The organism is Persephonella marina EX-H1 (genome assembly GCF_000021565.1).
GTDB lineage: Bacteria > Aquificota > Aquificia > Aquificales > Hydrogenothermaceae > Persephonella > Persephonella marina.
The window spans coordinates 1,778,530-1,834,184 of record NC_012440.1; the positions used below are offsets into that span (position 1 = coordinate 1,778,530).

70 protein-coding genes (2 of these 70 only partly in view) are annotated in these 55,655 nt (G+C 36.4%); 45 read left to right on the top strand and 25 right to left on the bottom strand.

Annotated features, from left to right (window positions below):
* The 17 genes from lptB to vapC form a co-directional block, all read left to right on the top strand.
* A protein-coding gene (lptB, locus tag PERMA_RS09215; protein ID WP_012676642.1) for an LPS export ABC transporter ATP-binding protein crosses the window boundary here: on the top strand, window positions 1-85 show its end. 650 nt of this gene lie to the left of the window's left edge; only the last 85 of its 735 coding nucleotides appear in the window; its start codon lies off the left edge, out of view; it ends in the stop codon at window positions 83-85.
* A complete protein-coding gene (locus PERMA_RS09220) occupies window positions 82-828 on the top strand; it encodes a 6-carboxyhexanoate--CoA ligase (RefSeq protein WP_049756073.1) in 747 nt (248 codons plus the stop codon). The genes lptB and PERMA_RS09220 overlap by 4 nt, the downstream gene beginning before the upstream one ends.
* A complete protein-coding gene (locus PERMA_RS09225) occupies window positions 821-1,171 on the top strand; it encodes a hypothetical protein (RefSeq protein ID WP_012676199.1) in 351 nt (116 codons plus the stop codon). The genes PERMA_RS09220 and PERMA_RS09225 overlap by 8 nt, the downstream gene beginning before the upstream one ends.
* Complete coding sequence (locus PERMA_RS09230) at window positions 1,161-1,832, top strand: alpha/beta fold hydrolase (RefSeq protein ID WP_012675350.1); 672 nt, start codon at window positions 1,161-1,163, stop codon at window positions 1,830-1,832. Before PERMA_RS09225 ends, PERMA_RS09230 begins: the two co-directional genes overlap by 11 nt.
* 36 nt (window positions 1,833-1,868) lie before the next feature.
* Window positions 1,869-2,570: a methyltransferase domain-containing protein gene (locus PERMA_RS09235; protein WP_012676009.1), complete on the top strand. Its 702-nt coding sequence runs from the start codon at window positions 1,869-1,871 to the stop codon at window positions 2,568-2,570.
* 200 nt (window positions 2,571-2,770) lie between these two features.
* Entirely contained in the window at window positions 2,771-2,896 is a 126-nt protein-coding gene (locus PERMA_RS10930) for a hypothetical protein (RefSeq protein ID WP_015899011.1), read from the top strand.
* Window positions 2,897-2,955: 59 nt separating this feature from the next.
* Window positions 2,956-3,264 (top strand): hypothetical protein, encoded by a 309-nt coding sequence (locus PERMA_RS09240; protein ID WP_012675749.1) that lies wholly within the window; start codon window positions 2,956-2,958, stop codon window positions 3,262-3,264.
* A 172-nt stretch (window positions 3,265-3,436) separates the two neighbouring features.
* On the top strand, window positions 3,437-3,661 hold the full coding sequence (locus PERMA_RS09245) for a DUF433 domain-containing protein (protein WP_012676646.1): 225 nt from the start codon (window positions 3,437-3,439) through the stop codon (window positions 3,659-3,661).
* Window positions 3,662-3,773: 112 nt separating this feature from the next.
* The gene (locus tag PERMA_RS10985) at window positions 3,774-4,046 is read left to right on the top strand and encodes a DUF5615 family PIN-like protein (RefSeq protein WP_425480266.1); all 273 of its coding nucleotides are present in this window, start codon (window positions 3,774-3,776) and stop codon (window positions 4,044-4,046) included.
* A 59-nt stretch (window positions 4,047-4,105) separates the two neighbouring features.
* Window positions 4,106-4,315, top strand: coding sequence for a hypothetical protein (locus tag PERMA_RS09250; protein WP_012676189.1), 210 nt, complete (start codon window positions 4,106-4,108; stop codon window positions 4,313-4,315).
* Window positions 4,312-4,680, top strand: a complete 369-nt coding sequence (locus PERMA_RS09255) for a type II toxin-antitoxin system VapC family toxin (RefSeq protein WP_012675399.1) — start codon at window positions 4,312-4,314, stop codon at window positions 4,678-4,680. The genes PERMA_RS09250 and PERMA_RS09255 overlap by 4 nt, the downstream gene beginning before the upstream one ends.
* Before the next feature lie 162 nt (window positions 4,681-4,842).
* Window positions 4,843-5,067 carry a UPF0175 family protein gene (locus PERMA_RS09260; RefSeq protein WP_012675975.1) on the top strand — a complete coding sequence of 75 codons (225 nt, stop codon included), beginning with the start codon at window positions 4,843-4,845 and terminating at the stop codon, window positions 5,065-5,067.
* A gap of 54 nt (window positions 5,068-5,121) precedes the next feature.
* Window positions 5,122-5,469, top strand: a complete 348-nt coding sequence (locus PERMA_RS09265; RefSeq protein ID WP_472853289.1) for a PIN domain-containing protein — start codon at window positions 5,122-5,124, stop codon at window positions 5,467-5,469.
* A 54-nt stretch (window positions 5,470-5,523) separates the two neighbouring features.
* Window positions 5,524-5,757, top strand: a complete 234-nt coding sequence (locus PERMA_RS09270) for a DUF6364 family protein (RefSeq protein ID WP_015898887.1) — start codon at window positions 5,524-5,526, stop codon at window positions 5,755-5,757.
* On the top strand, window positions 5,754-6,173 hold the full coding sequence (locus PERMA_RS09275) for a type II toxin-antitoxin system VapC family toxin (protein WP_012676107.1): 420 nt from the start codon (window positions 5,754-5,756) through the stop codon (window positions 6,171-6,173). Before PERMA_RS09270 ends, PERMA_RS09275 begins: the two co-directional genes overlap by 4 nt.
* A gap of 186 nt (window positions 6,174-6,359) precedes the next feature.
* Window positions 6,360-6,599, top strand: coding sequence for an antitoxin (locus PERMA_RS09280; protein ID WP_012676882.1), 240 nt, complete (start codon window positions 6,360-6,362; stop codon window positions 6,597-6,599).
* Window positions 6,599-7,003 carry a type II toxin-antitoxin system tRNA(fMet)-specific endonuclease VapC gene (vapC, locus tag PERMA_RS09285; RefSeq protein WP_012676554.1) on the top strand — a complete coding sequence of 135 codons (405 nt, stop codon included), beginning with the start codon at window positions 6,599-6,601 and terminating at the stop codon, window positions 7,001-7,003. Before PERMA_RS09280 ends, vapC begins: the two co-directional genes overlap by 1 nt.
* 35 nt (window positions 7,004-7,038) lie before the next feature.
* On the opposite strand, the gene PERMA_RS09290 is transcribed toward vapC, so the two are convergent.
* Window positions 7,039-7,329, bottom strand: coding sequence for a hypothetical protein (locus PERMA_RS09290; protein ID WP_012675577.1), 291 nt, complete (start codon window positions 7,327-7,329; stop codon window positions 7,039-7,041).
* A gap of 7 nt (window positions 7,330-7,336) precedes the next feature.
* The gene (locus tag PERMA_RS10595) at window positions 7,337-8,608 is read right to left on the bottom strand and encodes a GGDEF domain-containing protein (protein ID WP_012676208.1); all 1,272 of its coding nucleotides are present in this window, start codon (window positions 8,606-8,608) and stop codon (window positions 7,337-7,339) included.
* 66 nt (window positions 8,609-8,674) lie between these two features.
* Here PERMA_RS10595 and PERMA_RS09300 point away from each other — a divergent pair, with 66 nt between their 5' ends.
* Genes PERMA_RS09300 through hisS form a run of 5 tightly spaced genes read left to right on the top strand, consistent with a single transcriptional unit; the run spans window position 8,675 to window position 12,135 of the window.
* Window positions 8,675-9,322 (top strand): methylthioribulose 1-phosphate dehydratase, encoded by a 648-nt coding sequence (locus PERMA_RS09300; RefSeq protein WP_012675373.1) that lies wholly within the window; start codon window positions 8,675-8,677, stop codon window positions 9,320-9,322.
* A 12-nt stretch (window positions 9,323-9,334) separates the two neighbouring features.
* Entirely contained in the window at window positions 9,335-9,874 is a 540-nt protein-coding gene (locus tag PERMA_RS09305) for a 1,2-dihydroxy-3-keto-5-methylthiopentene dioxygenase (protein ID WP_015898891.1), read from the top strand.
* A 9-nt stretch (window positions 9,875-9,883) separates the two neighbouring features.
* Window positions 9,884-10,654 (top strand): enoyl-ACP reductase FabI, encoded by a 771-nt coding sequence (locus tag PERMA_RS09310; protein ID WP_012675851.1) that lies wholly within the window; start codon window positions 9,884-9,886, stop codon window positions 10,652-10,654.
* Window positions 10,655-10,696: 42 nt separating this feature from the next.
* Window positions 10,697-10,897, top strand: a complete 201-nt coding sequence (gene thiS / locus PERMA_RS09315; protein ID WP_012675221.1) for a sulfur carrier protein ThiS — start codon at window positions 10,697-10,699, stop codon at window positions 10,895-10,897.
* 2 nt (window positions 10,898-10,899) lie between these two features.
* Window positions 10,900-12,135, top strand: a complete 1,236-nt coding sequence (hisS, locus tag PERMA_RS09320; RefSeq protein ID WP_012675929.1) for a histidine--tRNA ligase — start codon at window positions 10,900-10,902, stop codon at window positions 12,133-12,135.
* Here the strand turns inward: hisS and PERMA_RS09325 are convergent.
* Complete coding sequence (locus tag PERMA_RS09325; protein ID WP_012676615.1) at window positions 12,129-12,539, bottom strand: bacteriohemerythrin; 411 nt, start codon at window positions 12,537-12,539, stop codon at window positions 12,129-12,131. The two genes, hisS and PERMA_RS09325, sit on opposite strands and share 7 nt — an antisense overlap.
* A gap of 114 nt (window positions 12,540-12,653) precedes the next feature.
* Here PERMA_RS09325 and tgt point away from each other — a divergent pair, with 114 nt between their 5' ends.
* The 4 genes from tgt to PERMA_RS09345 are packed head-to-tail and all read left to right on the top strand — an operon-like array spanning window position 12,654 to window position 16,894.
* A complete protein-coding gene (gene tgt, locus PERMA_RS09330) occupies window positions 12,654-13,790 on the top strand; it encodes a tRNA guanosine(34) transglycosylase Tgt (RefSeq protein WP_041530941.1) in 1,137 nt (378 codons plus the stop codon).
* Between the two features lie 40 nt (window positions 13,791-13,830).
* On the top strand, window positions 13,831-14,505 hold the full coding sequence (locus PERMA_RS09335; protein ID WP_012676114.1) for a LabA-like NYN domain-containing protein: 675 nt from the start codon (window positions 13,831-13,833) through the stop codon (window positions 14,503-14,505).
* Window positions 14,502-15,422, top strand: coding sequence for a histone deacetylase family protein (locus PERMA_RS09340; RefSeq protein WP_012675453.1), 921 nt, complete (start codon window positions 14,502-14,504; stop codon window positions 15,420-15,422). Before PERMA_RS09335 ends, PERMA_RS09340 begins: the two co-directional genes overlap by 4 nt.
* The gene (locus PERMA_RS09345) at window positions 15,419-16,894 is read left to right on the top strand and encodes a UDP-N-acetylmuramoyl-L-alanyl-D-glutamate--2,6-diaminopimelate ligase (RefSeq protein ID WP_012675228.1); all 1,476 of its coding nucleotides are present in this window, start codon (window positions 15,419-15,421) and stop codon (window positions 16,892-16,894) included. Before PERMA_RS09340 ends, PERMA_RS09345 begins: the two co-directional genes overlap by 4 nt.
* On the opposite strand, the gene PERMA_RS09350 is transcribed toward PERMA_RS09345, so the two are convergent.
* The 13 genes from PERMA_RS09350 to PERMA_RS09410 all read right to left on the bottom strand — a co-directional run bounded on the left by PERMA_RS09350 (window position 16,891) and on the right by PERMA_RS09410 (window position 29,412).
* On the bottom strand, window positions 16,891-18,756 hold the full coding sequence (locus PERMA_RS09350) for an EAL domain-containing protein (protein ID WP_012676328.1): 1,866 nt from the start codon (window positions 18,754-18,756) through the stop codon (window positions 16,891-16,893). The genes PERMA_RS09345 and PERMA_RS09350 overlap by 4 nt on opposite strands.
* A gap of 1 nt (window position 18,757) precedes the next feature.
* Window positions 18,758-19,216: a hypothetical protein gene (locus tag PERMA_RS09355; RefSeq protein ID WP_041530943.1), complete on the bottom strand. Its 459-nt coding sequence runs from the start codon at window positions 19,214-19,216 to the stop codon at window positions 18,758-18,760.
* A complete protein-coding gene (locus PERMA_RS09360) occupies window positions 19,213-21,129 on the bottom strand; it encodes a TonB-dependent receptor (protein ID WP_187146665.1) in 1,917 nt (638 codons plus the stop codon). The genes PERMA_RS09355 and PERMA_RS09360 overlap by 4 nt, the downstream gene beginning before the upstream one ends.
* A gap of 112 nt (window positions 21,130-21,241) precedes the next feature.
* Window positions 21,242-21,745, bottom strand: coding sequence for a hypothetical protein (locus tag PERMA_RS09365; RefSeq protein WP_015898895.1), 504 nt, complete (start codon window positions 21,743-21,745; stop codon window positions 21,242-21,244).
* Window positions 21,746-21,758: 13 nt separating this feature from the next.
* Window positions 21,759-22,964: a porin gene (locus tag PERMA_RS09370; RefSeq protein ID WP_012675683.1), complete on the bottom strand. Its 1,206-nt coding sequence runs from the start codon at window positions 22,962-22,964 to the stop codon at window positions 21,759-21,761.
* A 12-nt stretch (window positions 22,965-22,976) separates the two neighbouring features.
* The gene (locus PERMA_RS09375; protein WP_012676303.1) at window positions 22,977-23,510 is read right to left on the bottom strand and encodes a DUF302 domain-containing protein; all 534 of its coding nucleotides are present in this window, start codon (window positions 23,508-23,510) and stop codon (window positions 22,977-22,979) included.
* On the bottom strand, window positions 23,507-25,243 hold the full coding sequence (gene soxB / locus PERMA_RS09380) for a thiosulfohydrolase SoxB (protein ID WP_012676921.1): 1,737 nt from the start codon (window positions 25,241-25,243) through the stop codon (window positions 23,507-23,509). Before soxB ends, PERMA_RS09375 begins: the two co-directional genes overlap by 4 nt.
* Window positions 25,244-25,252: 9 nt before the next feature.
* A complete protein-coding gene (gene soxA, locus PERMA_RS09385; RefSeq protein ID WP_012676441.1) occupies window positions 25,253-26,059 on the bottom strand; it encodes a sulfur oxidation c-type cytochrome SoxA in 807 nt (268 codons plus the stop codon).
* A 15-nt stretch (window positions 26,060-26,074) separates the two neighbouring features.
* Entirely contained in the window at window positions 26,075-26,404 is a 330-nt protein-coding gene (soxZ, locus tag PERMA_RS09390) for a thiosulfate oxidation carrier complex protein SoxZ (RefSeq protein ID WP_015898940.1), read from the bottom strand.
* 26 nt (window positions 26,405-26,430) lie between these two features.
* The gene (gene soxY / locus PERMA_RS09395; protein ID WP_012675707.1) at window positions 26,431-26,889 is read right to left on the bottom strand and encodes a thiosulfate oxidation carrier protein SoxY; all 459 of its coding nucleotides are present in this window, start codon (window positions 26,887-26,889) and stop codon (window positions 26,431-26,433) included.
* 12 nt (window positions 26,890-26,901) lie between these two features.
* A complete protein-coding gene (locus PERMA_RS09400; protein WP_012676968.1) occupies window positions 26,902-27,354 on the bottom strand; it encodes a thioredoxin family protein in 453 nt (150 codons plus the stop codon).
* A gap of 3 nt (window positions 27,355-27,357) precedes the next feature.
* A complete protein-coding gene (gene soxX / locus PERMA_RS09405) occupies window positions 27,358-27,882 on the bottom strand; it encodes a sulfur oxidation c-type cytochrome SoxX (protein ID WP_012675346.1) in 525 nt (174 codons plus the stop codon).
* Between the two features lie 195 nt (window positions 27,883-28,077).
* Window positions 28,078-29,412, bottom strand: coding sequence for a sigma-54-dependent transcriptional regulator (locus PERMA_RS09410; protein WP_012676218.1), 1,335 nt, complete (start codon window positions 29,410-29,412; stop codon window positions 28,078-28,080).
* Window positions 29,413-29,551: 139 nt separating this feature from the next.
* Between PERMA_RS09410 and PERMA_RS09415 the strand changes: the two genes are divergently transcribed.
* From PERMA_RS09415 to PERMA_RS09445, 7 genes are read left to right on the top strand one after another with little or no spacing between them, the layout of a single operon-like run.
* Complete coding sequence (locus tag PERMA_RS09415; protein ID WP_012675880.1) at window positions 29,552-30,070, top strand: DsrE family protein; 519 nt, start codon at window positions 29,552-29,554, stop codon at window positions 30,068-30,070.
* Window positions 30,067-30,882 carry a phosphate/phosphite/phosphonate ABC transporter substrate-binding protein gene (locus PERMA_RS09420; protein ID WP_012675309.1) on the top strand — a complete coding sequence of 272 codons (816 nt, stop codon included), beginning with the start codon at window positions 30,067-30,069 and terminating at the stop codon, window positions 30,880-30,882. Before PERMA_RS09415 ends, PERMA_RS09420 begins: the two co-directional genes overlap by 4 nt.
* A complete protein-coding gene (locus PERMA_RS09425; protein ID WP_041530944.1) occupies window positions 30,879-32,489 on the top strand; it encodes a two-component system sensor histidine kinase NtrB in 1,611 nt (536 codons plus the stop codon). Before PERMA_RS09420 ends, PERMA_RS09425 begins: the two co-directional genes overlap by 4 nt.
* The gene (locus PERMA_RS10600; RefSeq protein ID WP_012676326.1) at window positions 32,490-34,280 is read left to right on the top strand and encodes a lytic transglycosylase domain-containing protein; all 1,791 of its coding nucleotides are present in this window, start codon (window positions 32,490-32,492) and stop codon (window positions 34,278-34,280) included. It abuts the gene before it with no gap.
* Window positions 34,281-34,282: 2 nt separating this feature from the next.
* Window positions 34,283-34,921 carry a riboflavin synthase gene (locus PERMA_RS09435; RefSeq protein WP_012675712.1) on the top strand — a complete coding sequence of 213 codons (639 nt, stop codon included), beginning with the start codon at window positions 34,283-34,285 and terminating at the stop codon, window positions 34,919-34,921.
* A gap of 31 nt (window positions 34,922-34,952) precedes the next feature.
* Window positions 34,953-36,107, top strand: coding sequence for a potassium channel family protein (locus PERMA_RS09440; RefSeq protein WP_015898900.1), 1,155 nt, complete (start codon window positions 34,953-34,955; stop codon window positions 36,105-36,107).
* Complete coding sequence (locus PERMA_RS09445) at window positions 36,104-36,454, top strand: DUF6394 family protein (protein WP_012676726.1); 351 nt, start codon at window positions 36,104-36,106, stop codon at window positions 36,452-36,454. Before PERMA_RS09440 ends, PERMA_RS09445 begins: the two co-directional genes overlap by 4 nt.
* Here PERMA_RS09445 and PERMA_RS09450 read toward each other — a convergent pair.
* On the bottom strand, window positions 36,451-38,199 hold the full coding sequence (locus PERMA_RS09450; protein WP_012675468.1) for an ATP-dependent DNA ligase: 1,749 nt from the start codon (window positions 38,197-38,199) through the stop codon (window positions 36,451-36,453). The genes PERMA_RS09445 and PERMA_RS09450 overlap by 4 nt on opposite strands.
* Before the next feature lie 87 nt (window positions 38,200-38,286).
* Here PERMA_RS09450 and PERMA_RS09455 point away from each other — a divergent pair, with 87 nt between their 5' ends.
* The gene (locus PERMA_RS09455) at window positions 38,287-38,892 is read left to right on the top strand and encodes an FAD-dependent oxidoreductase (RefSeq protein ID WP_012676283.1); all 606 of its coding nucleotides are present in this window, start codon (window positions 38,287-38,289) and stop codon (window positions 38,890-38,892) included.
* A gap of 11 nt (window positions 38,893-38,903) precedes the next feature.
* On the opposite strand, the gene PERMA_RS09460 is transcribed toward PERMA_RS09455, so the two are convergent.
* Window positions 38,904-40,397 carry a leucyl aminopeptidase gene (locus PERMA_RS09460; protein WP_012675442.1) on the bottom strand — a complete coding sequence of 498 codons (1,494 nt, stop codon included), beginning with the start codon at window positions 40,395-40,397 and terminating at the stop codon, window positions 38,904-38,906.
* 77 nt (window positions 40,398-40,474) lie between these two features.
* On the opposite strand from PERMA_RS09460, the gene PERMA_RS09465 reads away from it, so the two are divergent.
* The 3 genes from PERMA_RS09465 to PERMA_RS09475 all read left to right on the top strand — a co-directional run bounded on the left by PERMA_RS09465 (window position 40,475) and on the right by PERMA_RS09475 (window position 42,483).
* Window positions 40,475-41,527, top strand: a complete 1,053-nt coding sequence (locus PERMA_RS09465; protein ID WP_012675250.1) for a 3-oxoacyl-[acyl-carrier-protein] synthase III C-terminal domain-containing protein — start codon at window positions 40,475-40,477, stop codon at window positions 41,525-41,527.
* An 85-nt stretch (window positions 41,528-41,612) separates the two neighbouring features.
* On the top strand, window positions 41,613-42,011 hold the full coding sequence (locus tag PERMA_RS09470; RefSeq protein ID WP_015899015.1) for a class II SORL domain-containing protein: 399 nt from the start codon (window positions 41,613-41,615) through the stop codon (window positions 42,009-42,011).
* A gap of 46 nt (window positions 42,012-42,057) precedes the next feature.
* Entirely contained in the window at window positions 42,058-42,483 is a 426-nt protein-coding gene (locus tag PERMA_RS09475) for a hypothetical protein (RefSeq protein WP_012676890.1), read from the top strand.
* Here the strand turns inward: PERMA_RS09475 and ribD are convergent.
* Window positions 42,480-43,577, bottom strand: a complete 1,098-nt coding sequence (ribD, locus tag PERMA_RS09480; protein ID WP_012676008.1) for a bifunctional diaminohydroxyphosphoribosylaminopyrimidine deaminase/5-amino-6-(5-phosphoribosylamino)uracil reductase RibD — start codon at window positions 43,575-43,577, stop codon at window positions 42,480-42,482. The genes PERMA_RS09475 and ribD overlap by 4 nt on opposite strands.
* A 62-nt stretch (window positions 43,578-43,639) precedes the next feature.
* On the opposite strand from ribD, the gene polX reads away from it, so the two are divergent.
* Genes polX through PERMA_RS09505 form a run of 5 tightly spaced genes read left to right on the top strand, consistent with a single transcriptional unit; the run spans window position 43,640 to window position 48,117 of the window.
* Window positions 43,640-45,400 carry a DNA polymerase/3'-5' exonuclease PolX gene (polX, locus tag PERMA_RS09485; RefSeq protein ID WP_012675702.1) on the top strand — a complete coding sequence of 587 codons (1,761 nt, stop codon included), beginning with the start codon at window positions 43,640-43,642 and terminating at the stop codon, window positions 45,398-45,400.
* Between the two features lie 15 nt (window positions 45,401-45,415).
* Complete coding sequence (locus PERMA_RS09490) at window positions 45,416-45,814, top strand: hypothetical protein (RefSeq protein WP_012675779.1); 399 nt, start codon at window positions 45,416-45,418, stop codon at window positions 45,812-45,814.
* A gap of 39 nt (window positions 45,815-45,853) precedes the next feature.
* Window positions 45,854-47,290 carry a glutamate--tRNA ligase gene (gene gltX / locus PERMA_RS09495; RefSeq protein WP_012675348.1) on the top strand — a complete coding sequence of 479 codons (1,437 nt, stop codon included), beginning with the start codon at window positions 45,854-45,856 and terminating at the stop codon, window positions 47,288-47,290.
* 4 nt (window positions 47,291-47,294) lie between these two features.
* Window positions 47,295-47,744 carry a protein-tyrosine phosphatase family protein gene (locus PERMA_RS09500; protein ID WP_012676462.1) on the top strand — a complete coding sequence of 150 codons (450 nt, stop codon included), beginning with the start codon at window positions 47,295-47,297 and terminating at the stop codon, window positions 47,742-47,744.
* On the top strand, window positions 47,731-48,117 hold the full coding sequence (locus PERMA_RS09505; RefSeq protein ID WP_012675974.1) for a hypothetical protein: 387 nt from the start codon (window positions 47,731-47,733) through the stop codon (window positions 48,115-48,117). Before PERMA_RS09500 ends, PERMA_RS09505 begins: the two co-directional genes overlap by 14 nt.
* Here the strand turns inward: PERMA_RS09505 and cas6 are convergent.
* From cas6 to PERMA_RS09535, 6 genes are read right to left on the bottom strand one after another with little or no spacing between them, the layout of a single operon-like run.
* Entirely contained in the window at window positions 48,103-48,969 is an 867-nt protein-coding gene (cas6, locus tag PERMA_RS09510; protein ID WP_015898973.1) for a CRISPR system precrRNA processing endoribonuclease RAMP protein Cas6, read from the bottom strand. The two genes, PERMA_RS09505 and cas6, sit on opposite strands and share 15 nt — an antisense overlap.
* An 11-nt stretch (window positions 48,970-48,980) precedes the next feature.
* Complete coding sequence (locus PERMA_RS09515; protein ID WP_012676168.1) at window positions 48,981-49,844, bottom strand: ABC transporter ATP-binding protein; 864 nt, start codon at window positions 49,842-49,844, stop codon at window positions 48,981-48,983.
* Entirely contained in the window at window positions 49,841-50,518 is a 678-nt protein-coding gene (modB, locus tag PERMA_RS09520; protein ID WP_015898938.1) for a molybdate ABC transporter permease subunit, read from the bottom strand. The genes PERMA_RS09515 and modB overlap by 4 nt, the downstream gene beginning before the upstream one ends.
* Entirely contained in the window at window positions 50,518-50,922 is a 405-nt protein-coding gene (locus PERMA_RS09525; RefSeq protein WP_012676187.1) for a tobe domain protein, read from the bottom strand. The genes modB and PERMA_RS09525 overlap by 1 nt, the downstream gene beginning before the upstream one ends.
* Complete coding sequence (gene modA / locus PERMA_RS09530; RefSeq protein ID WP_012675557.1) at window positions 50,909-51,676, bottom strand: molybdate ABC transporter substrate-binding protein; 768 nt, start codon at window positions 51,674-51,676, stop codon at window positions 50,909-50,911. The genes PERMA_RS09525 and modA overlap by 14 nt, the downstream gene beginning before the upstream one ends.
* Window positions 51,677-51,726: 50 nt before the next feature.
* Window positions 51,727-52,512 carry a TOBE domain-containing protein gene (locus PERMA_RS09535; RefSeq protein ID WP_012675725.1) on the bottom strand — a complete coding sequence of 262 codons (786 nt, stop codon included), beginning with the start codon at window positions 52,510-52,512 and terminating at the stop codon, window positions 51,727-51,729.
* Window positions 52,513-52,746: 234 nt separating this feature from the next.
* Here PERMA_RS09535 and PERMA_RS09540 point away from each other — a divergent pair, with 234 nt between their 5' ends.
* From PERMA_RS09540 to PERMA_RS09550, 3 genes are all read left to right on the top strand, one after another.
* Window positions 52,747-53,934, top strand: coding sequence for an inositol-3-phosphate synthase (locus PERMA_RS09540; protein WP_012676419.1), 1,188 nt, complete (start codon window positions 52,747-52,749; stop codon window positions 53,932-53,934).
* Window positions 53,931-55,166 (top strand): NTP transferase domain-containing protein, encoded by a 1,236-nt coding sequence (locus PERMA_RS10935; protein ID WP_012675332.1) that lies wholly within the window; start codon window positions 53,931-53,933, stop codon window positions 55,164-55,166. Before PERMA_RS09540 ends, PERMA_RS10935 begins: the two co-directional genes overlap by 4 nt.
* Before the next feature lie 77 nt (window positions 55,167-55,243).
* Window positions 55,244-55,655 carry the start of a hypothetical protein gene (locus tag PERMA_RS09550; protein WP_148206428.1) on the top strand. It continues 1,985 nt past the right edge of the window, so the window shows 412 of its 2,397 coding nt (coding positions 1-412); the start codon lies at window positions 55,244-55,246; its stop codon lies beyond the right edge, outside the window.

Sequence of the window (55,655 nt, forward strand, 5' to 3'; positions counted from 1 at the left end):
TATAAGTGAAGGGACACCACAGGAGATAGTAAACGATCCAACAGTAAGAAAGATATTCTTAGGTGAAGATTTCACATTAGCCTGATGTATTACAGTATAAAACTGAGAGCTTCAAGAGATGGAAAACATCTGTCTGGTGGTGAGAGGATAGTTTTAAAGGATAAGATAGAGGAAGCTGTAAATCAGCTTTACAGAAAGGCAGAACCAAAAGATCCAGATGAGATAAACATAAAGATTGAGAGTATAAAAGAAAAGCCTTTAGTAATCAAAAGTTCACTGAAAATAGAGAATATAATCTGTGAGGATTATAAAAGCTCAAATCAGATAGCTTTAGAGATTCTTAAAAGATCAACAGGAATACCTGTAGAAAGACTTAAAGAGCTTATAGATCTTGTACATACAGGTTCAGCTCCAGATGGAAGCAATATGAGAGGGGCTATGATTGTAAACCAGAAAGGGGAGAGAATAGAGCTTGATCATTTCAGGGGAATCAGAACCACAACGGTGGATTTTTTAGATAGAGATAAGATCTTGAAAAAACTTGTAAAGAAAGGTTATACAGAAAGAACGGTAGATGCCCTCTGCCTCACAACAAAAAATATGCTTTACCCTGATATGATAGCCGAGTACTGTATATCAGATGAGCCGGATTATATCACAGGTTATGTCTCAACAAAGGATTTTTACTACAGGATCACACCTCTAAAGTCTGAGGGAAACCCAAAAGGTGGAAGGATTTACTTTGTGAGGAATAGTATTGATCTTCAGGATTTTTACAGATTTCTGCAGGAAAAACCTGTTTTAATAGAGGATGTTGGTATTGATTGATAAGTTTGAGAAAGTTCTTAAGAGTGTGGCAAGATCAAAAAGAACGATCACATACAGTCAGCTTTTAAAAGAGGTAAACCTGATATCAGACAGAAAAGTCCCTTTAAAAGGAAAGGTGGCTGTTTTTATTCTCTCTAAGAATCTTCAAGATGTATGTAGAAGATCTGTTAAAGCTGGAAAACCAATGCTTGGAGCTGTGGCTGTCAGCAGGAAAGGATACCCATCTGAGGGCTTTTTTAGACTTGCTCAGGAGATTTATGGTATCCAGCTAAAAACTGATGAAGATAGAAAAATTTTCTGGCAGAATGAATTAAAAAAGGTTTTTGAGGAGTTTGGAGATTAAAAAGATATTTATACACGGCTGGAGTTTCTCATCGGAAATATGGGAAAGATTTAAAAATATTGGAAACTCTGTATTCCTTGATCTCCCTTTTCACGGAAATAATATTAATTTTTCCGATAAGGATATCTTAAATAATTTTTCTGAAAATCTATTTTCTTATATTGAAAGCTGTGATGAAGAGGTTGTGTTGATAGGCTGGTCACTTGGAGCTACTGTGGGCGTATTAACAGCATTAAAAAAACCTAAGAATCTAAAGAAGATTATCCTGATAGGCTTCTCACCTAAGTTTAAAGACAGACAGTTAGGTCATGATCCTTCACGTATTAAAGCTTTTATGATGGCTCTTAGAAAAGATTTTGAAGGAACGGTTTATAACTTCAGAGAAACAGCTGTTGGGAATAGATTTACAGATATACCTTTACCTGAGAAAAATGGGAGTATAAAACTTCTAAGGAAGTTTATAGAAATAGATCTTACAGACAGGCTTGATGAGATTGATATACCTGTTGTTCTGATACACGGTAAGAGAGACAGGATAATAAACTATAATGCTTCTGTTTTCTGTTCAAAAAAGATAAAAAATTCCAGTCTTATCCTTACAGATTCACACCACGCACCATTTTTAGAAATGCCGGAAATTATATCTGATACTCTGATATAATGATTCTCTTAAGATTTTTGACAGAAAGGTAAGAAGTTGAAAAATCTTGTTAGATTTTCATTTTCAAGGTTCTCAGAAAGTTACGACAGGGAAGCTCTTTTACAGAGAGATGCTGCAAAGATACTCATTGATTTTGCAGGTGAGCTTAAAGGTAGAGGTATTGATTTAGGCTGTGGAACAGGTTTTTTATACAGATTATCAGGATGGGAGAATATCACAGGTATAGATATATCAGAGGATATGATCAGATTTTACAGAAGGTTTAATCCTGCAGGTATAGTAGCTGATATGGAGGATCTTCCTTTCAGGGATAAAAGTTTTGATTATGCTGTTTCTAACTTTTCCATACACTGGGCAGATTTTGAAAAGACAGTTAAAGAGATAAAAAGGGTTCTGAAGGATAATGGAAAGTTTGTATTCAATATACCTTTATCAGGAAGTATGAGTGTTGTAGAGGAGATATTAGGGGATACAAAGTTTGATTTTCTACCAGCTGAAAAAGTGATTGAACTGTTAGACAAAAATCAGTTTAGTGTGGAACAGTTTTTTATTAAGGATCTGAAAAAAGATTTTGAGGATGGATACAGCCTTCTTACACACCTTCACAAAACAGGTGTTGCGATAAACACAGGCAGTAAAACACTTGGTGAGAAAAGAAAGATAGTTAAAAAATTCAAAGAATACACCCATCCAGTAATACTGAACTTTAAGCTTCTGTTCGTGAAAGCTAAGTTGTAAAAATAGGGATTTATCTCATTAGGGAATGATAAGAAGGCAAAGGATAAACAGAGGGGAATTATGAGTTATATCCGAAGAAAAGGAAGTCAGACATTCCCAAAGCCACTCAATTCTCCGGCAGTCTAAAGAAGTATGCTAAAAAGAAAAAACTATTGAAAAAATAATGAAAGAAGAACGAAAAGCTCTTGAGGAGAGGATTGTTGAGAAATATAAAGGTAGTTGATACAAATTTAATTTTAAGATGTTCTCTTGGAGATGGAAAACTTGTGATAATTCCTGTGAGAACTATGAAAAAAACCAAAATTATATATAGAAAAGCTTTTTAAAGAAGAGAATAAAGAAAATCTTTACACTACATTGCATTTAATATATATTATGTAGTGTAATGAAGAATAAAATCCTAGAAAATATCTTAATAGAAGAAAGAGAAAGACTATTAGGAAGATTAAAAGCAATAGAACATAGACTAAAATCTTTACCTTCTGGATGGATAAGAGAAATAAAAAAAGAGAATAAAACCTATAAATATCTATATCAATCCAAAAGAGAAGGAAAAAAAGTAAAGTCTATTTTCGTAGGAAAAGTTGATGAAAATCTTGAAAAACAAATAAATGAAAGAAGAAAATTGATAGAAGAGAAAAAACAGCTAAAAGAAAGGGTTAAAGAGTTAAATAAAATCTTAGAGTTATATTAAAAACATCCGTTTTTTATATAAAACAAACTTAATAGAAACTTATATATTTTTGGTAAACTTTTTTTATAAGGAAATGGTAACTTTTATATTTTTTAATCAATTTATAGTCCTATGGTAAAAATTTATTTACACCACATATTTAATAAATAAATTTTAAGTAGGAGACGCATAAATGGAGTATAAGAACAGAATAGTTTCAGATCCAGATATATTAAGGGGTAAACCGAGAATTAAGGGAACAAGAATATCTGTTGAACTTATACTAGAGAAACTTGGAGAAGGAATATCTATAGAAGAACTTCTAAAATCTTATCCAAATTTAACAAGAGAAGATATATTAGCTGCTATTTCTTATTCTGCAGATGTCATTAAAAACGAGGAATTAGTTGAAGGTTAGAATTTTAGCAGATGAGAACGTAAATTATAAAATTATAGAGCATCTCAAAGATAATAATCTTGATGTTATTCCGCTTATAGATTTAGAAAGAGGAATCTCTGATTAGGAAGTTATAAAATTAGCCAAAAAACTTAAAGCAATTATACTTACTGAAGACTCTGATTTTGGTACATGGGCTTTCTCATTAAAAGAAGAAATCAATGGTGTAATTTATATTAGATATAAACCACAAGAATATTTAGAAGTTGCAGAAACGATAGTTCGGGTCGTAAACGAATATAATTTTATAATAAGTTTACCACTATTACAAAGAGCAAAATACGTATTAGAATTCTTTAAAAGCTATAAAAACATAAATATTCAAACGATGAAGGTGCAGGTATAGAAATTCACTGTTTTTTGTATAATTTTAAGGTAGTGAAATTTTTGTATGGAGTAATTAGGATGAAGATAATAATTGATGTGTCAAATGAAAGAAAAGCAAAGCACCTGATTGATATATTGAAAGATATTCCTTATGTAAAAAACATTAAGATTGAACACAAAAAGGAAAAGAGAAAACCAGATTTTAAGTCGGTTTTTGGAATATGGAAAGATAGAGAGATAACAATAGAAGACATTAGAAAGAAAGCATGGGGAAAGATAGCTGAATGATAATTTTAGATACCAACATAATCATTGAATTATTTAAAGGAAACACCGAAACAAGAGAGCTTCTTGAGAGTAGAAATGAAGAAAACTTCTCAATTAGTATTATAACCGGTATGGAGCTATACTATGGAGCTATAAATAAAAGGGAGTTAAACAAAATAAAGAAATTTCTAAAAAGTTTTAATCTATTAGCAATAAACGAGGAAATATCAAGAATATCTTTAGAATTAATAGAAAAATATTCCAAAAGTCATGGATTAGAAATTCCTGATGCTTTAATAGCAGCAACATCTATATATTATGATGCTCCATTACTAACTTATAACAAAAAAGACTTCAAATATATCAAAGATTTAAAGCTTCTTTAGAATTAAAAATTGGTATTACATGAAAGCAAATAATATAGTGCTTTTTGTATAGATACTCATATATTGTTTTGTTTTAATCAACTTATAGTCCTATGGTAAAATTCTGCATAAGACACATCTTTTATCTTATAAAATCGCTGCATTTTAGGTAGGAGTGTTATTATGAAAATTTTAATGGAAGTCCCTGATGAATTAAAGCTAAAAGAAGATGAAATAAAAATAGCAGCATTAGCTAAATTATACGAACTTGGAAAAATATCTTCTGGTAAAGCTGCAGAACTTTTAGGTATTTCCCGTATTGAGTTTTTAGATTTACTTGGAAAGTATAAAGTTCAGATAGAACCAGATACAGAGAAGGAACTTTTAAAGGATATAGAGAATGCCTAAGGTTGTATCAAATACCACCCAGCTTCTATCTTTTATAAAACTAATTATCAAGAGATAGAAAAAGGAAAAAGCAAATATTACATAAGTATCTCTGATGAAAGCTGGATAAAAATCGTTAAGGTTAAAAATAAAAGTTTAATAAAACAATTGAAAGAAAACTTGGATAAAGGAGAAGCTGAAACTATTGCATTATCAATAGAAATCTCAGCAGATTTATTGTTAATGGATGAAAAACTTGGAAGAAAAATTGCTGAAGAAAAAGGTATAAAAATCAGTGGAACAATTGGAGTATTACTTAAGGCTAAGAAAAAAGGAATTATTCAAGAAGTCAAACCCTTAATATATGAATTGATAGCTTTCATAAACTGGCATTACAGAAAAGCAATCCACCAGAGACTTTGAAAAATTTTCCAATTAGACGTATATTTATTTTAAAATTGTACGTCAGAGGTAAAAATGAAAACAAAGCTAACCTTAAGAATGGAAAAAGATGTAATAGAAAAGATAAAAGAAGTATCTAAGGAAAAAGGTATATCAGTATCAAAACTGATTGAAAACTTTTTTAAAACTTTAACAAAGGAAGAAGAAGAAAATCTAACCCCAACGGTAAAGAAATTAAAAGGAATATTGAAGAATAAAGAAATTGATGAGGATGAATACAGAAAATATTTAGAGGATAAATATCTGTGAGAGTACTGTTTGATACAAATGTTATTTTAGACCTTCTACTTGACAGAAAACCATTTTCTGAGCATTCAGCAGTTATAATCTCAGAAGTGGAAAAAGGAAAAATAACAGGAGTTTTATCTGCTACTACTATAACAACTATATACTACCTCGTTGCAAAGTATTTGAGTAAGAAAGAAGCAGACAGAAGTATGGAGCTGATTTTTTCTTTATTTGAAATAGCACCTGTAAATAGAACAGTCCTTGAGACAGCCAAAAGGTTAAATTTTAATGATTTTGAAGATGCTGTAATATACGCATCAGCAATCCACTCAAAAGTAGATAGTGTAATAACACGAAACATTAAAGATTTTAAATCAAAAGAGATTCCTGTTTACGAGCCTGCAGAATTTTTAAAGATTCTAAAAACCTGTAAATAAATGTTTAATTTGAAACTGATATTATATAAAGCAAAAGCTGAAGGCTCACTGGATGAGCTTAGGGAATACTAAAAACAGATAGATCCGCTGAAAAGCTTGAGAGATTTATGATAGACAGTAAGAAAGTTGCATTCCTAACTCAATGTATATACTTTAAAGTAGATACAGATGTAGAGGTGATGTAAAGTGAAAAAGACAAAAATCTTTAAAAGCGGAAACTCCTTAGCGGTGAGAATACCTAAAGGCTATCATATAAATGCTGAAGAGGTTTACATTACAAAGTATGACAATAAACTGGTCATATTCCCTGAAAAAGAGAAGTGGGATGTACTATTTGAGATATTAGAGGAACTGGACGAGATGGAAAGGAAGGATTTTCTTAAAAACAGAAATCAGCCAGAACCTCAAGAAAGAGAGTTGTTCTAATGATCTATATGCTTGATACAAATATATGTAGTTTCATAATTAGAGAAAGACCTCTAACTGTAAAAGAAAAACTAAAAATAATTGATATAAATAATAATAAAGTTGTACTGTCAAGTATTGTTGCATCAGAACTTCTGTATGGAGCTTATAAAATAGGAAGCCCGAAACTGATAGATACTGTAAAAACGTTCATTGATTTCTTTGAGGTTTTACCGTTCGATTTAAGTGCAGCTGAAGAATATGGAAAAATAAGGTCTTTTCTGGAAAAGAAAGGTATTGTTATCGGTGCTTATGACCTTCAGATAGCTGCCCACGCAAGATCTATAAATGCTATCCTGGTTACAAACAACATAGAAGAGTTCTCAAGAGTAGAAGGTCTAAAAATAGAAGATTGGACAAAGTAAAAAAACTGAGGAGCTGAAAGATTGGTTTAAGAAGTTTACTGGTTTTCCCTTATCTTTGTTCTGAAAATTCTCAGTTTCTGTCCATCAACTTCCTCAAACTCTGGAGGAAGGATATCCTCTATTGTGTGAAGTTCCTTTATTCCGTATTGACTGCACAGAACGTTTATAGATTTTATTATGTCTTCCTTTTCCATCACGGAAGTTTCCCAGTATGTTGCGAAGATCAGATCACCTTTTGAGTCATGGATGGCAAGTCTAAGCTCATCAACAACCTCAAGTTCAGGATCTCCATACATAGTAAGTGTACCGTAAAGCTCCTTTTCCATACCTACCTCACGCTATAACTAAATTTTTGCCTTTCTTTTTTGCAGTATAAAGGTTCTGATCGGCCTTTTGTATGATCTGTTTAATATTTAATGTCTCATCAGGATAGACCGTGATCAGTCCTATGCTTATGGTCACATTAATTTTATGGCTGTCGCATTTTATGCTGGCTTTTTCTATATTTTTCCTCGTTCTTTCCATTATTCTGTAAGCATGTTTACTGTCTGTTGATGGAAGTAAAACTAAGAACTCCTCACCACCGTATCTGAAAACAAAATCAGACTTTCTGAGTGATTTCTTTATTATCTTTGCTATCTCCTTTAAAACACAGTCTCCCACAATATGACCGTATGTATCGTTTATCCTCTTAAAGTTATCCACATCAAGCATGGCTATTGAGAAGGGAGTTTCAGATATCTTTGATATCTCTATTGTTCTTGCTATTATCATATCCATAACTGTTCTGTTTAAAAGATCAGTAAGGGGATCTCTTCTTGATTTTTCTATGTTTTCCCTTGCAATAGCTACTGTAAATATACTTATCATTGACAGAACATTTTTAACGAGGGATATATACGCCTCAAGGAGTTTAAGATACTCCTTCTTTTTTATACTCGCATATATCTCTTTTGCGTTTTCGTGAATAGTGGTGTGGACGAACCTTAACTGTTCAATATCTTTGCTGTCCTCTAATAGTACTTTTACATTTTCGGGATCAAGCAGCTCTTTGATTTTACACCTGTTCTCATCTATTTCTATTGATGGTTTTTCCCTTAGATTTTGAATATCTGAGGTTAGATCGAAAAACCATATAAGATGTTCTTTTATAAATTTTTCCTGGAACTGCCTCTTTATCTTTTTTTCTATCTCTTTTTTTATAATAACTCTGTCATCCTCTATAATTGAGAAAAGATAGCCAAGGGCTGAAAAATCTTTTATTCTCTCAAAAAATATAAAAAATTCCGTTATTATCTCTGGAGTTGCCAAGCCTTCTTTTGTGAGGGTAATAATAATATGCTTCTGTAGTTTTTCTATAGATGAGAAAAACTCAACATAAGGAAGGTTCAGACTGTAATGAAATTTACCGAGATTTATGTACCTATCTCTAAGTTCTTCCTCATTTTCATCTAATGAGGTCAGAAAACTTTTTATCTGGTTTTCTTTTATCTTTTCAATACTGCGATTTTCAAAGAATTTCTTTAAATATGGATCATCTACAAGTTCAGATATAAAATTTTCATAAGCTTTTTTTATAATATCTTTAAATATCTTTTTATCCATAATACCATTCCCATTTTTAATATATATTGATAAAATATAAAATTCAAACAGTTTTAGAGGAGAGGTATGCCGTACAGACTTTATCAGGAAGAGAAACAAAAAGCTGTTAACATACTGAATGATATAAAGGTAAAGCTTTACAATAGGGGATGGTTTCCTGCCACAAGCGGTAATCTTTCTTACAAACTTCATGATGATCCTCTATATTTTGCTATCACAAGCAGTGGAAAAGATAAAGGAACCGTTACACATGAGGATGTTATATTTGTTGATAAAGATGCAAAACCCATAGAAAAAACAAAACTCAAACCTTCAGCTGAAACAAAAGTTCACTCACAGATATACCAGAGAACAGATGCTGGATGTGTGATACATATACATACTGTGAATAATAACTTTATCTCCCAGTTATACTTTGAAGATGGTTATGTTCCTATTAAAGATATGGAGATGATAAAAGCACTTGATATATGGAAGGAGGATGCATTTATAAAAGTCCCTATCATTGAGAACTTTTTTGATCTTGACAGACTTGCAGAAGAGGCAGGTAAATCCATTAATCCTGAAGTACCTGGACTTCTGATAAGAAATCACGGGATTTATGCATGGGGAAGAGATGAGTTTGAGGCTAAAAGACATGTAGAGGCCTTTGAGTTTATCTTTGAATACATGAGGAATATGATTATTTTTAAAGGCTGTAAAGATATATTTTAGGAGGTAAGCGGTATGCCAAAAATCGTTTTTAGAGATACAGGTGAGACTATAGAAGGGGCTGAGGCTGTTAAGGAGTTTTTAGCACAGTATGGTGTAACTTATGAAAAATGGGGTGTTGACAGACTACCAGAGAACCTGAGAACTAACTATGATTTAACCCCTGAAGAACAGCAGCAGATAATAGATGCATACAGGGAAGAGCTTGAAAGACTGAAAAAAGAAAAGGGATACATAACTGAGGATATAGTTGTTCTTTCTGAGAAGACACCAAATCTGGATGATCTTATGGCAAAGTTTAAAAGGGAACACCACCACACAGATGATGAGGTCAGATTTGTTGTTGATGGAAGCGGTATATTTCCTGTTAAGATAGAGGGAAGAGTTGTTGAGATACATGTCGGACCAGGTGATCTTATAGTTGTTCCTGCAGGGGCGAGACACTGGTTTGAGCTTGATGAGAATAAGAAGATCAAATGTATAAGGGTTTTCAAAACACCAGCAGGATGGGAAGCTATATACAACGAGAATGAAAAGGCAACAATGAATGATTAGGAGGTGTAAATGGGTTTATTAGAAGGAAAAAAGGCGTTAATCCTCGGCGTTGCAAATAATAAAAGTATCGCTTACGGGATAGCAAAGAATTTCCATCAGGAAGGAGCTGAGCTTGGTTTTAACTATCTTAATGAGAAGATAGAGAAAAGGGTGAGACCTATAGCTGAGGAGTTTGGATCAGATCTCGTCGTGAAATGTGATGTATCATCTGATGATGATATAGATAATCTTGTAAAGGCTGTAAAGGAGAAATGGGGATCTGTTGATATTATCGTTCATTCCATAGCATATGCTAACAAAGAGTATCTTGAAGGCTACTACTACAGGGTGGATAGACAGTCTTTTTTACAGGCTATGGATATTAGCGTTTACTCGTTTACAGCTATAGCGAGGGAGTTTTTACCTATTATGAATGAGGGAGGTAGCCTTTTAACCCTCTCATACTATGGGGCAGAGAAGGTTGTATACAACTACAATGTTATGGGTGTTGCAAAGGCTGCTTTGGAAGCTTCTGTAAAGTATCTTGCGAGGGATCTTGGGGAACTGAAAAAGATAAGGGTTAACGCTATATCTGCTGGACCTATAAAAACACTTGCCGCATCAGGTATAGACCAGTTCAGTCATATACTCAAAACTGCTGAGGAAAGAGCACCTCTTAAAAAGTCTGTAACAATTGATGAGGTAGGAAAGGCGGCTCTATTCCTGTGTTCAGACTTGGGGACCGGTGTAACAGGAGAAATACTTTATGTTGATGCTGGATATCATATTATAGGGATGTAAACAGGAATATATTTTTATAAATCCTGTTTAAGAGGTAATGTAATGAAGGTTATTATAAATGGAGAAGAGAGAGAGTTTGATAGAGAGCTTACAATAAAAGAACTTGTAGAAAAGTTAGGTATAAAAGCACCTAATTATGCTGTTGCTGTAGGTATGGAGGTTATACCAAAAAGTGAGTACGACAGCTATAAGATAAAGGATGGAGATAAGGTAGAGATCGTTACATTTGTAGGTGGAGGTTAATATTGTCTCAGCTCAGGAAGGTTAGAGGTTTTCAGGATATATACGGGGAAAACGCAAAAAAATACAGGTATGTTGTAGATAAAGCAAGGGAAGTCTTTGAGAGATACAACTTTGAGGAGATAATACTCCCTTACGTTGAGGATGTCTCCCTATTTATAAGATCAGTTGGGGAAGAGACAGATATAGTCCAAAAGGAGATGTATGTTTTTGAGGATAGGGGAGGAAGAAAGGTAGCTCTCAGACCTGAGGGAACAGCATCTGCTGTGAGAGCGTATATTGAGGAAGGGCTTTACGCTAAAGGTGGATACCAGAAGCTTTTTTATGAAGGGGCTATGTTCAGGTATGAGAGACCTCAGGCAGGTAGATACAGACAGTTTCACCAGATAGGGGCAGAGATATTCGGTGTTGATACACCTTTAGCTGATGCTGAGCTTATAAAGATGGTAAAGGATATACTTGACAGTCTAAGAATAGATGTGAGACTTGAGATAAACAGTCTCGGTGATTTTGATAGCAGGAAACTTTATGTGGAGAAGCTCAAAGTTTTCCTTAAGGAAAGGGAGGAACTTCTGTGTGATGACTGCAGGAAAAGGATAGAGAGGAACCCATTAAGGGTTCTGGACTGTAAGGTTGAAGAATGTAAGAGAGCAACAGAAGATGCCCCTGTTATACTTGATTTCCTTTCAGAGAAAAGTGCTGAGAGGTTTGAAAAATTAAAGGAGTATCTTACAGGCCTAGGCATAGATTACAAAGTAAATCCAAGACTTGTTAGGGGTCTTGACTACTATACGGATACGGTTTTTGAGTTTATAACAGATAAGATAGGTGCTCAGGGAACTGTGGCTGCAGGAGGAAGATACGACACTCTTGTTAAACAGCTTGGAGGTCCTGACACACCTGCGCTTGGATTTGCAGCTGGAATAGAAAGACTGATGCTTTTACTTGAAGAACTTCCTGAAGAAAGGTCTGTTGTTGTTGTAATTCCCGTAATATCAGATTTTAATCTTGAAGCATTGAAAACAGCAGAAAAACTGAGAGAATCAGGTATAAAAACGGAGCTTGTCCTTAAGGAAGGAAGTCTTAAATCAAGAATGAAACTTGCAAACAAGATAAAAGGGAAATTTGTGATCTTTGTTTCTGAAAAACCTGAGCTGAAAGATATGGGGACAGGAGAACAGGAAGCATTTGATAATATAGATGATCTTATTGAGGTTCTGAAAGGTAGAGTATCTTACTGAGTGTTCTCTTTTTCCTGAATATATTTTGCATACTTCCTGTCAGTTTTCATGATGTGGGAAAATAGCCATGAGAAGGCAAATGCTATAATCTCCCTTAAGGCTTTTTCATCTCCCTGCATATACCTTTCCTTTTCTTCTGCGTACAGTTTTTTGAACATCTCGTGTGTTTTTTTATGGTTGTCAAGTTCAGGGAATCCTATCTCCTCCATAAATTTCTCTTCAAAATCAAGATGATAGGCAAGATACTCCTCAAGTTCCTTTAAAAACTCTTCTACTGCTTCTCTTTTATGTCCCTCTTCAAGTTCAGTATAGAAATTATTAAGCATATCAACAAGTTTTTTATGCTGTTTGTCTATCTCTGGGATACCGAGTTCAAGCTCCTTATTCCACTCAATCAGAATCATATTCACACCTCATATAGAGTTATAATATTAATTATCGTGTTATAACTAAAATTATTGATACTGAAAATTAAAGTCAATAATTTGTAGTAATTACTTTCATCAGGAGGAGTTCAACTGTTTAAATTTGAGCTTATAAAGAAGGATGGAGATGCAAGACTTGGAAGGATTTTTACTTCACATGGTGAGATAGAAACACCTGTTTTCATGCCTGTTGGAACACAGGGAACTGTTAAAGCCGTAACGAAGGATCAGCTTTTATCAACAAAACCCCAGATAATACTTGGAAATACTTACCATCTTTATCTGAGACCTGGAGTTGATGTTTTAAAACATTTCGGTGGACTTCACAGATTTATGAACTGGGATCTTCCCATCCTTACTGACAGTGGTGGGTTTCAGGTTTTCTCACTTGCTAAGGAGAAGAACGTTCAGGGAAAACATAAAACTGAGGTTATACTGACTGAAGAAGGTGTAAAGTTCAGATCACATCTTGACGGATCATGGCATTTTTTCACACCTGAGCTTGTGATCCAGATACAGGAGATAATAGGAAGTGATATAATCATGCCCCTTGATGTATGTCCCCCATATCCTGTAAGCCATACAACAGCAAGGGATGCTGTTGAAAAAACTATCAGATGGCTTGAAAGATCAAAGAAGGCAAAAAAAGATAACGGTCAGGCCCTTTTTGGTATTGTTCAGGGATCAACATACCCTGATCTCAGAAGGGAGAGTGCATTAAAGACTGTAGAGATGGAAATGGATGGTTACTCTATAGGAGGTCTTTCTGTAGGTGAGCCTGCTGAGTTTATGTATGAGATGACACAGATAGTTGTTGAGATACTTCCAGAGAACAGACCGAGATACCTTATGGGTGTTGGAACACCTGAAAATATTGTGGAGAGTGTTGATAAAGGTGTTGATATGTTTGATTGTGTTATGCCTACAAGGAATGCAAGGAATGGAACACTTTTTACTCACTACGGAAGGTTGAATATAAAGGCTGCAAAACACAGGCTGAGTGATGATCCTGTTGATCCTGAATGTGACTGTTATACATGCAGAAATTTCAGTAGAGGTTATCTGAGACATCTTTACAACGCTGAAGAGATAACAGGTATGATACTTGGGACTATTCATAACCTTAGATACTACAGTTTACTTATGGAGAAGATAAGAGATTCTATAAGGAAAGGAAGGTTTAAACAGTTTAAAAAGGAGTTTTATGATAAACAGAGTGTAGTTAAATAAAAATCACTGGACTATATTAAAAAGAAAAAAGGTAAGGAATATGTTGAGACTGTTTAGGAAGAAGAGATCTGACGTAAAGGTCGTTTACAGATATCCAAATGAGAAGGTTGCCATATTTATAGATGGTGGAAATATGTTCCACGCCTGTAACTATATGCAGATAAAGATTAACTACAAAAAGCTGATTGATATTCTCAGGAAAGATAGATGGCTTTTGAGAGCTTATTTTTACACAGGAATTCCTTCTGGTGACCTTCCGAGGGATGTAAGAGAGCAGCTAAGAAAACAGCAGGGATTTTTAAATGAGCTCCAGAATTTAGGGATAAAAGTAAAGACGATGCCTTTGAAGAAAACGCCTGAAGGGTATATAGAGAAAGGTATAGATATACTTCTTGCTACAGATATGGTAAGCCTTGCCTTCAGAAATGCTTATGATACAGCTATACTTGTAAGTGGGGACAGTGATTATGTTCCTGTTGTTAAGGAGATACAGGAGCTTGGTAAAAGGGTTGAGAATGCCTCGTTCAAAAGAACAAGCTCCTATGAGCTTAGAAAGGTCTGTGATGAGTTTATACTTTTAGATAATATAAAACACAGATTTACAACACCACTTTATCCTGAGAAGATAGAAAAACCACCTGAGGTAAGATTTATAGACAGGATAAAAGAGTTTTTCTCTAAAATAATTAAAAAGGAAAAAGGAAGGAAGAGATGAGAAAGGTAGGATATATTTACGATCCCGTTTATCTAAAACATGACACAGGTGAGGGTCATCCTGAAAGACCTGAAAGAGTCTCAACTATTGACAGTTATATAGATGAGATAAAGAAAGATCTTGTTGAGATAAAGCCGAGAAGGGCATCAGCTAAGGAGATAACACTGGTACACGACACATACTATCCTCAGGAGATAATGGATCTCTGTTCAGCAGGTGGGACGTATCTTGATCCTGATACGAGATGTTCTATATTCTCCTACGAGGCTGCTGTTTACGCTGTTGGTGCAGGACTTGAGGCTGTTGACAGTATAATGGAAGGTAAGGTTGAGAGGGTTTTTGCGAATGTGAGACCACCGGGACATCATGCTGAATTTTCAAAGGCTATGGGTTTCTGCATATTTAACAATGTGGCAATTACAGCAAGATACGCCCAGAAAAAAGGTTATGAGAAGATATTTATTATAGATTTTGATGCACACCACGGAAATGGAACACAGAAGGCTTTTTATGATGATGATACAGTTTTTTACTTTTCCACACACCAGTATCCTTTTTATCCCGGGACAGGCTCAGCAGAGGAGAAAGGTGTAGGGAAGGGTTTAGGTTTCACATACAATGTTCCCCTTCCTGCAGGAACAGGTGATGAAACATACGAGGATATATACTCCATGATGCTTCCAGATCTTGTTTACCATTTCAGGCCTGATATGGTTCTTGTGTCTGCAGGTTATGACCTTCATATAGATGATCCTCTCACACATCTTGAGGTAACAACTGAAGGTATAGGGAAGATCGTAGAGAATATACTGAAAACATCAGATAGCCCCTTTATATTTATGCTTGAAGGAGGTTACAATCTTCAGGCTCTTGGTAAGAGTGCATTAATCACAGTTAAGAAGATGTTAACTGTATGAAAAGGATAGATGATCTTTTTGAAGATATCTTTCATAGAGGAAGTTCTGAGAAAGTTTCCCATCTGACAAACAACTCAAAAAAGGTTAAAAAAGGGTCTGTTTTCTTTGCTATAAAGGGAACAAAGATAGATGGACATCAGTTTATTGAGGATGCCATAAGAAATGGAGCCTCTGCTGTTGTCTTATCTGACAGGAAAAAGGCAGAGTACTACAGTAAGAAGTATCCTGATGTCACATTTGTTATATCGGATAATATAAGGAAAACTCAGGCAGAGGTATCAAACAGGTTTTATGATCATCCATCAGAAAAGCTGAAGGTTATTGGTGTTACAGGAACGAATGGTAAGACAACAGTAACAAACCTGCTTCTACAGTACCTTGAGCTTGCAGGTAAAAATACAGGAATTATAGGAACTATACATTACAAGTACAGGGAAAAGATATTTGCATCAGGGAGGACAACACCTGACTCTATTGAGTGGTTTTACCTTTTGAGTGAGATGAGAGACAGGGGAGCAGATTATGTTGTTGCTGAAGTTTCCTCACACGCTGTAGATCAGTACAGGGTTTACGGAACTGTATTTCACGGCGGTATATTTACAAATCTTACACAGGATCATCTTGACTACCACAGAGATATGGAAAATTACTTCCAGACAAAGAAGAGTTTTTTTGATTATATTAAAATGACAAACCCTGAAGGGGTTATATCAACAAATATTGATGATCATTACGGAAGGAGGATCTATCAGGATTTCAAAAGCTGTATGAACACTATAAGCTATGGAAGGGATAAGAATGCCCAGTTCAGAGTTTCAGATTTTGTTGTTGATATGAAAGGTGTCTCATTCTGCTATGAGTATAACGGAATAAAAAGAAGGGTAAAATCAGATCTAAAAGGGGAGTTCAATATATACAATATAGCGGCGGCGTTCTCCTACCTTCTCAGATCGGGATTTGATATTGATTTTTTACATCACGCCACTGAGAAGCTGAAGCCTATAAGGGGCAGATTTGAGACTGTAGAGAAAGATTTTCTCGTTGTTAATGATTATGCACACACACCTGACGCTATAGAAAAGATACTTATGAGCCTAAACCAGATAAAAAAGAACAGGATAATCATAGTTTTTGGAGCAGGTGGAGACAGGGATAGAGGTAAAAGACCTTTGATGGGTAAGATAGCTGAGGAGCTTGCAGATATAATAATCCTTACATCTGACAACCCAAGATCTGAAGATCCTTCAAGGATAATAGAGGATATAAAATCAGGTATGAAGATGGAAAAGGAGATTTACGAGATAATAGACAGGGAAGAGGCTATAAAAAAGGCTATTGAGATAGCAAGGAAGGATGATATAGTTCTTATAGCAGGAAAAGGACATGAGACATACCAGATAATAGGGGATAAAACCTATTACTTTGATGATCTTGATGTTGCCAAGAAATATCTTGGATTCAGAGATGGTTAACTGAACATCTTCTCTGCAGGTCCAGGTTTTGAGAAGTAATATCCCTGTCCATACTCAAATCCTAACTCTAAAAGCTTTAAGTATATCTCCTTATTTTCAACAAACTCAGCTATAGCTATTTTGTTTGTATCCTTACAGTAATTAACCAGGTTTTTCACTATCTTACAGTACTGATCTTTTTTGGGAATGTTCTTTATTACAGATCCATCTATTTTTAGATATTTTGATTTTATCTCTGTAAGGTAGTAAAAGTTTATGTATCCTCTACCAAAATCATCAAGGGCGATCTCGTACCCTTTTCTGCTCAGCTTTTCTATGTTCTCTTTTAAAGATTCGTAATCTGTTATATCTTCTGTTTCAATAACTTCAAGCTTTATCCTTTTTACGTATATATCATCTATCTCCATAAGTATGTTAAGTATACTCTCATTTAAAAAGTCTGTCGGGGCCAGATTTATACTTATATTTACAAGTGGGTACCTTTCCAATGTTTTTAGGTTGTACTCTATAACATTTTTTGTAAATTTTGAGTATAGGAATGTTCCTTTTATCTGGTCTATATATTTTGCTGGTGGTAGTATTTTATCTTTATGAACTATCCTTGCCAGGGCTTCGTAGTAGATAGGCTCCTTTGACTTCAGATTAACAACTGGCTGGTAGTGGCAGATAACCTGACCGTTCTCAATGATCTCTTTAAGCTGTGATAGGGAGATATCGCTGTCATCTTTTGCCTCCGTAAATATCTCAATCCTGTTTCTTCCCTCCCTTTTTGCTTTATATAGAGCTGTGTCAGCCTTTTTAATAGCATCTGTAAGATTTCTTGATTTATCCGTATCCATGTTGATACCTATTGATACTGTTATCCTTATACCGCTGAACTCGGTATTCTCAATTGTGTCCATCAGTCTTTCTGCCACTTTCAGACTGTCCTTTTTCTGTTTTCTGTAGTTTTTGAGAAGAACTAAGAACTCCTCACCACCATACCGGATGATAATATCATCTCTTCTAAGGTTCTGTTTTATAAGTTCAGCGAACTTAGAAAGTACTCTATCACCAATCTCATGACCGTAGGTATCATTTATTCTCTTAAAGTGATCTATATCAACGAGCATGACTATGTAGTCTTTAAGATCAATAACATCTGTTATCTCCTCGAGGTAGTTCCTGTTGAACACACCTGTCAGACTGTCTGTGTAGGCTCTCTGCTTCAGGATGAAGCTTTTTATAAAATAGTAGAATATAAAAAATAGTGTTATAACTGTAAATGTTGCAAGACCAAGGACTCCCGCTTTTATACTTCCAACAAGATCTTCTATCTCCTTTAATGCTTTAAGTGAAAAATCTATAATTACAGTTCCTGTAACCTTTCCTTCCTTTATTACAGGTTCAAAGTATGTTATACCGATAGTATTAATGTCCTTATGTATAACGTACTGTGGTTTTTTGTTTTTATAAACAAAATCAAGTATGTTCTTTTCCTCCTTCAGGGGGATGAAAAGAAAGTTAAAAACGTCCTCTTCTGTAGATACATCAACTATATATCTGTACTTCCCATTGTCATCTTTATATACGATAAATATATGTTTTAGCTTATCTGTTATGAATAACTGTAGCTTTTCTCTGATCTTCTTTCTGAAGGAGGCATCTTTTAGCATAGATTCAATAAATCCATCATGATCTGTATTTTCCTTAATAAGTCTCCTGACTGAGTATATAACGTTCTCAACGGAATATTTAATTATTCTGTTTTCTATCTTACGCTGTAAAATAGGAAGGGTGAAGTATATGTAACTGTACACAGCGAGAGATATAAGTAAAAATGTTGCCAAGAAAATGATATTTTTCTTCCTGCCTGCTAACATCTTAACCACTTAATATGTATTTTTTACTGTCAATGAAGTAGTCATAGTCTTCAGGAAGATGGATTTTCAGGGAATTTATCACCTCTTTGAAAATGATAAGCATTGGCCTTCCATTCCTCCAGGAAAAAACCCCGAAGCAGTTCTTACAGTATTTTAGAGATTTAAAATCAAGAGAGAATACAGGTTTATTTATCTTTAAAGGCCTTCTCAGGTTTTTTACAAATACAAAGTCTGCATCTTTAATTGATAATGTTACTTTTATATTTGTATACTTTTTGAAAACTTTTATCTCTTCCCTGTCAAGTCCGATAAAATAAACTTTTGGATTTTTTATCCTGGTCACATCCTTCACAAGTTTTGAAAGTATTTTAATCTCATACATTTTATATACTTCAAGATGCTCTGCGAGTGATGTATTAACGTATATCAATGCTAGAAAGATAAATAAAACTTTCTTCAAAATGCTTTCTCTACAGTTAATATTATTTTCCTGTCATAAACAGGAATAGTTCCTTTCTCTCCATATACATTCATGTATCCTACCTTTTCTGCTCTGTTTAAAAGGTTTTCACCTTTTATTTTTACATACCAGTCATAAGGAAATCTATATGAAAATGCAATATTCAGATCAAACCTTTCTGATATTTTTATCCCATAAGGTTCATAACTTCCTCTATATATAAGTTCGTTGTACATCTGGAATCTTTTATACTCGGTAAATAATTTCAGGTATCCACCTTCCTGAGGTGAAAATCTCTGTGGGATATCGTTATCTGTCAACCAGATGTTAAACTCTAACTTGTTGTAAAAATTTAAGTTGTGTATATACCTTATAGAGAAAACATTGAATCGTTCTGTTCCCTGCCTGTTAACGAGTCTTCCTGTTACAGGATCTGTTGTGAATCTTTTTTCAACATTACACCGTTTGTAATAGAATTTGAGAATGCTGTTTTTCCTGATGTACCTCATCTCAAGAGTTAATACGTTAACATCCATATCATCAAGGTAGTTGTCCTTTGCCAGTTCAAGGTTGTACATTGAAGGTATTATGTTGAAACGAGAAATAAATCCTTTTAAAACAAGTTTCTTACTTATGAATGAGACAAAACCTGCTCTGAGGTTGATTTTTTCATGATTTTTTAAGTGGGAGTATTTATGGATATCATATCTGATACCCCCGATAATGAGATTTCTATCTGTTATACTGTAGCTGTCTTCTATGTATCCTGATAGATTCCTGTAAAATTTCACATGAAAAAGATCTTTTTTATCTGTATAACCAGACTGATAGACAAGATTAAGATCATCTAGCTCTTGATTGTGGTATTTAAGAAACAGTCCGGTTAGAAGTTTATTCCTTTTTGTAGTAAATGTTTTTTCCAGTGTAAGGGAGTATTTGTGGAACTTTCTACTTTCCTTATAGTAAATTAAAGTATCGGATGGGATTACAGCAGGAGTAAAATCTATACCACCGTCCAGATAACTGTTGTCTTCCACATATTTTCTGCTATTAAAGTCGTAAGATACAAAAAGTTTTAATGATCTATCACTGAGCAGTTTTTGAGAAAATGCCAGGTATGCATCCTGGGATCTAATTTTTCCATAATCAGGAGCTGCATCAGAAGAAAAACCTGAAAGGATACCTCTTTTTACGTCAGAAAAGGAAAACTCAATTAAAGAGTTGTAGTATATGTATTTTATGAAAAGATGTGTTCTTTTCTGATCTCTATCTAATTTCTGGTTGTTAATCGTTGGAGATCCATAATTCATATTGGATCTGTTTAACATCAGGAGTAGAGAACTGTTTTCATTTAACTGTTCTGCTTTTAAAAAATTAACTGTAAAACTCTTTTTCGTGTCTAAAGAGAGTCTACCCTTTGTTATATTTTCCCTTTTTGGATCCTTGGTGTACATCTTGATTATCATCTGTGAAGGCTGGTTTGATACAGATATCGCACCAAGTGAGCAGTATATCTCTACATGGTCTATATTATCAAGGGGGTAGTCATCATAAATAAGAAACGGGCTTGAAGTATGAATTGAACTGACCTCATGGTCATCTATATAAAGTCTGTAAATAATCGGGATTGATGGGGCTGTTCCAGGTAATCCCATACTCTTTATACCAAATCTGTTAAGAAGGAAGTTTGTAAGTGGAAATGAACGGAGGATATCTCCTAAAGTGTAAGCCTGCATAATTTCAAGATCCTTCCTGGTGAATACGATAACATGTCCAAGACTCTCTTTCTTTGTTTTGTTTGAAAGATCTGCCTCCTCCTCATATTTTTTTAAGAGCGATCTCAGATCCTCACCATAGGAAAGAAGAGACAATGTCAGAATAGAAAATAATGTCATAAAAAACTTCTGCATCATATTAACCTTTAGCTAAAAATCCTGATTATTAAATTATCGTTCAGTAGACCATATTTCTTTAAAAGGGAGGCAGCAGAGAAAGCTGCCTAGGGGTCTGGGGGAAAGGGGGAGGTTATAAAAGTTCCTGTATAGCTGAATCTATTCTGCCTTCAAGCTCTTTTACAGCTTCAATAACCTGTTTGTGTTTACTGTTTTTTAGAAGTTCAGATGATTTGGTCCTTACTATGTAGGTGTAGTCGTCATCCTCATACTGGTATATGGATATAACCCATGGTGAGAGTACCATCGCGTTCGGATCAACTGTAAATATCTTGTACAGTGTGGTCATACTGGTTACGAGGAAGTTCTGTATGTAGGAGATATTCAGCTTGTCAAAGTCCGGAAATATCTTGATGTTGTTTGATAGGGGTGCAGTAGGGTTTGTTGTATCAACAAGGGTTATCTGCTGAGCCTCCAGGTTGGCTTTCAACAGCTGAATAACCTCATCAGCATCCATCTCAACCCTGTAGATAACAAGCCCGTCTCCAGACGAGCTTTTTACTACTTCTGCACTGGCATAAAGCTGTAGAGCGATCAACGCACCTATCACAACTGAAAAAAATCTTTTTATATTCATAACATCCTCCTACTTAGTATATAAACTGGAATCCTAAACCTACATATGAGAAATCTTTACTTTTATTTTTACCCCATACATAGTGGAGGTTTAACTTTAGCTTGTTTTTGTTGATAAGGTAGTTAATACCAACATCGTAAACCTCTTTATCAGAAGCTACACCGAGTGTGTTTGTATCAGCATCTTCCTTTGATGCCATTATTGATGGCTGTATTATCTGGCCGTTTTCAAGTTTTATGTTGTAACCGAGCTTAACAGACCAGATCGTGTCTGTGGAGTCCTGATTTCCCTTTTCTCTGTAGAGCCAGTCGTACTCAGCATTAAAATCAACAGGTCCGTAGTTTGATAGAATATCAACAGCGTATATACCGTTCTTGTCAAATATATCTGTTTTACCCTGGTATGTGTAGTTAAGACCTATTGTTGTTCCATTTCTTTTGCCGTAATATGTTTGTGTGTAGCCCATTTTGTATTTCTTCATCTCTGGGTCACCGATGGTAAATGCTACTCTTACAGCGTACATCGGTGACCATTTTTCACCATCACCAACTGTAGGCTGTTTTGATCCTGTTCCGTTACCTACGATCTTCTGATGGTTAGTATCAAATATACCCACGTTGTAGTTTACGCTCCATCCCTTTCCAAGTTTTAATCCGCCGATATTTATACCTGTTTCCCTTCCAGGTCCTCTACCTACTATATGCTTTCTGAAATCAAAGTTTGGCAGTGATTTCTGGAATGATATAACCTTGAAAGCTGTTGTTATACTTTCCTTTCCTACCTGAGGTCTGAAGTATCCTATTGAGATATTTGCCCATTCCTTATCAAGATGCCATGTCCATATTGCATCCCATATGTAAAACTCTCTGTTTTCCGTTCCATTATCTCCCTTTCCTGCGGTTGTATTAGGTGTTCCTGTTCCTGCTGTGTACTCATTTTTACCAAGATTGTCGTAAGCAAACCATACCTTGAAAGTTATGTCTTTTCTTATGTGTCCCTTTACACCAAGTCTTCCCCTTCTGATGTAGATATCGTTCCTTGCATCCATATTTGGATTTACAGCATCATTTTCCATAGTGTAAATACTCCAAACCTGTACCATCTGGAATATCTCAAGATCTTTTCCATCTCCAAAGTAAAACTTTGGTGCTGCTGATGCTGTGTTCATAATGAGTGCTGATGAAGCTAAACCAGCGATTGCTAAAGATAACCTTTTCATATCTCTACCTCCTTATTTTGATGTTATCTCATCAATGATTTTTTTTAGCTGGATATCATGTTTTCTAAGTAACTCAACAGCTTTACTGTCAGGATTCCCCATGTACTTAACGGCAAGGGAAGGTTTTACCATGCCTATTACAAGATCTCCTTCCTTATTCCTGTAAGTGTATATTCTGTATGGGCAGAAGCCGACAAGCTGTGGGTTGTGTCTCAGAATAAAGTAACCGTCTGAAAGTTTGCATACCATGTATATATGCATATCTTCCCAGAAATCTGTCCTTCCCTGTTCTTTCATTCCTTCTGATACATGGGCAACCTTTATTATCTTGAAGTTCTCCTCCTCAAGTGCTGACCTGATCATAAGATCAGCCTCTTCAAAGCTTATAGACACGGATCTTTCGTATATATCAGGTATCTCCGGGTATCTTTTTTCCTCATAGTAATCATCGTCCCATGGATCTCCAGACTCCCAGGATATCTGGGCTGTGCAGGAGATACCTGAGATCGTAACTATAAGAAAGAAAAATCTTAAAAACTGTCTCAACAGATTCCTCCTTCCTTTGGACAGCCACATCTGAAATCAAGGACTTTAACATTTGATTCAGTTGGAGGATTGATATTCTTATGTCTCTTTATATACTCGATAACTATATCGTAAACAGGTCTGTGGTCTGGTCTCACATTTTTTCCGGCTCTGTAAAGATTTCCACCCCATGCTGATATAACGTATGATCTTTTTGGATCAAGGTCTTTTCCGTTAACCTTTATATTTCTCAGTCTTTTTCCTGCTGGGGCATCTATCTTTATCTCATACTCAACACCTAAAAGCCTGCTCATATCTCCACCCTGCTGGTAGAGAGGGTTCTTGTTGAATGCGTTATCTGCAACATCCTCAAGGATCAGTTTTAATTTCTCTCCTGTCATCTCAAATGTGTAAACATCCGGATATGTTATGGCTGTCATCTCGTAAACATGATCAACTGTTATATCTTCTCCAGGGAGAACTGTTGTTCCCCATCTGTATCCTGGGGTAAATACTATCTCAGCATCCGTTTCTTCCCTAATTGCCTCACATATAACCCTGTCAAATGTTGAGTAGAATGTATCTCTCTTGTAAAGGAGCTGCTGTGCAACGCCAATCTTCTCGTTAAGCTTTTTCTCGTAAGGTTTGTAAATATCGGAAACGAGTTTTTCAACTTCAGGATCAGGTTTTATAAAGTTTGAGGCTATAGGGATGAGCTTGTAGTTCCATCTCTTTATCTTTTTATTTTTCACCTCAAGATCAAGTCTTCCCAGATACTTCCCGTGACTTCCTGCTATAACTATCATTGTGTTATTCACAAATATAGGTTTTGGGGCTGGATCGTGTGTGTGTCCGCTGAAGATTATATCTATCCCGTTTACCATTTTCGCCAGTGCCTGATCAAGGGAAAAGCCGTCGTGTGATAGGAGAACAACGAGATCCACCTTTTTATCGTTTCTAAGCTCGTCAACAAATCCCTGAAGTCTCTCAGGCTGTATACCAAAAGTCCATCCTTCAGTAAACTGTTTCGGGTTTGCTATAGGTGTGTAAGGAAAGGCATTTCCTATTATGCCTATCTTTACGCCGCCAACCTCTTTTATTGTGTATGGCTGAAAAACCAGCTCTTCCCACATCTCGTCAGCTATATTCTGGGCTATAAACTCCGCTTTAAGATGATTTTCAACAAGTTCAAGAACCCTATCTTTCCCGTAAGTAAACTCCCAGTGTCCGACCATAACATCTATTCCCAGGGCATTCTGGATATCAACAACAGCCTTACCTTTTGTAAAAAGTGCCACAGCTGTTCCCTGCCATGTATCACCTGAGTCCATAAAAAGAACCTTATCCCTTCCTCTTTCAGCTATTATCTGCTTTACAACTGTAGCCATATATGCTGCACCACCCATCTTACCAAACTTTGCTGCCAGTTCCGGGAAATCAATGTAGGTATCAAAGTATGCTCTGAGTGTGTCAGGTTTTACACCGTAGTAGTCCATATATGCTTTACCACAGAGAAATCCTGGCTTTCCTACAAGTGATGGGTGAGATATAAGTGTTGAAGGCTCTCTCCAGTAGAGAGGTTTAAGGTGTGCATGCATATCGCATATATGTAAAAGTGTGACATTTCCAACAGGTTTAAAACTGAGAAGGTCTTCTGGATCAATCCTGTTGAGCTGGGCAAGGGCATTACCACCTGTAAGTGAGATTCCAGCTATCGCTGCAAGCTCAAGAAAGTCTCTTCTTGTGAGATTCATAACAGCCTCCTATCTTCTTAATCCTGGGGTTTTAAGTTCTGCACCATTTGACAGTGATTTTACGTATAGTTCAAGTGCAACCATCTCCTTTGATCCCAGCGGTAACTTTTTCTGTCCAGCCTGTTTCTGACATCCCTGAAATCTCTGCTGGAGCGTCTGAACCTTGTTCTTTGTCATCCTGAAGGCTGGCCAGTGATCTGCTGCAGTTGTCCCTTTTATTCCGTTATACTCAAAACCAAGAGGTTTAAGCCACTGCATTCTCAGAACCTTTCCTGCTGCAAACTCGTGACATACCTGACAGGAGAGATTTCTCTTTCCTCTTTTCAATGTGAATACATATCTTCCGTAATCGTAGTACTCCTTTGCAACAGGTGATGTTGTATCAACATTTATCTTTGTTCCCTGAGCAAGGTAGTATAGGTATGTTGTCAGTGCTGTGTTTTCTTTACTTTTAAGTGAGAAAGGTTTAACTTCCTGATATTTGCTCTGGCATATCTGTATTCTCTGTTCAAGGTTTATTATCATCCCTGCATCTTTATCAAATTTTGGGTAGTAAGCTGCCGCTGTTGCTACCCTTTCCTCTACCTCGCCATCCTTAACATGGCATGATGCACAGGAGAGATTTTTAGGACCCATAGGTTTCTCAAAAAGTCCTCCACCTTCCTCTTCAGCAAACACCTCACCGGGATTAATCCCTTCCTGATAAAGTGCCCAGTCCTCTTCAGATATAGCCTCTCCCGGTTCTTTGGAGATAGCCTGATTAAAAAGAAGGGCTGACCCTACAAGGAGAGCCCCTAATATTACAGACTTTTTCATCTTTTCTCCTCCTGTTTAATGTGGTTTGATTTTTACGACTTTCTCTGTAACTTCTCCCTTGTTGTCCTTCCATATGATCTTTAATGGAGCCTTCTTATCAACCTTCAGATTGAAAGAGAAGTAAGGGTTTGCACTTACAGATGCGTTTACATCCAGGGATGTAACAAGTTCATCCCCGTAATAAACCTCAACTCTGTTTATGTAGTGAGGTGGAATTATCTTTCCTGTTTTCTTATCCTTCACAAGTCCTGTATGCATAGGATGCATGATAACTGAGTCTACCCTTACTATATCTCCCATCTTGTATCTTCTTGGTTTTACCTTTATTAAAGCTGTTCTTCCCATTTTTTAATCCTCCTTTAAGTTTTTAATTAACCACATCCACCGATTGTTACTTTAACCGGCTTTTTAGCCATTATGAAAGAACCGTCTGACATCTCGGCTACAGCATAAACATTCATCGTTTTTGCAAGTCTAATTCTTGTAGCAAAGTAAGGTTTGCCGTTTGCAGGTGTAAGATGAATTGATACCGACCATGGATCAAAGTTTTTCTCAGCAAGTATATGGATTGCTTTTACATTCTCTATACTGTCCTTTACCTCAACCTTAACAGGAACAACAGCACCGTTTTCTGCTATTGATGGTGCTATCAGTTTTACCTTTTCAGATTCTACAGGTGTTTTCCCTTTTGTTATCTCCTTGAGAGCGTCTTCAAATGATCTTTTCTTTGGGTCTGCGTATGCACGGTGAGAATCTGAAAAAACCACAGGTGATGCAGCAACTGCAACACCGGAAACAGCTACCATCTTTAAAAAGTTTCTTCTATTCATCTCTTCCTCCTTTTATTTCATAAAGTATTCTGTTAAAGTTTTTTCCCTGTAATGTCCCTCATAAAAGTACCTGAGTATCTCTAAGAACTCTTTCTCATTCCATGCACCAAACAGCGAGTAGACCTTTTTCCCATCAGGCTGTATAAAATGGAAGGTCGGTGTTCCCATATATCCGTAAATCTTTCTTACGTTAAGACCTTCCTCTGAGTTTTTTTCAACTTTTACAGGAACAAAGAATCTCTCTAATACCTCTTCAACCTTTCTGTTCTTAAATGTTGTAGCTTCCATCTTTCTACAGTACTGACAGTGATCTGAATGGATGTATATGATCATCATCTTCCCTGTTTTTTTCATCTCATTGATACCTTCCTGATAGTCAAGCCATCTTATTGAAGCCATAGAGCTTCCTATCAGGATAAGCAAAAAACCTGTTGCAATAAGAAGTAATGTGGTTAGATCTCTCACCTTTTACTCCAGAGAAAGTAAAAATGCTGCCAGTGCACATACCTGATCGTAGTTAAGTTTTCCTGTTGTCAGATTTACAGTCATAGTGTTGAAGAATGGGTGATCTTTAAACTCAGAAGGTATCTGAACTCTGTAGTCAGCGATCCTCTGGTACAGCCAGTCAATACTCTTTTTACTACCGTCTATATATTCTGCTTTCATAAGTGTTGTTCTGTAATGGTCAAGATCAGGACCTATATTTCCACATCCAACAGATCCTGGAGCACAGTGACATGCAACGCAGTTTGCGGTTTTCTTATCGTTAAAAATCTTTTTTCCTTCAGGTGCCTTTTTCGCTACAAATTTAGGATCATTCAGTTTGCAGTTCTCCGGTACTGCGTAGAGTCTTGGTCCAGGAGGTATATCTTTAAGCATTATCTGCTTTGCATCCGGATGTTCAAACTGTATGCTTCCTCCATAGGAATCCGTAGTAAAAATCACAAAACCTGAGACGGCCAAGAGCGAGGATAATAAACCTTTTACTTTCATTTCAAACCTCCTTCCGATTTTAACCTTCTTTAAGCAAATAGCATGCCCATACATCTGAATGTAAATATTTTTATATGCGAAATTTTCTATAACTCTTGATTTTCAATGTTTTTTCTCTGTTTTGTTCTGTAAGGTGTATGTGAGATGAGTATTTCTGTTCCATTAAGGACAGTTCTCTGTTCTTTTTGGGACAGTTCAGCTGTTAAGTATTCCCAGATTTTTCATCTTTGTTCTGAGCTGTTTCCTTGATATGCCGAGCTTCTCTGCAGCCCTTGTCTGGTTCCAGTTAACCTCTTCAAGAACTTTAAGTATGACCTTCTTTTCTATTTCGTAAAGGTTTGTCTCGCTTACCGGTATACGTTCAGACTTTATCTCCTTCTTTCCGAGTATTCTTGGTGGAAGATGTTCAGGTTTTATAACATCATGCTGGCACATAACAACAGCTCTTTCTATAGCATTTTCAAGCTCTCTAACATTACCTTTCCATTCGTAGTTTAAAAGTATTTCCATTGCCTCTTCAGATATATCGAGGATAGATTTGTTGTTAAGCCTGTTGAATTTGTTAAGAAAATGTCTTACAAGCAGAGGTATATCCTCTTTTCTTTCCCTTAAAGGAGGGACTTTAAGATGGATAACATTTATCCTGTAGAACAGATCCTCCCTGAACTTCTCCTCATAAACGAGCTGTTCAAGATCTCTGTTTGTGGCGGCTATTATTCTGCATTTAACAGGTATTAATTTTTTCCCTCCTAATCTGTAAAACTCCTTTTCCTGTAGAACTCTTAAAAGTTTAGCCTGTGGCATAGGCTGGAGTTCCCCTATCTCATCTAAAAAGAGAGTTCCTTCACCTGCAAGCTCAATCTTTCCTATCTCTGAGCTTACAGCACCTGTAAAAGAACCTTTCTCATGACCGAAAAGCTCGTTTTCAAAAAGTTCTGTAGGAATGGCAGAGCAGTTGACCGCAACAAAAGGGCTGTCAGATCTTTTTGATAGCTTATGTATAGCTCTTGCTATCAGTTCTTTCCCTGTTCCACTTTCACCTTCTATAAGAACTGTTGCTTCACTTTTACTTACAATTGATATCTCTTTAAAAAGATCTTTCATTCTTTTGCTTCTTCCGATGATACCACAGAACTCAGGAAGGTCTTCTGACTGGGATAGTTTCTGTTTGTCCAGATAAAAACTTATAATTTTCAGAAGGTTGTCTGAGTCTATAGGCTTTACTATATAATGGGTAGCTCCTTTCTGCATTGCCTCAACAGCACCGTTTATTGAGCCGTAAGCTGTGATTATAATAAATGGTGTTACCTTATCTTTTTCTCTTAGATACTCAAGTATCTCAATACCTGTTCCGTCAGGAAGTCTAAAATCACTGAGTATAATACTGAAAGGTCTTTCTGATATTTTTTTTAACGCCTCATTTTTTGTTACAGCGGTCTCTACTTCATATCCGTTGTCCTGAAGGATTTTACTTATTATCTTTATGATGCTCTCTTCATCATCAATAAGAAGAATCCTTTCCCTTTCCATCTTTCCCTGCTTATTAAAAATTATTTAATCATAATAAGATAAACGGAAGCTTTTGAAATTTCAAAGAAGTTTTTACTAACTAATTTGAAAATGGGTATCATTACCTATAAAATCTGAAAGAAAAAGGAGAGGTGCTGTTATGTGGCAGGTATTTTTATTAATAATTTTTATCTTTGGCTCTTCTTTTTCAGCTGAAAAGGATACAGCTAAACTTGAGATCTCAGACTCAACCTATCCTTCATTGAAGGTTGTTTACGACTGGAATCTAAAAAGTCCTGAGGAGGTATCAAGGGCTTTGACGTTTATAGGAAATCATATTAGAGCCTACACAGATCATTCACCTCTTGAGGAAGTGGAGATTGTTGTTGTCAGTCACGGTGCTGAAATACCTGTCTTTGCAAAGCAGAATGAAAAAATATTCAGAGAGAGTGTTGAGAGGATGAGATCTCTTTATGAAAACTACGGCGTAAGGTTTTATGTATGTTACAACGCAGCGAGAGCATTTGGTTTTGACATAAAAGACTTTCCTTCATATGTTATATTAACCCCTGCAGGTGTTGCTAAGCTTGCTGCTCTGCAGGAGGAAGGTTACAGGCTTGTTCCTGTTATTGTAAATGATTTTAAGACGGTGAAAGAGAGATACGGTAAAAGAAAATGAAGGTTTTTAAAGGTTTTTTACTGAGTTTAATTTTTATCATCTATTCTTACGGTGCGGACAGCATAATACTTGCTGTTCTGTCATCAGGAAACCCTGTAGATGAGTACAGGAAGTTCAAGGCTCTCTCGAATTACCTGTCTAATGTTCTGGACAGGGAAGTTCAGTTAAAGATAGTAGGTAAGTACACCCAGCTTTTAGACCTTTATGAAGAACAGCATATTGATATATCCATCTCATGCCCTGTTGTTTTTTACAAGATTAAAGAGAAACACAATGTTGAAGCTACAGCTGTTGTTAAGATTGACGGTATGATCCTTGAAGCGGGAGTTATAGTTGTCAGGAAAGATAGCGATATAAAGGATGTTAACGATTTAAGGGACAAAAAGGTAACACTTGGAAGCTCAATATGTGCAAGTAACTGTATAATGCCCCTTTATATTTTGAGTAAAGAGGGTATCACATACAGGGATATACCTGATATGTGGAGCTCAGGGAGTGATAAGGCTGCTATACTTGCTGTTATATCAGGTCTTGCTGATGCTGCAGGTGTAAAGGAAGAGAGCGCCCTTCTTTTTATAGACAGGATCAGAATTATAGCTAAATCACCTTATGTGCCGAGACTTGTTGTTGCCGTTTCAAAAGATATACCTGAAGATCTCAGAGTCAGGATAAAAAAAGCTCTTTACGATCTTAACGATGAGAAAACATTAAAGAGATTGGGGATAGATGGTTTTGAGAAACCTGAAAAAAGGATGTTTGAACTTATAAAGGATTATGAGGATATACTGAGCCAGTATCCATTACTGCAATGAAAAAACTTAAAGAGGGATACAAGAAGCTTTCTATACAGTGGAAGGTTGCTATAGCAACCTCTTTTTATATCCTTCTCGTTCTTTTAGGTGCTATTCTGTTTACAGCTTTCAGTTTTGAACAGAAGCTTCTTAAGGAGAGGGATCAGAACACTGTAGAGAATATAAAGGGTATCATAGAGAGTTATAAAGACAGTTTTATAATCAGAAATTTAGAGAAGATAGACGAGCTTGTAAGGAATATAAAGTCTATCCCTTCAGTTCAGCATGTTACAGTTTACGATATTGACGGGAGAATTATAGGGGATACCGATCTTTCTAACCTTGGAAAGATAGAGAATAACCTTGTTGATCTTTTCAGAAAAAATGGGAAAAGTTTTGTAAGAAAGAATGGGACGATTATAGATCACTTTTACTCGGTTCTTATTGATGATGAGGATGTTGTAGGTTACGTTAAAACAACTTACGATTACAGCATTATAAAGAGGAATATAGATACGGAGATACTGAGGATAATATTCCAGACACTTGCTATAGCTATGATAGTTATAGGTATATCTGCAGCTGGAACATTTGTTATCTCAGGATACATGACAAAACCTGTTGTCAGTCTGAAGGAAAAGATAACAGGTCTTAACCTTGATAATATAACTAAATCTTTAAGTGTGGAAAAGCCTTTGATGGAGACAGGTAACAGGGAGTGTATCAAAGGAGTGGTTAAGGAATGCTGGCTTGCTTCAGACAGTCCTGAGGACACACTTGATATATTAGGTGAGAGGGCCATGACCGAGTGTAAGGAGTGTGAAAAGTTTAAAAATCTGACAGGTGATGAGATACAGCAGCTCTCTTTAAGCTTTTATATGATGGTTGCATCACTGAAAGATTATCTGAGAAAACTTGAGGAAGCACATAGAGAGAGGGAGACTCTGAACTGTATGGCAACTATGGGAGAGATGAGTGCAAAGATAGCCCATGAGATAAAAAATGCCCTTTATGCTATAKGAAACGCAGCTAACTATATGAGGAAGAATATAGATAATCCTTTTGTTAACGAGTTTTCAACTGTTATTATAGAGGAAGTAAACAGGCTGAATGAGATGACTGTATCATTCCTTAACTTCTCAAAGCTGATAGAGCCAAAATTTAAGAATGGTGATCTGAACAGTGTTGTTAAGAAATCTGTTGATCTTCTAAGAGAGGATATTGAGATAGAAGGTATAAAGGTTATCACAGATCTTGATCCTGATCTGCCTGAGTTTAAGTTTGACGAAAATCTTATAAAGCAGGTGATCTTTAATCTTATACTTAATGCGATAGATGCTGTTAAAGAGAAGAACAGCAGTGATAAATATATAAAGATAGGAACGTATTATGACGAAAAGTATGATGGAACAGCTTCCGTTGTTCTTGAGGTTGAGGATAACGGGATAGGTATAAAAAAGGAGCACAGGGATAAGATATTCAAGCCCTTCTTCACAACTAAGTCAGATGGGACAGGTCTTGGACTCCCTATGGTTTATAAGATAATTTTCAGTCATGGTGGTATGATAGATGTTATATCAGAGTATGGGAAAGGAAGTGTATTTAAGATACAGTTCAGGATAAATTAGATGGTAGTTCTTGTATTTCTTATCGTTTTCTCAGTCTCTTTCTCCTTTGAGGAGTGTTTAGAGAAATTCAATGAAGAGAGATATCTTTCAGCAGATAGATGTTTTTCAGGGATAAAAGGTGATAATATTCTCTATCCTTATGCTGTTTACTACAGGGTTATTATAGGAACTGTAACGGACAATCTGGACAGAGATGTAGAGTCAAAACTTAAAGATCTTGATCGTTACGCTGTCACCCATTACGGTTATCTCAGTCTGGCGAGATACTATCTTAAAGAAGATATAGAAAAAGCCTTAAGATACATAAAGATGGTTGACAAAAAAGCTCTCCTGAAAGAGGATATCCCTTACTATCTTTATCTGAAATCCGAGATTTACAGAAAGAATGGAGATAAAAAAAGATCGTTTCTGATAAAGAAAAAACTTGCCACACAGTTTACATACGATAGATATTACGGCTTCAGAACTTTTCTGGAGATAAAGGACAGACTTTCGGAGAATGATGTATATAAAGCTGTTGATACGTTGTCATCTTACAGAATGTTCAAGAGAGCCTTAAAGATACTTCCTTTAGTTTCTTACTCACAGAGATACCTTTATTACAGGACAGTTCTTAACATAAAAATGAGAAGGTATAAGGATGCGGAGAGATATTTTTATCTTATGGATAAAAAGTCCAGATGGTATCAAAGGGCTGTTTACTCAATGATCATCTTTAATCACAGGGATTATGAAAAGCAGAAAGAGTTTTTCAGGATGCTTTTAAAAACAAAAAATAAAAAGCTGATAACAAAGGCTGCCCATAAGCTTATGAAGAAGAGCTTTTACAGGAGTGAGTACAAAGATTTTGATTATTTTGCATCATTTATAAAAAAAGATTTCAGATACTACTCCGATAGAATCTGGTTTACATTTTTAAAGGAATACAGGAAGGGAAATTACAGAAAAGCCTCAAGAATACTGGAAAAGAGTATCAGGTATTTCTCAGACAGAGCAAAGATATACTACTGGCTTTATCTGACATACAGACATTTTGACAGAAAAAAAGCAGAAGAATATCTTGTAAAGGCTTCATCTTTAAACAGTAAAAGTTTTTACTCATTATGGGCTAAAGAGAAGACAGGTATAAAGAAGGTTTCTGTAAAGATAACCACAATTCCTGAAGTTGATTTAGACAGGAGATTAAAACTTATAAAAACACTTAAGATGAAAGGTTTTTACAGGGAAAGCTATATGGAAGCCCTTTATTACAAGAGGAAAGATGGAGATCTGATTAAACTTTACAGGGTTTTCCCTGAGTTTACAGCGAGGGATTTCTCTTTAAATAAGGATTACTACACATTATCCTATCCGAAGCCTTTTTCCCATATTGATAGAAAAAATATCGTTTACAGTATAATGAGACAGGAGAGCTTTTTTGACGCTTTTGCTGTGTCAAGATCAAACGCTGTAGGTCTTATGCAGATAATACCGCCAACGGCTAGATGGATAGCAAAAAAGTTAGGAAAGAAGGATTTTGATATCACTGATCTTTTTGATCCCCAGACAAATATAAAGTTTGGCAGATGGTATATAGATTACCTGATAGATAGATTTAAAGGAAATCTTTTCCATGCTATAGCATCTTACAACGGCGGTGAGGTTATTGTAAGGAAAGTTATTAAAAATAACAGGATTGAGGATGTGGCAGAGTTTATTGAGTATATACCTTACAATGAGACAAGAAATTATGTGAAAAAGGTTTACAGAAATCTTATCATTTATAATTATAAATATCCTTCAGAGAGGTAAAGATGTTTACAGGTCTTATTGAAGAGGTTGGTAGGATAACAGGAATAAGGTATAAATCTGGCGGTCTTTCTATAGATGTTAAGGCTGAGAAGATATTGGAGGGGACAAAAATAGGGGACAGTATAGCTATAAATGGTGTATGTCTGACAGTTACAGATATATACAGTGACGGATTCTCGTTTGATCTTTCACAGGAGACATTAAACAGAACCAGTTTTAAAGATGTGAAAGTTGGAGATTTTCTGAATCTGGAAAGGGCTTTGAGGGTCTCAGACAGACTTGGGGGACATATAGTCCAGGGTCATGTTGATACAACAGGTGTTATAACAGGTATTTCACCATCTGGAGATCATACAATCTTTACAGTCCAGTTTCCTTCAGATTATAGGGATCTTGTTGTGGAGAAAGGATCAATAGCTGTTGATGGTATAAGTCTTACTGTAAATGAGATCAATGATAGCAGGGTTAAGATAAATATAATCCCTCATACGATACAGAACACAAATCTAAGATACAGGAAAGTTGGGGATGTTGTAAATTTAGAGTTTGATATTCTGGGAAAGTATGTTCTCAATATGCTGAGAAGAACCGGTACTGTAAAAACCACAGAAAGTCTTGAAAATCTACTGGACAGATTTTAAGATAATGAAGATATAAAAAAGCAGGTAAAAGTTGAGAAGAAATAATAATAACAAGCATTACGGCAACGTAAAGCCTAAAAATTACAGAGCTATCTACGAGGAGAAGTTTTACAACATTCTCTTTCAGCTCAGATACCCTCTGATGACAGTCATATTCTTTACAACACTTGGTGTTCTTATGCTTATGATAATAAACAACAAGAGCGACGGTCAGAGTGTTCTTAACTACTTCTTCCACACAGTTATAACATTCTCAACAGTTGGATACACGGAAGGTTACGGAACTGAAAATGTGAATCTTAACAGATTTTTCTCAACACTTTTCATTATGATAAGTATTCCGCTTGTTTATATATATGGACTTGTAACAACTGTAAATGTTTTTTTGAACAGCAATATTACAGAAATATTCAGGTACTGGAGGATGTATAAAGCTATGGATCAGCTTAAAGGTCATTATATCATCTGTAGATTTAACGGTATTACAAGGGAGCTTATGAAGAATCTTAAAAAAAGGGGAATCAAGTATGTTCTTGTTGAGCCTGATCCTGCCCTTGAGGAGGATATAAAAAATTTTGGTGTTGAGTACTACGTCATAGATGAGCCCCATAAGAGAAGTGTTCTACTTGGTGTTGGGATAGAAAGGGCTAAAGGTGTTATATCAGCTTTTGAGGAGAACACACAGGATCTTTCGGTTATTGTTACGGCAAGGCTTATTAGACCTGATAAAGACAAGTTCTCCATATTTGCTACGGCTACTACGGAAGGCGCAGCTGAAAAGATGAAGCTTTTAGGGGCGACTGAGGTTATAGTTCCTGATGTTGCTGTTGGAAGAAGAATGTCCTCTTTCGTTTTACATCCTCCTTCACCTACGCTGAGTGGTTTTCTTGAGAAGATAGCTTATGGGGAGAGAACCGATATTGATATTATAGAAGTTAAGGTTGATCAGAACTCTGATCTTATAGGTAAAAAACTTAAGGAAGTTAAAATGAGACAGGAAACAGGGGCAACTATTGTGGCTATTGTCAGGGCAGATGGTAAAATGAAGATAGCACCTTCAGGTGATGCCGAGATAAAGTTGGGAGATTCATTGATAATACTTGGTCATCCAAAAGCTCTTAGAAGGGCTGAGGAGTTTTTTGAGGCACATCATATACAAAACAAAGAAGGAGAAAAGGTATCATGATAAACTGGGGAAAAGTATGGTCTGACTTTTTTATATTCCTTGCACTTACAAGTAATGTCGGTTTTATATTCAGTCATGATCCATACCAGCTTATTATAGCTATAGGTGTTAATCTTCTTGCTACAGTTTTAAAGTTTGGTGCGAAGAAGATACTTGCAGCAGAACTTCTTGCAACAGCTCTTGTTGCTGATCTTCATCTTATCCCTGCAACGATACTGTACTTTATGGAGTTTCATGTTCCTCTTGCTATAGGCCTTGCAATAGGAGCAGCTGTAGCAAATGTTATATCCATAATAATGCTTATTATTGAGATAATCTTTGAATATCTCAAGGAAGAAGAGATCTAACTTTTTATCTGTATCTGGTTTTTATACATATTTATTATCTCTTCTTCCGTTGTTGCATCTTCAGGCCTTTTATCAAACCTGTATCTCCCTGTAAACCTTGGAAATCTAAGTCCAAGTCCTCTGTTTATCTTTATCCTGTCCCATCCACATGTGTGAACCGGACTTAATGTGAGCTCTGCTCCTGTGATCTCAAGGACCAGGAAAGGCTCATACCATATATCAGCGGATAGTATTGAGTTAACACGGGGATGTTTATGGTCCAGGGTATGCTCCTTTAGCAGATCGTCAAGTTTTTTAAAATCATCCTCTTTGAATCCTGTTCCAACTTTACAGACGGTTTTAAACTGATCTGTTTCAGGATCGTAACACGCCATAAGAAGTGAGCCAAAATATCCGGTTCTTGCACCTTTCCCATAAAAAGCGCCAACAACAACAAGATCAAGAGTGTCTGCAAGGTGTGATTTGTAATCCCTTTTATATTTAATCCAGAGGAATCCCCTCTTTCCAGCCTGATAGATAGAGTCCTTCTGGAGAGATTTACATACTAAACCTTCACATCCATCCTCTATAGCCTGATGGAAGAATGATTCAAGATCTTCAACATTATCAACTATCTTTCTCTCAGAAAGGTTTATCCTCTCTGTTATCTTTATGTTCTCCTCAAGTATCTTTCTTCTCTCAGGATAAGGCTTTAATGTCAGATCCTCTCCATTAAGATACATGATATCAAATATAAAACCTGCTATCGGGTACATCATTATATGAAATCTTGTTACATACTTGACCCTTCTGTTCATAAGATCCTGAAATGGTCTTATAGCCCCTGATGATGGATCTATAACAACAGCCTCAAGCTCAATTATACATTCTTCCGGGATACTCTCCTTTAAAAACTCAATAAGGTCTGGAAACTGGTCTGTTATGTTCTCAAGTCTTCTTGAAAACAGGTAAAATGTGTCTCCCTTTCTGTGAACCTGTATTCTCTCTCCATCATACTTGTATTCTGCTCCAGCTTTTCCACCAAGTTTTTTAAGTATGTATGATGGTATGGCCATCCTTTCAGCAAGCATAGGTCTTATAGGTCTTCCTATCTCTATCTTTATATTTTTGACAGCATCTAAACCTTTTTCAGCAAGAATCCTTGCAACATAACCAAGATCAGAGGATATGTTGTAAGCTCTCTCTATTATCTCTCTGTTCTCCTTTTTTCCTGTGAAGGCTATTGAGAGGGCATCCATTATTGTGTTATCGCCTATACCAAGTCTTAATCTTTCAGTTATGGTTCTGAGAAGGTACTTAACCTCCAGTGGGGAAGCCTTCTTTAGAAGCTCAGTGAAAAGCTGTAGCTTCTTTTTTGTTGATCCGTATCCTGTAGTCTGGGCTATCTCCCTGAGCGTTCTGTAAACTTCCTCAACAGTTAAGATCCCTTCAGGCTTTACACCTTTTTCCTCGTAAAGCTTCTTTCCAGCGTCGCCAAGATCACCTGTCTGTAAAACCTGATGCTGGATATCATGTTCAGATATGTTCAGTACAGTTGATAGAGCTTTAATCGCGGACTTTTCACTGAAGTTGTAGTCAAGACCTGTGTATTCCGGTGCTATTCTTCCGATTGATAGATATACAACTTTATCTATCAGTTCTGGTGGTGTTTCTTTAAAAAGATCAACAAGAGCCTGTGTCATCTTTATCCTGCTTGTTGTCTCTTCAAGAATCTGGTAAAGCTGAGCTAACTTTGTGTATTCCATAACTCCCTCCATTTATGTTTCCTGTCATAAAGAGTTTTTTAAGATGGATATAATAATAAAGGTAGTAACTATCTAAGGGGGTATCAAATGGAATACTACGATGTGATTATAATAGGAGGAGGTCCTGCAGGACTGACAACAGCTCTGACACTTGCATCGGCAGAAGGTAAATTCCCGTTTGTTGAAGGGAAGAGATACCTCGTTATTTACGATCAGTACTCGGACCTTGACAAGGCTCTCTTAAACAACGTTCCGGGGATAGAAAAGGGAACCTATGGAAGAGATCTTTTAAAGAAGATCAGAGATCAGGTCAGTGAGTATGGATCTGTTGATCTTGTTCAGGACAGGGTTGTAAAAGCTGAAGGTGAAAAGGGAGATTTTAGAGTATATACAGAAAGTGGGAAGGGCTTCAGATCAGATATACTTGTTATAGCAACAGGTTTTCACAGGTTTGATATAGAAGGATTAGACATAAATGTTGTTCCCCATACCAGATCTCCAAGACCAAATAAGATAATGATTGAGAATAATGACAACCTTGTGAGAGATGGTCTGTATGTTGCCGGACTTGTTGCAGGGGAACCTACTATGTTTGTCTCAGCAGCAGGATCAGGTGCGAAGGTTGCATGTGATATACTCTCACTCTGGGCTGGAAAAACAGTTGTAGTACACGATGTTCCTGAAGGGGAATAAGGGAAGAACCCTTATTCCTGATTTAATAAAAATGTTGTTATAGTTCTTACCGGAAATCCTGTTGCACCTTTTGGATGATAGTACCATCCTTTTGTGTTATGTGCAGGACCTGCAATATCTATATGAACCCATGGTATCTTTTTATCAACAAACTTTTCAAGGAAAAGGCCAGCTGTTATTGCTCCACCGTATCTTGTTGTTCCAATGTTGTAGACATCAGCATGTGGAGCTTTTATATGTTCTCTTAGCATATCATTGAAAGGTAGAGGCCACATCCACTCACCTGTTCTCTTTGATATATCAAGTATCTGGTCTATCAGTCTCTCATCATTTCCCATAACACCTGCTGTATACTCACCAAGGGCTACAACACATGCTCCAGTTAGAGTTGCCATATCAATAATAGCGTCAGGTTTTAGTTCAGAGGCGTAACAGAGAGCATCTGCAAGGGTTAGCCTTCCCTCAGCGTCAGTATTTCCTATCTCAATAGTGACGCCATTTTTTGCCTTGATAATATCGTCAGGTCTGTAAGATCTTCCATCTGGCATATTTTCAGCGGCTGCTATTATACCGTGAACCTCAACATCTGGCTTTAACTGTCCTATAGCCTTGAATATCCCTAAGACAGCACAGGCACCTGATTTGTCAGCCTTCATCCATCTCATATAATCTCCAGGTTTTATGTTAAGACCTCCACTGTCAAATGTGAGACCTTTTCCTATTAGTGCTATCTTTTTCTTTGGTTTTTCAGGTCTGTATATGATATGGATAAATCTTGGTGGATTTGCACTTCCTTTCGCAACAGCGAGGTATGCGTTCATTCCCATCTTCTCAATCTCTTCCTCATCGTAAATCTTTACCTCAAAACCGTACTCTCTGGCTAGATCCTGTGCTATCTGTGCAAGCTTTTCAGGTGTTATAACATTCCCAGGTTCGTTAACAATATCCCTTGTAAAGTTCTGAGATTCTGCGAGGATCTTACCAACCTTAACAGACTGTTCAGCTTTATTTTTGAATCTTCTCTTTACCCTTATCTGGAGCTCTTTTATCCTGTACTCATCTTTTTTTGATAGATACTTATCAAATCTGTAATTTCCTAAAATAACACCTTCAACAACCGCCTGAGCTATACTGTCCTCACCTTCTTTTATCACTGATAGTGGTTCTGCATCTATGAGGAATCTGTCTATTTTAAGCTTTTTAGTGGTTTTTACGCTGATATTTCCAAGTCTTCTAACTTTATCAAGATCAGCCTTTCTTCTAGATCCAGCACCTATTAGTATCACATAGTCCATCTTTCCTTTTCCAAATGTAGGAACAACAAGTATCTTTCCATCACTTCCATCAAACTTCTGTTCTCTTTTCAGCTGGGATATAGCACCATCTAAAATCCTGTCTAAATCCTCAATCTCAGGGGATAGCTTCCTGTCCTCTTTAAATGAAAAGGATATTACAGCTCTTACTCTGGCATTTTTTAGATGTCCACTTGTTATTTTTATGTTCATTTTCATCCCTCTTTTTGTAATAATGTTCTTAACAAAATATTTTATCAAAAATCATTATACGGCAGGGAGGGTTTAAAATGAGAACATTTATCTTATCTACAGAAACATTTATTCCTGAGCTACTGGATCCTGTTGAGATCGTTAACGCTCTTTATCCTGTTGAAAAGGTGGGAAGGAGGGTAAATCTTCTTGCAAGAAAGATGGCGGAAAATATAGGTATTGAAAGAAGGCCTTTTGTTCTTGATCTTGAAAGTCTGCCAGAGAAAAGACTGAAAAAAAAGGAAAATCATCCTGCCCGGTGGGGAGAGAGGATAATAAACCGTTTTGTAGACCTTGTAGGAAGGGACAGTATTGGTTTTCTCTCTATATCTTACAACATCTCATATCATATTGATTATCTTCCAAATCTTATAACACAGATTGTAATGAAAACAGGATTAAAACTTGACCAGCCACCGGAGGAACTTCCCTACTATGGATGTGCATCAGGGGTGCTTTCTATAAAAAATGCTGTTTCTTACTGTAAAAGATCTGGTAAGGCTGCGATTGTATTTGTCTTTGATCAGTGTTCAAAGCTTGCATATACACCGTCCGATAGTAATGATCCTTATATTAAAAAAACGATGAAATCAAACCTCCTTTTCTCAGATGGAGCTGCGGGACTTATTATTATCCCTGAAAATATGAAGCCTTCAGGATCTTTACCTGAGATATTAGACATACAGACAGGTTATATCCCGGGTGACGGCATAAAGATGGAAAATGGAGCGTTCACATTAAATAACAGCGTAAAGAATATCGTTCCTCCTGTAGTTTCTGAAAAGGTTATAAAACCTGTTCTGGAAAAACACGGCATAGACAAGGAAGATATAAAGGAGTGGTCCATACATCAGGGAGGTCTGGCTATTATTGATAGATTTAAGGATGAAGAGGTTCTTGGACTTACCGAGGATCAGATAAAAAGATCAAAGGAGTTCTTCCACAGATATGGAAATTTGAGCTCACCAAGCTGTTTTCTTACATTTGACAGTTTTTTTAATGAAAACAGGGAAAGATCAGGTGATACAGGTATGATTGTAGGTTTTGGAGCAGGTTATTATATGGGGTCTGTTCTGTACAGGTGGGAATAGGGCTTCATTATGATCAAACTCATTTTTATATTAATATTCAGGGATTAATATATTGATCTAAATCAATAAACAGGAGGTTGGTAAAATGCCTAAGGTAAATACCTATGTAGATATCTCAGAGGTAGAAAAAGAGGCTAAAAAGGACTTTATAGACAGACATTCACCATTCGTACATGTGGAAGGTGAGGCTGTTAAAGGACAGAAGCTTAAAGTAAAGGTAAAGGTTGGTAATGAGTACTCCCATCCAGATGATTTTGATCATTATATAGCCTATGTTCAGCTCTGGGATGGAGATACACTTCTCGGTCAGGCTACATTTACACCTGGAACACTCGGAAATGAAAGAGGTCAGGTTGAGGTTGACTTTTATATTGTTCCAAAATCTAATAAACTTAAATTAAACGCTATGAGCTACTGCACCAAGCATGGCCTCTGGCAGAGTGAGTATGTAGAGGTTGAAGTTAAAGAGCCAGTTTCTGCATAATATTTAGGCCCCTCAGGGGCCTTTAAATTAATGATGGAGTGAAATTATGGATGAGAAAAAATTAAGCTCAAACCCTTTTATGACAAATATGAAATTCCTTGAAAATGTGCAGGAAGGTACAGAGTTTGAAAGGATTCTGAAGATACTTACAGTTCCTTCAAAAAGCGGTATTTATATATCAAGATACGATATAAGGGAGCTGGGAAAGTCTTTAGGTGTTCAGCTTCCTGTCAGAGAGAGAAAGGAGATGTTAAAGGATCTTTTCATATACGCAAAACAGATGGATAATCTTAAAGGTTTTATAGATCTTTTAATCTCTTTTGTTGATCACAGAATTTCCCAGTACAGGGAACTTCAGGAGAGATACCCAAAATCATCATCTCTTATGGAAAAATGGGTTAAAAAAGCTGAGTCATTGAAAACATTCCTGGAAAATATGAAAAAAGAGGTTGATATATACAGGAATATCTAGGGGCGAAGCTGAAGCAGGATATCATCCCCGAATCTTTTTATATCTTCAAGATGGAGATTTATACTTTTATCAACAGTATCAATTCCAAGTTTTCCAAAAGAGGATATACCATCCTCTCCTATAATCTTAGGTGCTATAAAAACGGAAATTCTGTCAAACAGCTTTTCCTTTAAAAACTGCGTTATCAGATCTCTCCCTCCTTCAATAAATAGATGAACAACATCCAGAGAGTAAAGATTTTTTAATATATCGTTCAGATCAAACCTTCTATTTTTTAATGGGAGTCTAACTATCTGGACACCTTTATCTTCAAGCCTTTTTATCTTATTCCTATCAGCGATGTCTGATGTGAACAGAACAGTTTTCGCTTCATTATTAAACACATTATAATCTTCTGGAATTTTTAGATCTTTATCCAGAACCACTCTTAAAGGCTGTCTCTCCGTTTCAGTGTATCTTACGGTTAAATTTGGGTTATCTTTAAGAACTGTGTTTGTTCCGACCATTATCGCTGTTGATTCCCTACGAAGTTTATGTACGTATCTCCTTGATTCTTCAGATGTTATCCATTTTGATGATCCTGTTCCTGTTGCTATCTTACCATCCAAGGATTGAGCTATTTTCAGGTGTATAAAAGGTCTTTTTTCCTTAATATAAACGAAAAAGTCTTCATTTAACTTTCTTGCCTCATCCTGAAGAACACCTACAACTGTTTCTATCCCGTGTTTTTTTAGGATTTCAACACCTTTACCTGAGACCTGAGGATTAGGATCAACTGTGGCTATAACAACCCTTTTTATTCTCCTGTCTATTATTGCCTCTGTACATGGTGGTGTTCTTCCGTAATGGCAGCAGGGCTCAAGTGTTACGTACATAGTTGAGCCTTCCAGGTTAAAACCTTTTTTTATGGCATCATTTATAGCCTCCCTTTCCGCGTGGGGCATGCCTGCTTTTTTATGAAACCCTTTTCCAATTATCTTTCCATCTTTAACGATAACAGCTCCCACAGTAGGGTTTGGGTGTGTGAGACCTTTTCTGAGCTCAGCTAACCTCAAAGCCTCTTTCATAAATATTTCATCATTTACCCTTTCCATATTGTTCAGCTCCCTGTCAGGATTTATATTTAAAAACAGTTAAATTTTAACAGGGGATAAAAATGTATAACATAAACAGGGATTTAGCAAACATATTCAAGAAGATGGCAGCTATATACGAGTTTTTAGATGACAGGTTCAGGGCTATGGCTTACCAGAGAGCGGCCCACATTATAGAGGATCTTCCAGAGGATATTAGAAATTATATTGTTTCTGGAAAGCTCTATATGATAAGAGGGATAGGACCAAGTATTGCCTCAAAGATTGAGGAGTATGTTAAAACCGGAAAGATCCAGAAGTTTGAAGAACTGAAAAAACAGGTTCCAGAGGATTTTATTGAGCTTATAGACCTTCCAGGTTTTGGTCCAAAAACCCTTAAGAAAATACATGATGAGCTTGGTATAAGCACTAAGGAAGAGCTCGTTAAAGCTCTAAAGGACGGAAGGGTTGAAAAGCTTGAGGGATTCGGTCCTAAAAAGGTTGAGAATATGCTCAAAGGTCTACAGATGTATGAGATATCAAAGAGAAGAATTATACTCTGGGAGGCACTGCAGATATCGGAGTATCTTAAGGAAAAGCTAAAATCAGGGCTGAAAGAGATAAAAAAGATAGAGGTTGCAGGAAGTGTAAGGAGGAGAAAGGAGACTATAGGAGATATAGATATCCTTGTAACTGCTGAAGATAAATATAGATCAAAGATAATGGATTTTTTCACATCCATTGAAGAGGTCTCGGAGGTTCTTGTTAAAGGTCCAAAAAAATCATCTGTAATAATGAAGTTTGAAGGAAAGGAGAGGCAGGTTGATCTAAGAATCTTTAATGATGATGAGTGGGGAGCTGCCCTTCAGTATTTTACAGGCTCAAAACAGCATAACGTTCATCTGAGGGAGATAGCAAAAGAGAAGGGACTTAAGATAAATGAGTACGGTGTTTTTGATGCAAAAACAGACAAAAAGATAGCAGGTGAGACTGAGGAGAGTGTTTATCAGTCTGTAGGTCTGAAATGGATACCTCCAGAGCTGAGGGAGGATAGAGGTGAGATTGAGGCTTCTATGAGGGATGCCCTTCCCGACCTTGTTGAGCTTAAAGATATAAAAGGTGATCTTCATGTCCATTCAACATGGTCTGATGGCGTCGTATCAATTAAAGAGATTATAGATTTTGTCAAAAAGAAGTACAGATATGATTATATAGCCATAACTGATCACTCAAAATCACAGAGGGTTGCACACGGTCTTGATGAGGGAAGGCTTTTAGAGGAGATAAATGAGATAAAGCTTTTAAACAAGATGATAGGATTTGATTTTGTAAAAACAGGAATAGAGGTTGATATTCTTTTAGATGGCTCACTTGATCTACCAGATGATGTTCTGTCAAAACTTGACTGGGTTGTTGCCTCCGTTCACAGCCATTTTAATAGAGATAACACAGACAGGATAATAAAGGCTATGGAAAACCCTTATGTTAATGTTATCGGTCATATGACAGGAAGGCTGATAGGACTGAGGGAAGGATATCCTGTTGATATGAATGCTGTTATAAAGGCTGCTAAAGAGACAGGAACAGCTCTTGAGATTAACGCACAGCCAAGAAGGATGGATATTGATGAGATCTGGATTAGAAAAGCTGTTGAAGAAGGGGTAAAGCTTGTTATCTCAACTGATGCTCATAACCTTGGAAATTTTGCATTTATGGAGATAGGTGTTTATATAGCAAGGAGAGGCTGGGCTGAAAAGAAGGACATACTCAACACGGGAAGCTGGAAGGATATACAGAGATTTATAACGGAAAAGAGAAAAAGGTTTGGTGTGAAGTATGTTTAATAAGGGGGGAGTGTTATGTATTCTGTCCGCAGTATTGTTAAAGGAGGCTCATTTAATGATACTGTCTTTGAGACATTCAGGGAGATGTTAGGAGATGAGAAGTACAATGAACTTAAGGATTTTTTAGATTTTTACAGAATTGAGTGCAGGGTTGATGAAAAGAACAGGCTTGTTATATCTATCTATTTTTCCTATGAGAAGAAATGGTATGATGTTGCCATGGTTGATCTTAATGATGGAAGTATAAAGAAATTTTTAACGGACAGGGAGTTCATATCAAAGATAAATAATGAGAACCTCTATATACTCTCTAATCTTGAAAGTGAGATAAAGAGAACATCAACTGTTATACTGTCCATAATAGCCTTTCTTATAGGGGCATCAATCGGAATCATAATCTTGCAGATCCTTTAATGTTAAAATATTTTTCAATAAAAATTCTGGAGGATTAGATTGGTAAGAGTCAGGTTTGCCCCAAGTCCAACTGGATATCTTCACCTTGGAAATGCAAGAACAGCTCTTTTTAACTATATCTATGCAAGACACACAGGTGGAAAACTTATACTCAGAATAGAGGACACGGACAGGGAGAGATCTAAGAAAGAGTATGAGGATTTGCTTATTGATGATCTTAAATGGCTTGGTATAGAGTGGGATGAAGGTCCTGATATCGGTGGTGATTATGGACCTTACAGACAGTCTGAAAGGACTGATATATACAATCAGTATGTTGAGAAGCTTAAAGAGTCAGGTCATATTTACAAATGTTTCTGCAGTCCAGAGGAGCTTGAGGAAGAAAGGAAGAAGGCTCTCTCAGAGGGAAGGCCACCAAGATACAGCGGGAAGTGCAGAAATCTGACTGAAGATCAGATAAAAAAGTTAGAGTCTGAAGGAAAACCTTATGTATGGAGATTTAGAGTTCCGGACGGTGAGTTTATCATATTTGAGGATGTTATAAAGGGAACTGTTGAGATAAATGTTGATGAGTTTGGTGATTTTGTTATTGTGAGATCAGATGGATCACCGGTTTATAACTTTGTTGTTGTTGTGGATGATGCTCTGATGAAGATAACAGATGTTATAAGAGGAGAAGATCACCTTTCAAACACACCTAAGCAGATACTTATTTACAGAGCTTTAGGCTTTGAAGAGCCGAGATTTGCACACCTCCCGATAATATTAGGTGAGGACAGAAGTAAGCTCTCAAAGAGACATGGGGCTGTTTCTGTAAGGGCCTTCAGGGATGATGGTTATGTGTCAGAGGCGATGTTTAACGGTCTTTCTTTACTTGGGTGGCACCCAAAAGGAGATAATGAGGTTCTCTCAAAGGAAGAGATAATAAGGGAGTTTGATATAAAGGATATACATAATGCACCTGCTGTATTTGACAGAGCGAAACTAAGATGGCTTAACGGTGTTTATATCAGAGAGAAGATAGATCTTGACGATCTGACAGAAAGAGCTGTACCTTTCTTTGAAGGTTTTGGGTATAAAGCTGATTTTGATTATTACAGAAAGGTTATGGAAGCTATAAGGGACAGCCTTGAGACATTAATGGATATAGAGCAGAGGGCAAAACCATTTTTTGTTGATGACTTCCATTATGAAGAGGATGCACAGCAGTTCTTAAAGGATGAAACCGGATATAGGGTTGTACAGCTTTTCTACGAGAAAGTAAAGGATATGGATGAGATAAAAAAGGAGGATTTCAAAAGGATAACAAAAGAGATACAGAAAGAGCTTGGAGTTAAAGGTAAAAATCTTTTTATGCCTATCAGGGTTGCCCTTACAGGTGTTACATCAGGTGTTGATATGGCTGTTCTTGTTGAGGTTATAGGAGTTGAGAGGGTAAAACACAGATTACAGAGAGCCTTAGAGTATTTCGGGTAGTACTATGATCAGATGGGTTATAGAAAATCTTGGCGGGAGCAGAGCTCCAGAGCCAGAAGAGCTTGATATATGGGTAAATGAAGGTGTTAATACTGTAATAAATCTTTTAGGTGGAGATTACGGTAGTTTTATAGCTGAAAAACAGAGAGAGAAAGGTTTTGAGGTTATAAGGATACCATTTTCTATGGCTGATCCCATCCCTGAGGAAGAGTTTACAGCTGTTTATGAGTATGTTGATCAGTTAAGAGAAGATAGAAAAAAGGTTGTTGTTCACTGTAAGTATGGACAGGCGAGAAGTGGAACATTCTTAGCAGGTTATCTTATACATTCTGGTTATTCCTATGAGGAAGCTCTAAACACAGTTTTTTCTAAAGGTTTCACTCCCCATACAGAGTACCAGATAAGATTCCTTAAGGAGCTTTATGAGAAGTTAAGATCTGATGTTAGAGATTAAGGATCTTAGAAGGCTTAAGATCGTCTTTAAAAAAGACGGGAAAATATTAGATAGAGCATTTTTTGACAGGCTTATTGAGAATACTGAAGATAAAGATCTGAAAAACTTTCTTATAGGCTGCAGGCATACAGTAGAAAGACATTACACGGAAGCGTTAAAATGGTTTCTTATATCAGACTGTGATGACAGCAGGGTTATGATAGTCCTTCTCTCATATAAATTGGGGGATGATTTTCTTTTTGATGAGTATTATGAAGAAGATCTTGTTTTTGGTGAAACACTGAAAAAACTTGACATTGAAGTCTATCTCCAGACCGGAGAAAAGGAGTACAGGGTAGATAAGGATCTGATTAGGGAATTAAACAGGATCTAACCTTCCAAGACCGAAGCTAACAGACTTTCCTATATTCACAACCCTTAGTAGCTCAATATATGGGTACACCTCTTCAAGATCTCCTTCTATTGTAAAACTTCCCTCAAAAGCTGGTATCTTCATCTTCCTCTTTTTTCTGTTAGACCATCTTTCCATAGGACTGGGTTTAAGGTTTATATCTTTAAGCTGAAACCTTTCAGGATTTAAAAAGATCCTTTCAGACTTTATGCCGTAGTTTACTGCAACATTACTTATTCTTAGAACCATAGCTTTTAGAAATATGTCCTTATCAAACTGATTGAATTTTAGGTGATCACCTTTTATCTTTATTGAGGATGGATAAAGCCTTATCCTTATTCTGTCTCTTCCGGTTCTCAGATCAAAAAAGCTTGATGCATCAAATCTCGGAACAAAGCTTTTTAATGGATAGTAGCTCTCATCAAAAGGATGGTAGTAGTAAACCCTATCTGTTTTTATGTATCTCTCCTTTCCAAGATTGAAGATCCCATTTAGACTTTCTGTAATAAACTCCCAGTAGTTTGATGCAGCGCCTAAAAGTGTTATATCAACTGATATAGTATCCCCTTCTTTAAGATCCCTTCTTTCGTAAGGAGGTTTTAAGACATACTTTGAGGGCTGGTTCAGTATTGATTCTGTCTCAAATATAACTGTGTACGGACAAGATTTTTTAAACTCACAGTTTATACATTCCTCACGTGGTTTTATACATACTATCTTCCTCAGTCTTCTACCCAGTATCCCCCTGAATGATGAGCCTAAGAAGTAAGGCTGTCTGAAAGGTTTTAATACCTTATATTCTATCCTTATCTGTGAGAACTCAAAGTTTATCATAATGATAGGTATTATAATTTTTTTACAACGGGATTAAAAGCCTTTGAACTCACGATAACTTTATCCCCTACAGATATCTCATCCCTGTCTGAGAGAACAACCTCAACAAGATTATCACCTATCTCAATTGTTGCTATATAGATAGTGTCTGCCTTTTTTATCTGGAGGACATTTCCTATAAATGAGAACTTCCCTGATATATTTTTTTCAATAAAGACCTTCCTTGGAGATCCCTCCTTTATAATCCTTCCCTTTTCTATCCATACTACCCTGTCTGAGAGCTTGAAAACCTCTGTTTTATCGTGTGAAACAAGTATCGTAGTAAGATTAAAAACTCTGTGTATCCTCTTTATCTCTTCCTGTAGTTTTTCCCTTATGGAAAAATCAAGGGCTGAAAGAGGCTCATCGAGCAGTAGTATTGAAGGTTCCCTTGCCAAAGCCCTCGCAACTGCCACTCTCTGCTGCTGACCCCCTGAAAGTGTGTCAGGATACCTGTCCTTAAGATCTTCAAGATGCACAGTTTTTAAAAGTTCTATAGCTTTTTCCCTGTCAGGTCTGTCCATAGCAAATAGAATATTTTCAAGGACTGTCATATTTGGAAAAAGGGCGTAATTCTGGAAAACAAAACCTATATTTCTTTTCTGGGGAGGAAGATCTATCCCCTTTTCACTGTCAAAATAGACCTTCCCATCAATCTCTATTTTCCCTCTATCAGGCTTTTCAAGTCCTGATATCATTCTGAGAACTGTTGTCTTCCCGCTTCCTGATCTTCCAAAGAGTGTTACAAACTCTCCTTTTTTGATATGAAGATCAAGTCTTAGCGAGAATCTCCCACCGTCTCCTAAAAGCTCTTTCTCAATATTTATCCTTATCATAACCTTCCATTCACCTCAAATCTTTTGTTAAGAATATAAACAGTCAGAAGCGTCAGAAACGAAAATCCAAGTAAAACAGCGGCATAGATATGTGCTGTAGTGTAATCAAGTTTCTCAACAGCCTCATATATAGCTATGGACACAACCTTTGTCTCCCCTTCAATGCTTCCCCCTATCATCAGGACAACACCAAACTCACCTACTGTGTGGGCGAAAGAGAGAACTGTTCCCGTTATGATTGCAGGTTTCATGTTTGGGAGTATAACTGAGAACAGGGTTCTTATCCTTGATTTTCCAAGTGTGTAGGCTGCTTCTATAAAGGATCTGTTTACACTTTTAAAACCTGATATGAGAGGATGAACCATAAATGGAAAGCTGAATATAACAGAGGCAAAAACAAGACCTTCAAAATGGAATGCAAGCTGATGTCCTGCTATCTTTTCCCATATATTACCTAAAAAACCTTTCTTACTGAAAAGGAGAAGGAGGTAAAATCCTAAAACTGTTGGTGGGAGAACAAGTGGAAGGGCTATTAAAGCCTCAACCACAGGTTTGAACCTGAAGTTTGAGTAAGCTATAAGATATGATAAAGGAATCCCTATTATAAGAAGAAGAAGGGTTGTTATAGATGCAAGCTTGAATGTGAGTATAAAAGATGTTGTATCAAATTCCATCACAGTACCTCAACTGTTATCTCATTTGGTCTTACAAGGAAGTTGATAACATCATTCTGTTTTAGACCCAGAAGATCCACAGATTTTTTAGGTATTACGGAAGAAAATATATTATCACCTGATCTCAGTAGGATCTTTGAAAGTATCTTCCCGTTTTCCACAGACTCAATCTGAGCATCAAACATATTCAGGAAAGATTCTTTAAGAAAAGAGCAGTTTTTAAATATCTCAACCTCTGTTTCCTTAAACAGGAGATTCACATTTTTACCCTCCCTCATATAGTCTGCTGTCTCAGGTGTTTCTAAGAGAACAACACTGAAATTTCCTATATCAGTTTTTACAGTTATTATTGATAAAAAGCTGTCACTTTCTATCTTTGATATAACACCTTTAATGCTGTTCATACATATCTCCTTCAGGGAATGTATAACCAAAATTTCTGAAAACAGCCTTTACATTTTCTTTTTTCAGGAAATTTAAAAATCTTGATACTGTCTTAGAATTTTCATTATTCAGTATGATATAACCCTGTCTTATAGGTGAGTAGCATTCCTGATCAATTATTATGTACTCACCTTTATCTTTCATCCTTTTACTTTTTGCCAGTGAAAGAGCTATAAATCCTATATCTGCTGCTCCTGTCTCTACAAACTGTGCTGTCTTTGAGATATTCTCACCGATCACAAGTTTGTCTTTAACTTTATCGTACAGACCTGTTTTTTTCAGGCATTCAAAAGCCGCCTTCCCGTAGGGTGCAAGCTCAGGATTTGCGATAGCTATCTTTTCAACATCTGGATTCAGGACTGTGTTCAGGCCTTCAAGCCTGATACCTGAGCTTTTTCCCGTCCAGAGAACGATCTTTCCTAAAAGGAAAACCTCCGGTTCTGATCTGACATATCCATTTCTGTAAAGCTCTTTCAGATATTTCATATTAGCTGAGAAAAATATATCAAAAGGAGCACCTCTTATTATCTGGTGGTAACCTTTTCCGGAAGAGCCGTAAATAATTCTGATTTTATCGTCAGGATGCTCCCTTTCATACAGGGATTTTACCCTATCAAACACATAGGAGAAGTTTGATGCTGCGTATACCGTCAGCTCTCCACTGTAGCTCATACCTGTGACGGTTATCACAAGTAGTAATATAAATCTCAGCATCTCAACCTCCGTAATATTCTGTAAAATATAACCACAAAAACTTAAAAAAATTAAAACTTCCCTATAATGATGTCTGAAGCTTTAATAACTGCCAGAACCTCCTTTCCTTCTTTAAGGTCAAGTCTGTCAATAGATTCTGATGTTACTATTCCTGTTATGACAGTGCTACCTGCGGATATCTTAACCTCAGAATTAACATCTCCCTTTACCACCCTTGTTATCTTTCCTTTTATCCTGTTCTCGGCTGATATACCCAGTTCTTCAGGTAAGGCTACAAGAACATCAGAGGCTTTTATTATCATAAATATCTCATCTCCCTCTTTAAGTTCTAACTGATCGAGAGATTCCTTTGTTATGACAGATCTCAGTTTCTGCCCATCTGATAGCTCAGCAGTGACCTGGGCGTTTACCTGATCCCTTTTTATATCTGATATCCTCGCTGTTATATGATTTCTCGCTGAAATCTTCATACTTAATCTCCTGTAAAGGTTTAAAAGTTCCTCTGTGCTGTCCAACTTTAATGAGAGCTCCTGTGATACTTTTGTTAGAATACTCTCTAAAGTTCTGTACTGTTTTATCAGGCTTTTTCCATACTCAGTGAGATACGTTTTTCCACCACCTTTCCCACCTGATTTACTTACAACCACCGGATAGGGTGAGAGATTGTTCAATGCATCGATATTGTCCCATGCTGTTTTATAACTCATCTTGAGCTCTTTAGCTGCCCTTGATATAGAGCCGTACTTATCAATAAGTTCAAGTAGTTTTATCCTTCCCTTTCCTAGGTATCCCCTATCCTCAATGTTCAGAAATATCTCTGTGTTTAATCTCTTCATATCAACCTCGTTATATTACTAATAATATAACGAAAAAACATTTATGTGAACAGTTTTGAAAAAATCAGGAAAAGTTTATATATTATTAGATATATTTAAAAAAATTTAGTAAGTTCCTGTAAAAAAATATCAAGCAGTTCATTTTTGATTGTTGATAATACTTAATCTTTAAATTTTTATCTAAAAACTTCAGTTTTTAAGCTTTTTAAAACAAAAATAAAAGGAGGTAGGTGTATGAAACTGTGGCTGTTTGGTCTTTACGGTATTGTGGCCACAACAGCCGTGGCAGGGGATAGGGCTGTAAAGAAGGGAATTACGGACACAACAGGTCTTGTTTCATCACTTCCTGTTTTTAAGGATCTTGAAAGATACTCTCCACTGAATTTTGATCAGTTCGGAGGACATGAGATAAGGGCACTGGATAGAAATCTGTACAGTGAACTTTTTTCTCACTGGGAGGAAAATCAACATTTTGATTACAGAATACTTAAAGAACTGGAAGAAGATCTTAAAGATATAAAGGCTAAAAAAGGAACAGCTTTAAACTGTGGGTCAGGTGTTTTAGAGGAGTTAAAGCCTGTCAGCACTCTTGAGGATGAGGGACTATCACTTGAGCAGATCGTTGAAAGGATTGAAAAGGATATACTTGAGTTTAAAGATGATGAGACTGTTGCTGTAAATGTAGCATCAACAGAACCTGTTATCCCTTATGATCAGGAAGTTCACGGATCACTTGAAGGTTTTGAAAGGGCTATAAAGGAGAACAGAAAAGACAGGATATCAGCTTCTATGATCTATGCTTATGTATCTTTAAAAAATGGAATTCCTTACGGAAACTTTACACCAAGTGCAGGTTCTGGAATTCCCGCTTTGAAGGAGCTTGCTGAAAAGAATGGTGTTCCACATGCAGGAAATGATGGGAAGACAGGAGAAACACTAGTAAAGACTACACTTGCTCCTATGTTTGCATACAGAAATCTTAAAGTTTTAGGATGGATGGGTTACAACATACTTGGTGATCTTGACGGTAAGGTTTTATCACACAAACAGAATAAAGAGAGTAAAGTTGTCTCAAAGGATAAGGTTGTAAGCAAGATATTAGGTTATGAGCCTTACACGATTACAGAGATAAACTACTTCCCATCTTTACAGGATAACAAAACAGCCTTTGATTTTATCCATTATCAGGGATTCTTGGGAACAAAAATGAAGTTCTATTTCACATGGGATGCTGTTGATGCTATTGTTGCTGCTCCACTTGTTCTTGATATTGCAAGATTCCTTAACTTTGCGAAGAAAAAGGGTGTAAAAGGGGTTGTTAAAGAGCTTGCATTCTTCTTCAAGTCACCAATGGATACAGATGAGTACAACACACATAAACAGTTTGAAACATTAGTAAACTGGTACAGATCACTGAAATGAAGGCGGTAATACTTGCAGCAGGATACGGAAAGAGAATGGGGGGTGATACCCCCAAGCCTCTTGTAGAACTTTACGGTCTTCCTCTTATTGAGCATAAGATAAGAAAGCTGGATGGATACGAGATAATCGTTGTGTACCATGATGAGAGAATAAAAGATCATATCCAGAAAAGATTTCCACGGATAAAACTTGTTTACAACCCTTATCCGGAAAGGGAGAATGGGTACAGCCTTTACTGTGTGAAAGATCTTATAAAAGAAGGGGAGAGTTTTATTCTTCTTATGGCTGATCATTATTATGATGAAGGGTTTTATAGAGATATCAATCCTATAAATCAGACAACAGTTTATGTTTCAGCAAAATGTTATCAGGAAGATGAGGCTACAAAGGTTAAAGTTCAGGGAGATAAGGTTATAAAGATAGGAAAAGGAATAGATGATTATGATTATTTTGATACAGGATTCTTTGTCTGCAGTTATGAGTCTCTTGTATATGCTGAGAGGGCTGTCAGTCAGAGAGAAAAGGTAAAGCTTTCGGATATAATGCAGCTGCTTGCAGATGATGGAAGGCTGAGTTACAAGGTTATGGATGAGTTCTGGATTGATATAGATACAAAAGAGGATCTCAAAAAGGCTGAAGAGTTTATCAGGAGATCACTTATAAAGCCAACAGATGGGATCATATCAAAATTTTTAAACAGAAAGATATCTACAAGAATAACCCCTTTTTTACTCAGGTATGATTTTATAACGCCAAACAGGATAACAGTTTTTGTCTCCCTTCTTGGTTTTCTGACTTCAGTTCTTTTTTATTTTAAATACTATCTTTTAGCCGGTATTATGACCCAGATTGTTTCTATAATAGACGGTTGTGATGGTGAGGTTGCCAGGATAAAAAATCTCTCATCAAGGTTTGGTGCTGTTCTTGATTCAGTTCTTGACAGGTATGTTGATATATTTATAATCTCAGCGATTTTCTTATCCATTGAGAAGGATATCTTTCTGAGTCTCTCTTTTATACCTGCGTTAACAGGATCAGTTCTTGTCAGCTATGTCTCCCATCTTTCAGGATGGAGACCTTACCTTGCAACAAGGGATATAAGACTTTTTTTAGTTATGGTATTCAGTATCTTATTTTCTCTTTACGAGAACATGATTTACGCTTTCTTTGCTGTCATTGCTGTCATTACTCATGTATCTGTAATTTTTACACTGCTCAGATTAAGATCATGATCCTTTATTTTGGGTAATTTTCACCTCCCTATTCATAATTGACTATTAAATTTAATATTAAGAAAAGAGGGAGGTGAATGAAAATGTATATTAAATCTTTAAGAAAACTGACTTTGGTTCTTTTTGTCTCATTGATCCCTGTTCTGTTTGTCTCATGTGGTGGAGGCGGTGGCGGTGGAGGTGAAACTCCACAGGTTCAGACACAGTCCGTTGAGATTTCAGGAAAGGTTACAATTAATGGATCTGCTCCAACAAACACTACATTCAGTATCACAGCAAATGTGATTGATAAGGATGGAAAAGTGATCTCTACAGAAACAACGACAACAGCTTTAAATCAGCAGAATCAACAGATTAATGGATCTTACTCTTTAAAAGCAGGTCTTGTATCCGGAGGGAAGGTAGTAATAACCGCTGAGGCTCCAGGGTACACCAAGGCAACAAAAACTATTGATTACCAGGCTGGCTCAAGTCTTACTGTTAATCTTG

Coding starts and splice junctions, on each gene's coding strand:
- PERMA_RS09240 (WP_012675749.1), top strand. CDS start 2,956: ATGAAGAATAAAATCCTAGAAAATATCTTAATAGAAGAAAGAGAAAGA.
- PERMA_RS09245 (WP_012676646.1), top strand. CDS start 3,437: ATGGAGTATAAGAACAGAATAGTTTCAGATCCAGATATATTAAGGGGT.
- PERMA_RS09250 (WP_012676189.1), top strand. CDS start 4,106: ATGAAGATAATAATTGATGTGTCAAATGAAAGAAAAGCAAAGCACCTG.
- PERMA_RS09255 (WP_012675399.1), top strand. CDS start 4,312: ATGATAATTTTAGATACCAACATAATCATTGAATTATTTAAAGGAAAC.
- PERMA_RS09260 (WP_012675975.1), top strand. CDS start 4,843: ATGAAAATTTTAATGGAAGTCCCTGATGAATTAAAGCTAAAAGAAGAT.
- PERMA_RS09270 (WP_015898887.1), top strand. CDS start 5,524: ATGAAAACAAAGCTAACCTTAAGAATGGAAAAAGATGTAATAGAAAAG.
- vapC (WP_012676554.1), top strand. CDS start 6,599: ATGATCTATATGCTTGATACAAATATATGTAGTTTCATAATTAGAGAA.
- PERMA_RS09290 (WP_012675577.1), bottom strand. CDS start 7,329: ATGGAAAAGGAGCTTTACGGTACACTTACTATGTATGGAGATCCTGAA.
- PERMA_RS10595 (WP_012676208.1), bottom strand. CDS start 8,608: ATGGATAAAAAGATATTTAAAGATATTATAAAAAAAGCTTATGAAAAT.
- PERMA_RS09300 (WP_012675373.1), top strand. CDS start 8,675: ATGCCGTACAGACTTTATCAGGAAGAGAAACAAAAAGCTGTTAACATA.
- PERMA_RS09305 (WP_015898891.1), top strand. CDS start 9,335: ATGCCAAAAATCGTTTTTAGAGATACAGGTGAGACTATAGAAGGGGCT.
- PERMA_RS09310 (WP_012675851.1), top strand. CDS start 9,884: ATGGGTTTATTAGAAGGAAAAAAGGCGTTAATCCTCGGCGTTGCAAAT.
- thiS (WP_012675221.1), top strand. CDS start 10,697: ATGAAGGTTATTATAAATGGAGAAGAGAGAGAGTTTGATAGAGAGCTT.
- PERMA_RS09325 (WP_012676615.1), bottom strand. CDS start 12,539: ATGATTCTGATTGAGTGGAATAAGGAGCTTGAACTCGGTATCCCAGAG.
- PERMA_RS09335 (WP_012676114.1), top strand. CDS start 13,831: ATGTTGAGACTGTTTAGGAAGAAGAGATCTGACGTAAAGGTCGTTTAC.
- PERMA_RS09340 (WP_012675453.1), top strand. CDS start 14,502: ATGAGAAAGGTAGGATATATTTACGATCCCGTTTATCTAAAACATGAC.
- PERMA_RS09345 (WP_012675228.1), top strand. CDS start 15,419: ATGAAAAGGATAGATGATCTTTTTGAAGATATCTTTCATAGAGGAAGT.
- PERMA_RS09350 (WP_012676328.1), bottom strand. CDS start 18,756: ATGTTAGCAGGCAGGAAGAAAAATATCATTTTCTTGGCAACATTTTTA.
- PERMA_RS09360 (WP_187146665.1), bottom strand. CDS start 21,129: ATGATGCAGAAGTTTTTTATGACATTATTTTCTATTCTGACATTGTCT.
- PERMA_RS09365 (WP_015898895.1), bottom strand. CDS start 21,745: ATGAATATAAAAAGATTTTTTTCAGTTGTGATAGGTGCGTTGATCGCT.
- PERMA_RS09370 (WP_012675683.1), bottom strand. CDS start 22,964: ATGAAAAGGTTATCTTTAGCAATCGCTGGTTTAGCTTCATCAGCACTC.
- soxB (WP_012676921.1), bottom strand. CDS start 25,243: ATGAATCTCACAAGAAGAGACTTTCTTGAGCTTGCAGCGATAGCTGGA.
- soxA (WP_012676441.1), bottom strand. CDS start 26,059: ATGAAAAAGTCTGTAATATTAGGGGCTCTCCTTGTAGGGTCAGCCCTT.
- soxZ (WP_015898940.1), bottom strand. CDS start 26,404: ATGGGAAGAACAGCTTTAATAAAGGTAAAACCAAGAAGATACAAGATG.
- soxY (WP_012675707.1), bottom strand. CDS start 26,889: ATGAATAGAAGAAACTTTTTAAAGATGGTAGCTGTTTCCGGTGTTGCA.
- soxX (WP_012675346.1), bottom strand. CDS start 27,882: ATGAAAGTAAAAGGTTTATTATCCTCGCTCTTGGCCGTCTCAGGTTTT.
- PERMA_RS09410 (WP_012676218.1), bottom strand. CDS start 29,412: ATGGAAAGGGAAAGGATTCTTCTTATTGATGATGAAGAGAGCATCATA.
- PERMA_RS09415 (WP_012675880.1), top strand. CDS start 29,552: ATGTGGCAGGTATTTTTATTAATAATTTTTATCTTTGGCTCTTCTTTT.
- PERMA_RS09420 (WP_012675309.1), top strand. CDS start 30,067: ATGAAGGTTTTTAAAGGTTTTTTACTGAGTTTAATTTTTATCATCTAT.
- PERMA_RS10600 (WP_012676326.1), top strand. CDS start 32,490: ATGGTAGTTCTTGTATTTCTTATCGTTTTCTCAGTCTCTTTCTCCTTT.
- PERMA_RS09435 (WP_012675712.1), top strand. CDS start 34,283: ATGTTTACAGGTCTTATTGAAGAGGTTGGTAGGATAACAGGAATAAGG.
- PERMA_RS09445 (WP_012676726.1), top strand. CDS start 36,104: ATGATAAACTGGGGAAAAGTATGGTCTGACTTTTTTATATTCCTTGCA.
- PERMA_RS09450 (WP_012675468.1), bottom strand. CDS start 38,199: ATGGAATACACAAAGTTAGCTCAGCTTTACCAGATTCTTGAAGAGACA.
- PERMA_RS09455 (WP_012676283.1), top strand. CDS start 38,287: ATGGAATACTACGATGTGATTATAATAGGAGGAGGTCCTGCAGGACTG.
- PERMA_RS09460 (WP_012675442.1), bottom strand. CDS start 40,397: ATGAACATAAAAATAACAAGTGGACATCTAAAAAATGCCAGAGTAAGA.
- PERMA_RS09465 (WP_012675250.1), top strand. CDS start 40,475: ATGAGAACATTTATCTTATCTACAGAAACATTTATTCCTGAGCTACTG.
- PERMA_RS09470 (WP_015899015.1), top strand. CDS start 41,613: ATGCCTAAGGTAAATACCTATGTAGATATCTCAGAGGTAGAAAAAGAG.
- PERMA_RS09475 (WP_012676890.1), top strand. CDS start 42,058: ATGGATGAGAAAAAATTAAGCTCAAACCCTTTTATGACAAATATGAAA.
- ribD (WP_012676008.1), bottom strand. CDS start 43,577: ATGGAAAGGGTAAATGATGAAATATTTATGAAAGAGGCTTTGAGGTTA.
- polX (WP_012675702.1), top strand. CDS start 43,640: ATGTATAACATAAACAGGGATTTAGCAAACATATTCAAGAAGATGGCA.
- PERMA_RS09490 (WP_012675779.1), top strand. CDS start 45,416: ATGTATTCTGTCCGCAGTATTGTTAAAGGAGGCTCATTTAATGATACT.
- PERMA_RS09500 (WP_012676462.1), top strand. CDS start 47,295: ATGATCAGATGGGTTATAGAAAATCTTGGCGGGAGCAGAGCTCCAGAG.
- PERMA_RS09505 (WP_012675974.1), top strand. CDS start 47,731: ATGTTAGAGATTAAGGATCTTAGAAGGCTTAAGATCGTCTTTAAAAAA.
- cas6 (WP_015898973.1), bottom strand. CDS start 48,969: ATGATAAACTTTGAGTTCTCACAGATAAGGATAGAATATAAGGTATTA.
- PERMA_RS09515 (WP_012676168.1), bottom strand. CDS start 49,844: ATGATAAGGATAAATATTGAGAAAGAGCTTTTAGGAGACGGTGGGAGA.
- modB (WP_015898938.1), bottom strand. CDS start 50,518: ATGGAATTTGATACAACATCTTTTATACTCACATTCAAGCTTGCATCT.
- PERMA_RS09525 (WP_012676187.1), bottom strand. CDS start 50,922: ATGAACAGCATTAAAGGTGTTATATCAAAGATAGAAAGTGACAGCTTT.
- modA (WP_012675557.1), bottom strand. CDS start 51,676: ATGCTGAGATTTATATTACTACTTGTGATAACCGTCACAGGTATGAGC.
- PERMA_RS09535 (WP_012675725.1), bottom strand. CDS start 52,512: ATGAAGAGATTAAACACAGAGATATTTCTGAACATTGAGGATAGGGGA.
- PERMA_RS09540 (WP_012676419.1), top strand. CDS start 52,747: ATGAAACTGTGGCTGTTTGGTCTTTACGGTATTGTGGCCACAACAGCC.
- PERMA_RS10935 (WP_012675332.1), top strand. CDS start 53,931: ATGAAGGCGGTAATACTTGCAGCAGGATACGGAAAGAGAATGGGGGGT.